The following is a 57,671-nucleotide window of genomic DNA, read 5'->3' on the forward strand; positions in this document are numbered from 1 at the left end:
TCAATCCAATTACTACAATGTTTATCAGATAAATACAATGAATCTGAATCGATACATTTTAAAACTGGATCATGTGATATTTCTATAATTGATTCATTATTAAAAGAATCAAACCATTTATCAATAGCTGAATCAGCATCCTGTCCACCTTTGAGCTTTGTCAAAGACACAACCGGTAAAAACTTACTTTTTGTCGATTCACCGATATTACTAACGCCTTCCAACTCAGATTGTCTGGTTCTTATAGATGGGAAGTACCTATAGTCCGAAAATTTTTTCATTTTAGACTCCTTTAGGATATCGAATATTGATATAAAAATTCATCAAATCACATTCTCCTCAAGAAACTTGAGGTATTATTTAATAGGATTAAGATAATAAATAATTATTAATCCGCGTAAAACAATTCATCTACTTTATAACTCGTTAAATATTATATTAAATTTCAATTAGTTAATAAGATTATGATAAAAACCAAATTATTTCATCCTTATCCTATTTATCAGGTAGAAAACATTCTAAATATAGCCATACCCAGCAAACTAATAATAATTGCTATCGTATTAACTACACTAAAAATCTTCAATATAAATAAAACCCAATGAACTTAAATAAAAACCCGTTTATTTATCGCATTGTCTTCTCAACTTTGCTATAACTTTTATATCTGTAAATTACTTCTTGTGACAAGAATCACAAACATGGAGACCATTACCCAATATAAAGACAATCACATATTATAATTAATAATTATAGATTTTTAAAACAATAAACAGATGCTATTAACATCATATAAAAATCAAATTAATTAATCTAAAAGATTTATAATTAATGCAAGTTTTTAAAAGAAAACAATCCAACAGATAAATACTTTAAACTTTAACCACTAAATATCACTTGAAATATAGTAATGCCTCTCTTATCTCTTATATTGAATCACTACTTTTCAGGTAATAAATTTCACTTATACCCCCCCACCTGAAGCGATCCACTCCCCTTTCCCTTAGAATACAACTTGTTATTTTAAAAAGGATAAATGACAATCAATAGCATCTTTCAAGAGCTGGAGTAAGTCATGACTGATATCGCTAAGTTGTTAGGCAAAGATGCAGACAGTTTATTGCAACACCGTTGCAGTACCATTCCGAGTGAAAATCTTTATCTACCAGGCTCCGATTTTGTTGATCGAGTAATGATCGACAATAATCGACCAAATACGGTTCTGCGCTCCATGCAGACACTGTTTAATCATGGTCGTCTCGCAGGTACTGGTTATTTATCTATTTTACCGGTGGATCAAGGTGTAGAACATTCTGCCGCCGCTTCTTTTGCCACTAACCCACTTTATTTCGATCCGAAAAATATTGTTGAACTGGCTATTGAAGCAGGTTGTAACTGCGTAGCCTCTACTTATGGCGTGTTATCCTCAGTTTCCCGCCGTTATGCCCATAAAATCCCTTTTTTGGTCAAACTGAATCACAATGAAACACTGAGTTATCCTGCTCAATATGATCAGACTTTATATGCCAGTGTTGAACAGGCGTTTGATATGGGTGCCGTAGCCGTTGGTGCAACTATTTACTTTGGCTCTATCGAATCACGACGTCAAATTGAGGAAATTTCAGCGGCTTTTGAACGGGCGCATGAATTGGGAATGGTGACAGTCCTGTGGGCCTACCTGCGTAATTCTGCTTTCAAAAAAGATGGAGTGGATTATCACGCCAGTGCAGACTTAACAGGCCAAGCTAACCATTTGGCAACCACTATCGGCGCAGATATCGTTAAGCAGAAGATGGCTGAAAATAATGGTGGCTATACCGCTATTGGTTTTGGTCATACAGATAAACGCGTTTATGCCAATTTGACCACTGATCATCCTATCGATCTGGTGCGTTATCAGATAGCTAACTGCTATATGGGTCGTGCTGGCCTTATTAACTCAGGTGGTGCATCTGGTAATAATGATCTGAGTGATTCGGTTCGTACTGCAGTAATCAATAAACGCGCGGGTGGCATGGGATTGATTCTTGGTCGTAAGGCTTTCAAAAAATCTATGAAAGAGGGTATTGAGCTAATTAATGCCGTCCAAGATGTTTATCTGGATAATCAAGTTACCATAGCTTAATAAGGCTTTTTTATATACCTGTTATCTTTCAAGTTGCCTCTTTGTTGACTGCACTCACCCCGGTCACATCGTTATCTATGCGCCCGGGGATTCGCTCCCTTGCCGTCGCGATCCATCTTGAAATCCAGAGGGTATAGATGATAGTGATAACGAACGGATGATCAAAACGCTATAAATTCTGAGCCATAATACTTACTAGCTAGCGAAGACATCTTGCTCGTTATCACCTCCTTATCCAAATTAGCAAAACATCATTCAGCGGTTATTCTCACCACCACTGATGAAAATGATGTACAGGTCCAATCCCTTTACCTACTTCAAGAGAATCCGCACGCTCTAACGCAGTCTGGAGATAAGATTTGGCAACAGGAATCGTCGTCTGCCAATCTGAATAACATGGACGCAAAGCAGCTAATGCAGCGGAAAGAGTACACCCCGTGCCATGAGTATGACGTGTGTTAATTCTGAGAGCAGTAAAACGCCATTCCCCATTACCCGTAAATAGCCAGTCAGGGCTTTCATCATTTGTAAGATGACCGCCTTTCAGTAGAACCGCATCACATCCCAATGATAACAATTCACGCCCCTGCTTTTGCATCTCCGCTTCAGTTTTTGCAACCGAACATTTCAGCAGAGCTGCGGCTTCTGGCAAGTTTGGCGTAATCAACGAAACCTTAGGTAATAATTGTTCAACAACTAAGGAAACTGCTTCCGGCGCTAGAAGCGGATCTCCACTTTTCGCAACCATTACTGTATCCAATACAATATAAGGAATTGAATAATGGCTTATTGTATCTGCAACTACTGCAACATTAGCCGCATTAGATAACATGCCAATTTTAGCACTATCAATTCTGATATCTGACAACACAGACTCCAGCTGGGCGGCAACGAAAGCGGGATCTATATCGTAGACAGACTGTACACCACGAGTATTTTGTGCAACAAGGGCTGTCATTACTGTTGTGCCATAAGCCCCAAGCGCAGAAAACGTTTTCAAATCAGCCTGAATACCAGCACCACCACTAGGATCAGTGCCAGCAATTGTCAGTGCATTAATTCTCACTATAGATACTCCTTCCAGCCAGTAAAAGATAAAGCAGGTATCAGGAAGAAGACACTATGACTTCCCTACGCTGGCATTATCCAGATCAGGTATTACGGGTTCATCTCAGCTCAATTAAGAGCGCCCCGAGTCAAAACAAAAACACCCTATCAGATAACTAACAGGGTGATATCAGTATGTCATTGCTGCCAATAAAAAATCAGTCAGACAACAAAATTTACTCTGTCAATCAAAAACGATCGACAAAAAGAAGTTATGCTGTAGTGACATTTGCCGCAGAAGGACCTTTCTGGCCATCCTGAATTTCAAACTCAACTTTTTGACCTTCCGCCAGGGTTTTAAAACCATCGCTCTGAATAGCGCTAAAGTGTACAAACACATCTTTGCTGCCATCAGCTGGAGTAATAAAACCAAAACCTTTAGATTCGTTGAACCACTTTACAGTACCAGTGATTTTTGCCATTTTAAGAATTTCCTTTGGATCACTTAATTCTAATTCGCCATTTTTGGCGCAACATAAAAACCAGAGAAAGTGCTGCTATTAACAGAACCATATAACAGAACCGTACCTCGTTTACCGGAACGATTTATCACATATTCTTAATATGATGGCAAGCCATTTTTTATCAGCTATGGAGCTAACGCACATATTTAAAATTCTTAACAACAATTATTGTTTAACATAACTGCAAAAATTTGAAAACCCAAGGTTACCCTAATTAGCTTACAGTTTATCCACTCAACGAAACCGCGGATAACATAAATAATCTTAATTTATTTTGCTGATTTTATTATTAGCATTTTTATATCTAAGCTATGTCTATCGGCTCTAAACGCCTCTTTTTAAATGAAAGAAAGAATCAACCCCCTCCTAATATTCGTCAGCTAAAATATAAGTATTAAATATAGCCATTTAATACATATAACATCTTAATATTCATTTTTCGTTTAACTTTTATTGAGAATAGCAAGAGTAGAATTCCCGAATTTAGATGTTTGTCATATTTTATATGACGTGAAGGAATCCCCCCAATTTATGTCGCCGGGAAATTGGAGCAATAAATAATGAAGTTCGATTTGACCACAGCTTATACACTATCAATAACCCTTTTAGTCTCATCAGGGGCTGTACTTGCAACCACAGCAGATACCTCCAGCAAATCATCAGCAATGACAGCAACCCACACATCAACGGGTTATAACAACCATTCAGATAGTTTGTGGACAACATTCAACAATAATGTTGCCCTCACCTGGGATGCGCCCAACAATGAATTTTATCTTCCGGTAATTACCTGGCATAACAGATATACCTACGATAAAGACAAGACCGACAAATATAATGAACGTCCCTGGGGCTTCGGTTATGGTAAATACCGTTACGACAAAGACAATGATTGGCATTCTCTCTATGCAATGGCTTTTATGGATTCTCATAACCGTCTGGAACCTATCGTTGGCTATGGATTTCAGAAAATGTGGATACCCGGTGATTTAGACGGCTTCCGGCTGGGGGTTGGTTTTACTCTGAGTGTTACAGCTCGCCACGATTATTACTATGTTCCTATTCCACTCCCATTACCATTGTTCTCTGTGGAATATGATCGACTGTCATTTCAGGGTACCTACATTCCAGGCACATATAATAATGGTAACGTATTCTTCGCCTGGCTACGCTGGCAGTGGTAACGTAAAAAGTAAAAACACCAGACTGATATAAGTCTGGTGTTTGATAGTGATAATCCGGGTATCAATCACCCCTGATTCATTGTCTTCAATTTATTCCGCTGGGAACGAGATGTCATAAACCCAATCCATAAGACACCCACCCAAAATGGCATCAGAATGACTGAAATACGGATACTTTCTGTCATCAAAATAATGACCAGAATAAAGGCCAGGAAAACCAGACACAGATAATTACTAAATGGGTACCAGAATGCCTTAAACGATGGTTCTACACCCTCTTTAACTTTCTGGGCCCGGAATTTTAAATGAGCCATACAAATCATGACCCAGTTAATAACCAGCGTTGTGACCACCAGCGCCATCAATAATTCAAGCGCTTTGCCTGGCATCACATAGTTAATTAATACACCAATCGAGGTTGCTAATGCAGACATCACGATAGCCCTGACCGGAACTCCACTCCTATTAACTTTTGTTAAAATTTTAGGCGCGTTACCCTGTTTTGCTAAACCATACAGCATACGGCTGTTACAATATACGCCGCTGTTATAAACAGATAATGCAGCAGTCAGGACAACAATATTCAGAATATTCGCCACCCAGAAACTATCCAGGTTATGAAAAATCATAACAAATGGGCTTTCACCTTCAATAACATTACTCCACGGATAAAGCGACAATAACACCGTCAGAGAGCCGATATAGAAAATTAATATCCTATATACCACCTGGTTGGTTGCTTTAGGAATACTGATTCGCGGATTCTCTGCTTCAGCTGCAGTAACACCAACCAATTCCAAACCACCAAAAGAGAACATCAGTACCGCCATTGCCATAATAAGACCAGAAGCCCCATTAGGCATAAAACCACCGTATTGCCAAAGATTGGTGATACTGGCCTGTGGGCCACCCTTACCACTGATTAATAGATAAGCCCCAAAAACAATCATACAGATAATTGCAGCAACTTTAATGATTGCAAACCAAAATTCTGTTTCACCATATAATCGAACGTTAATTAAATTTACGCTATTGATTAAAACAAAGAATACCATCGCAGATACCCAAGTCGGAATATCAGGCCACCAGTAATGAATATACATTCCAACAGCCGTTAATTCTGCCATTCCGACCAGAGTAAACATTGCCCAGTAATTCCATCCCGATAAGAAACCGGGAAAATCTCCCCAATATTTATATGCAAAATGGCTAAACGATCCAGCTACAGGTTCTTCAACAACCATCTCTCCTAGCTGACGCATAATCAGAAATGCGATAAAACCTGCAACCGAGTATCCTAAAAGTACGGAGGGACCTGCCATTTTTATGGTTTGTGCAATACCGAGAAACAACCCAGTCCCAACAGCTCCCCCTAAGGCAATAAGCTGAATATGTCGGTTTTTTAAACCGCGTTTAAGTGTTGATTGCTGCGATTGTCCTGCCATCTTGTCCTCTTGCTGCAACTTTTATTTTGTTATGAGTGGGAAAACAACCGATTCCCATTTATAGCCGTTATCTTTCAAGTTGCCTTCTTGTTGGCTGCACTCACTCACCCCGGTCACAGAGTTATCTATGCTCCCGGGGATTCGCTCCCTTGCCGTCGCGATGCAATTTGAAATCTATTGGGTATATCTGCTTTGCTCAAAGCAGACAAAACACTTGCCTTATAGAAGGTGGATACTAAACATATATGTTAGCACAGATACAGCAAGGGAGAATGGCTGATGAGTATTAACAACTAATCAGAAAGGAAGATATCGGGTCACAAAACAGATACCTGAATCAAACTTTTCACCCTGATCACAGTAGCGGTCCAAAGCCAGCAGGTATAAGAACAGACATATTCCAAGTAATACTAAGATTGCAATGGTTTTTTTTATGCCCAATTCTATATTCCTTAAGCTTAGTTAGCACTCAATACACATAAGAATAAATTCAAGAAATTATATTTTACAATAATGAAAATAAGAAAAGTATCCATCCTGTGCTTCTGTTGTGGAGAAATCACTCTAGCAACATGTCATACCAGTAAATGTGTCGGAACAAATTAAACAAATACTGAATTATAGGGATTCTATTCTCTGGAACAAAAAAATCAATTGTCACATTTAGTTACAATCTGGCTCACTATGCCAACGCTTTGTCATATTTAAAAAAAGTTGTGTATACTTCTTTCACTTTCAACCAGAACGAAATTGTTAATGCCACAGGATAATCACTTAGCACTTGTATACGCTCTCAGCAAATGGATTGAGAATCACCTTGGCCGGGTTATCCACCTGGAAGAATTGGCAGCTTACTCAGGCTATTCGCTTTGGCATATGCAGAAGATATTCAAGGATATTACCGGAATTTCGCTTGGCAAATATATCCGCCAACGACGTCTGGCTGGTGCTGTTCATCTCTTAAGAAACAGCTCTTTATCTATTTTCGATATCGCCCTGGATTTTGGCTTTGGTTCACAGTCTCATTTCACTTACATGTTCCGCAAAGAATATGGCATAACACCTTATGATTTCCGGCAGACTCCAGATATTGAACTTGAGGTAAAACTCCCTCTTCATTTCGCCAATAGCTGCTCATGACACGATCATCAGGAAAAGAAATGCCTTGTAAGCGAGCAATTATACAACAAAGTAGCGGTACCTAATCAGGCTTTCAGGAGAGAGAAATGTCAATAAAATTGATCGCCATTGATCTTGATGGCACTTTACTGAACGAAAGTCATCAGATCACTCCCCCAGTTAAGCAAGCTATTCATCATGCCAGAAAACAGGGAATTCATATTGTTCTAGCTTCTGGCCGGCCTTTTACTGGCATCCAGCGATACTTACAGGAATTAGAACTAAACGAAACGGACAATTACTGCATCAGTAGCAATGGCAGTGTTGTCCATCAGGCAAATGACGGTGAACATTTGTTAGAAAATTTATTGGATTTTAAAGACTATCTGTTTTTTGAGTCGCTTTCCCGTGAAATAGGCGTTCATCTTCATGCTTTAGAATTTAATAGAATATATACGGCCAACCGTGATATCAGTCCATATACCGTTAGAGAAGCCTTCCTCACCGACACACCTTTAATTTATTGCCCTGTTGATGAAATGGACAAAGAAATGTGTTTCACTAAATTAATGATGATAGATCATCCCAATATCCTCAGTGATGCTATCAATTTCATCCCAGCAGATGCTTATGAGCACTATACGTTGATGCAAAGCAGCCCCTATTTTCTAGAAATTCTCAGTAAAGAAGCCAACAAAGGCACGGCGGTCAAAGTCATCGCTGATCATCTGGGTATCACCAGAGATAAAATTATGTGTATCGGTGATCACAATAATGACTTAGCTATGATCGAATTCGCCGGTGTGGGTGTTGCAATGGGGAATGCGGAACAAAGTGTTAAAAATATCGCTCAATTTATTACCGCAACAAATGAACAAGATGGAGTAGCAATAGCTATAAATAAATTCCTATAAAGTGGTTTATTTTATAAAACAAAAAATCCACTGATAATTATTTTAAATTAGATGACTAAACGGAAAAATTTCGTTTAGTTATTCTTATATTTTAAGAATTTCCCACCTCATTACCCTCCCTGATATTTCGATCTTGAAAACAAAATAATGTTACAACTCACAAGAACTATTTAGTTCTATACCCTTCATCTTTCAAGCTGCTGCTTTGTTGGCTGCGTTCACTTACCCCAGTCACATAGTTATCTATGCTCCTGGGGATGCGTTCTCTTGCCGCCGCACTGCAACTTGAAATCTATTGGGTATATACCCGTCATCTTTCAAGTTGCTTCTTTGTTGGCTGCACTCACTCACCCCGGTCACATCGTTATCTATGCTCCCGGGGATTCGCTCCCTTGCCGCCGCGATGCATCTTGAAATCCATAGGGTATAATTGCTAACCAGCAAATAATTGCCCCCACCGTAACCATTAGCACCCCCTGCCAAAACGAAAAAGAAAGCGCTGTGCTAAGTAACAATGATGAAAAAGCGGTAGATATAATTGGCGTGAAATAAGATAACGTCGCCAATAATGCAACATGCCCCCTAATTATCGCCACTGTCCATGCAGCATTCGCGACACCAATAACCGCTCCAGCAAACAATAACATACTAACACTACGAAGAGTTATCACCATTTCAGGAGGAGAAGTGAAGAAGTATTGAATCCATAATGCCAAAGCCGTTAGGATAAAAAACAACGACATGCCATTTTTACCCTCCGACATTATTTTTGTAATGTTACAATACATCGCCCAAATAATTGCACCAGCAAAAGCCAATCCATAGCTTAATGGATTACTCTGGATATTCTCCATCATTTGCCTGAATGACCAGCTATTGTCACCACTCATCACCCAACTGATCCCCAAAATAGACAACAATAAGCCGGGATATAACCACCAGTTCACTTTCTGCTTATTAACAATGACTGATAATAAGACTGTAAAACCCGGCCACAGGTAATTAACCATGCCTAATTCAATTGCCTGAACACGATTATTGGCAAAACCTAATGCGAGTGATAAACAAATTTCATAACTGACAAATAACAGACTTCCAAGCCATAAATAGGCTTTAGGAAAAGCGCTGATTTTTGGCAAACCTATTAGCAGAACCAAAAAAATTGAGCCAACAGTATAAATAAGAGCTGCACCACCTATAGGCCCAAAACTTTCACTAATACTCCTTATCAAACCAACGATTGCACTCCACAGTACAATCGCCAATATTCCATATACCGTAGCTTTTTGTTGTCCAATCCCTGCCTTCACATTCATCTCCATACTCAGAATCTATTCCAATAGGCTGTTATTCGTCACCTAATTCTCTGTCACGCTGAACCAAATAAATCAATACCAAGATGATAGTGACAAAGAAACGGAAAGCGCTGGACACACCGTTCCATTGTTTAGACATCCACATCCCAAACCATTCACCACCAATTGACATAAACGCGACTTGCCAGGTCAGGAAACCCAAAGTCAAGCCAGCTATCGCAATAGCTTTATTCTTATTAAAAACAACAGCACTAGATTTCAAATTCGCCAGCAAGAGAATACCACCGATCCAACACAACACTGCGGTGAAAGTTTCCAGAGCAATAATTACAATATAACCAATATGATGTAACACCGGTGAATAAATTGCACGATAAGTAATGGTAGTATCAGGGAAAACGGTATCCATCATAAATACATGCTGTACAAATGCAAAATTAGTACCATAGTCTGTAATGTTGCCAAAAGCGACTAATGTAGCAAACAAAGCAATTGCACAGACAGTCAAAGCCTTAGATAAACGAATAATCATTTGTTGAGTCCTCAAAGAATAAAAATAACTTAAGTACCAATAAGATCACAAAGCCCACAAACTATCATATAACTTAACAATTATCACCCTATTATTACATATTCAACCATATGATCATCTTCTTAGAATATTTCTATCCAATTTGTAACTTATATTTTTCTGTTCATACCATCATCAAATCAGTTATTATCTATTTAATATTTATTTACCTGACTATTCTTTATGGATGATTCTCTGTTTAATGCAATAAAAAGCTATTTCAGGCAAAAACTGAGTAGAATAGATTATATTATCAACTTTATTACAGCGGCGGTTATTCTCGGAACGCTGATTTTCTTATCTGGTTACCTGGCAGAAAACAATTATGCTGCCTATATGCAATATGAAATATCAGTATGGTTGTATATAATTTCTATTGGCTTATGGGCGATGTGTTCCTTCGCCACTGTTTACTACTTAATTATGAAAACAGCTTTCAGGTTTAATAACGCAGGGTTATATGGCTGGCCAATATCTATTTTTATTTATCTATGTAGTGTCTTACCAAACTATCTTTCTGATAGAATAGTCACGTATTCACCACTTATCAGCCTTGTTGGAATCATTCTTGCTTTCACGCTTCCTGCAAGAAAAAATAATAATAAAAGGTAATATTTATCTCATATATCATAAATTTTATTTAATTTTAATATTGTCTGTGGTAGTAATAGTCGTTATAGAATAAAACGACTATTACTTGCATATCATCTTATCACCACTAAATATTTCACTATTCAGCAATGCCCTGTTTCTATAACTGCCTATTGTTATCCCTTATTAAAATAATTAATTCTCAAGAAAATAATAGAAGAGATCTGGATTCAATACAAAGGAAACGGGTTATTCTTGATTAAAGATTATTGAGGTAAACGGTGGGTGAGATAAAACAAAGCAAAGATGAGTTCGAAGAATAAACCATGAAGATTTATAATATTGATTACCAAAAAACCATGCCACAGAAGCCGATTTCATAAAGCAACTTCTGTAACATGATCTTACTCTGAGAGCAAAAACTATCCTTTATACTTCTCAACCAATGCCAACGCTATCGACTCAGTTTGTGCATCAGGATTACCACTGATGTCATCCGGTCTAAAATGCATCTGGAATGCACTGATTGTTTTACGAGTATCTTCATCAAGTACGCCTGTTTGCGGAATGGTATAGCCATATTTAGCTAATGTTTTCTGTATTAACTCAACAGAAGCCATGTCATTCCATTTCCTGCCAGCCATGTATTTTTCAACGGTGGTATCATCAGGCCATGCACCAATACCCTGTTCGGCCAATCTCTTCCAAGGGAAAAGTTTACCTGGATCATACTTTCTCAGAGGAGCAATATCACTGTGACCAATGACATTTTCCGGTTCAATGTTATAACGCTGGATAATATCTTTTGCCATACGCGCTAATAGATCGATCTGCTGCTCATTGAATGGATACCACTCTTTCTCAAGTAGCCTTTCCGTAAACCCTTTATTGACAATTTCAATTCCAATAGAGGTGTCATTCAAGTCCTTCCGACCATTCCATGCACTCACACCCGCATGCCATGCCCTTTTATCTTCAGGAACTAATTCCAGAGCAACCGGCTTCCCTTTCACATAACTCGGCAATGAAGGAATCAAATAATGAGCACTGACACCGCCCTGAGTTAATATACGCAAAGAATCTTCATCATTGACAGCGGTATAGTGAAATACCAAAAACCTTATTCTGTCATTCTGACTTTGTGAAGGAAAAGAGCTATCAGCCTGATAAGTCCCCCTATCTTTCAAGTGATGTTGGCTAGAACACCCCGCCAATAACATCAATAAGCTAACCAATATGATCTTCTTCATAATCTCCCTGTCCCACCTATTAATTTAAAACGAGATAATAACACAAATAAACTAAATGAATACAAAATAAAATTCATATTTTATATGATTTTTTTATGGAATCATTGGCGACATTCTTGATATAGAACACAAGGAAAAATGCCCTATTACCACAACTTCAATGGCAATAAGGCATAAACGATAAGCAAAACGTGAAAGGTAATCAGAGTCTATATCATTAAATAATATTAACTATATCCTCTGTTCTGGTATTTCACCTATGGCCAGTTACTTGATTTGATCGGGCGCGACTTGCCGTTTCTTCCCAAATACCAACCTCGACTTTTTGCTGAATCTCAGGATATTGATTGATATCAAACGTCGGTAATTTCCCAGCACGTCTCTGCTGGTTATAATCTTTCGCAAGCTTAAATGCGACGCCGGAAAGCAGCAAAATAGCGGTCAAGTTAGTGATTGCCATCAATGCCATAGACAAATCAGCCATTTTCCAAACCAAAGGCACTTCAGCCAATGCACCAAACATCACCATACCTAACGCCGCCAGACGGAGGACAAACAAGCCCGCAGTGTGATTACGTTCGAGGAAAACAATATTACTTTCCGCATAGGCATAATTCGCAATGATTGATGTGAAAGCGAAAAAGAAGATAGCTAAAGCGATAAACTCAGACCCCCAATCGCCTACTGCTGAAGATAATGCCCGCTGAGTCAGCTCTATTCCACTTATTCCTGAAATATTGCCGTCAAGCACACCCGATGAAAGGATAATAACAGCGGTAGCACTACAGATAACGATAGTATCCATAAAAACGCCCAACATTTGTACATACCCTTGGGAGGCTGGATGAGGAGGATACGGAGAGGCCGATGCCGCAGCGTTAGGTGCTGACCCCATCCCGGCTTCATTTGAAAACAGACCACGCTGAACACCCTGCGTCATCGCCTGCGCAACACCATAACCAACGGTTCCTGCAACCGCTTCCTGTAAACCAAACGCACATTTGAAGATCAATGCAAAAACTTCTGGCATACGTTCAAAATTATGACCAACGACCCAAAACGCCAAGATTAGATAAGCGGTTGCCATAAAAGGAACAACCAGCTCCGCAACTCTGGCAATAGAACGCAAACCACCAAAAATAATGATCCCGCTCAAGATCACTAATCCAATACCGACATATAATGGGCTAAAGTCAAAGGCAAAAACCGCAGCCTGGACAATTGAATTTGCCTGAACAGCATTAAATACCAGACCAAAAGCAATAATAAGGAATATGGAGAACAGAATCCCCATCCAGCGTGCCTTAAGCCCTTTTTCCATATAATAGGCTGGGCCACCGCGGTAATTCCCCTTATCGTCTTTTGTCTTGTACAGCTGAGCAAGAGTGCTCTCCATAAAAGAAGTCGCCATCCCAATCAGAGCAACAACCCACATCCAGAAAATGGCACCAGGCCCCCCCGCCGTTAAAGCAATCGCCACACCAGTAAGGTTACCTGTACCTACTCGCGCCGCTAAACTGGTACATAAAGCCTGAAATGATGAAATACCCGCACTGTCAGATTTCTTACTGTTTTTCAATACTGAAAACATATGCCCAAAATGGCGGATCTGTATAAACCCCGAACGTATAGTGAAGTAAGCACCTGCCCCAAGAAGAAGATAAATCAACACGGAGCCCCAAAGGATGTTGTTAAAAAAGTTAATTAGTTCCGTCAAGATATTTTTCCCCTTATAATTAGCAAACCCAGTCTGACCATAAAATCGTACCCGGCAAAATTCATTGCGCTTAATATGCCTTTATAATTAAACAAGTAACACAATGCCGTATAAAAAGAACACAGAGATACTGGCCAGAAAAGCGCTATGAATGTAACACAAGTTTGAAATTGATGTGTAATGTTTACTGACCTTTTTACATTATTCATCAGATTAAATGAATGTTTGATGTACTGCTCTTGACTAATAGTTAATAGATTATGTCATTCAATCTACTAATGTCCTCCAGTAGCTTCTATACATTCATTAGCTATACCACTTACCTATGATTCGCAACAAACTCCATATATAAAACTCATTGCTCCATTCCACACAGGTAAAACGAGTTGTACCAATGAATCGTTTATTAATTAGATCAACAAGCAATCAATATCAAGAAAAAAGATTCAGAAATAAGATATAGTGATTAATTTTGTGAGCAGATTATCAGCTTTAAGAAAAAAATCGTAATTAATTGTGAAGAATTTCACATAGTGACACCCGTAATATAAAAAAATAAAAAAAATCAAAAAGATAACTCACGACTTCCTATTCAGATGACAACGAAATGTCAATGCCATAATGCTAATGTAGGGAATATCATCTCAATGAATAACATGACATTCAAGAAACCAATAAACGGGTAAACTTGTATCACATCTTCACCACCCCGTAAAAGCGCAAGAATAATTTATATTTTTCTTTCGGTTATTTGCGTTAAGGGATTATTAATATTAAAAAGTTTATCACAAATATGACTCTCTTTATCTGGTTATAATTAATACATTGCCCACTTAATTGCCCACTTATTTTTCAACTTCCTGAGTATCTTTAAATATATATATCTAATATCTCTCACTACGGTATTTCCTGTAATATTATTGTCTAATATTCCCACAGGGATATTAGACAATAATATTACAATAGAATTAGTATCAAAAAATATTTCTTACAAAAAGTACTGACTGCTCCCTGGTTATCTCTTAGAAATAAATAACATTTATCTAACAATTTTCCGATTGCATAAGTAGAAATTTAATTTTTTACCAGATAGACTAAATACTTTATAAAATTCACAAAAAATTTACCTGACGAATAACAGAAGTTGCCTGAGACTAGATATATTGCAAACTAAAACCATGACAATAATATCCTTACCTTAAGCTTTCCCAAGACTGAGCAGCTACAAATGATTGTACTTTATAAATCACCAGTATGAAGTTCAACAAACGCCCTCCTACTGAGATAATTTAACCAAAATCACGACTACCATCTGTTAAAACAACCGTTTTACCTTTAAGCATCAAAATTTTCCCAAACTAATATTTACACGATTAATTACAATCTTATCAGCCAATGAAAACTCACATTTGACCCGATCATACATAATCATAACCAATATCTTTTCTATACTGTTTTAATATAACGCATTAATTCCAACATGAGATAATTTCAAATAGAAATTATCTTTGTAAAAAATATGAAAAAACTTCTCTTATATGCAACATAACACTGGATCTTTTATTATCTACTGCTAATATTTTCATTTGTTATCTTTTACAAAAAAAATATGTCTATAAAGTTAATATTGCATAAATATCTCACTTTTATTCTGAATACATAATTTAAACAATATACGTTGAGGTTATGAATGATGTTAAGAAGAAAAAGGAAGAATCCCACTGATAACAATTTACCTATAAGAGTCTATCGTGGGAGATCTAAATATGAATATCACCCTCCATCAGGAGGTTCAATATCCATTTGCTGTTTAAGCTCACCATTATCTGTCGTTTGGGAGGAATATGAAAAAATTCTAAATAAGGAAAATAATAACTAAATAATAAAATTTCAAATATTACACAGTAAGTATTATATTTACAGTTATAGAAACAGCGGGAGAACACACTCCCGTTAGCGGTTTTTACCTAATCACGCCCATCATAAAGATTTTTACAAACTATTAAATTAATTATCCAGTTATAACTTCTGCAATCTACCTATTGCTCGTCTGAAAATCTGAAATAAAAATGACCATGCGAACTATAGCCAAGAAACAACCGAATGATGATAATTCAACCAAACCTGTGTAAATCTGAGATAACTTACGCAAAGCTATCCAAGAAGTAGATAGCGCTCTATCACCAAGATTGCTCTAGACAGCTCGCTATCAGTAAACAAAGTATCTATGAGTCTAAGTCCGCAAGTTTCTTTCCAGTTCATATAACGGCATACACACAGCTACAGAACCATTCCGGCATACATAAAGGGATACCATCGCAAGAGTGATTAAAGAGGAGAAAAAAACAACAGGTGAGAAAATAGCTAACTTGACCTTCATATGGCGGAACAAAATGTGAGTTGTAAAATCTGAAACATTTATCCCCCACAGCAGCATTAACTACTGTGGAGGAGTCAGAAGATCTCAGATTACATATGCTGGATAATAGCGTCACCAAATTCGCTACACTTCAACAGCTTAGCACCTTCCATCAGACGCTCGAAATCATAAGTCACGGTCTTCGCGGCAATCGCACCTTCCATACCTTTAACAATCAGATCTGCGGCTTCTGTCCAACCCATATGACGTAACATTAGATTGCCAAAAACAACATAACAACTTGAATATTAATGATTTTTAAGTAATTTAAATTTAAAAATAACTACAGATAAGCATCATATAACCCACTGGTTTTTCAGAACATTATTTTAGTTTTGATAACTTCATCCTACCAAAAAATCCTACCCATTTCATCTAAATAATTCACAGTACCCAAGTTTCCGAAAATGGCCGTGACCTCGTTATCACTTCGGCTGTTCTGGCCAATCAACATCCGGCGCTTGATTCACATCAACATGAGTGATTAACACTCTGTATTTTCTCCACCCCAACAGAGCGGATTTCTCCGCGTCTGTCGCGACTTCTAAGTCAACAGAGTCTTGTAGCAATGAAATTGTGTCATTTGCTTGCTGTAACAGTGTTTCTTGCTGTTGTTTTGCTTCGTTGATTTGATGAGCTTTGAGAAGACCCTCGTCAACTACCCACTCTTTACCATCCCATTTGTCGAAATCAGTGGGCGGTTTCTTGAATGTCAGGGTATCCGGCAATTCCCCAATTTCAGTGATTTCAGTTGGGGCGCGCGTTAACGTGTCGTAAGCCACTTTTCCGCGATAGTCAGGGACAATTTCCCAATGGCTTTTATCTTCGCTACGACAGACAGCTTCATCTTCAGACTTCGGTAACTCAGGCGCATCGGGATAAGCGCCCGCTGACAAACTGACACCCAACATCACATACTCAATATCTGACGCTATGAATTCTCTCGTTATCTGATTCGAGTGATAGACCTTTATCCAGCCTGCTTGGGTTGCTAATCCGTCTTTACCCAATACGGCTGTTTCATGTTCTAAAGAGTATTTTTGTTCTGTCATTATGCTGCTCTCACTATGTAATTAAATGCGATGTTGCGGGGTCTATTTTCGTTAGCGGTTGGGACGACACGTGATGCGTCAAACACTAAATTAGTATTAGCTGTTTCAGCATCAAATCTGCGAGTATTTGCTCGCCATAGCATTGCATTCTTTCCGGAGAAAACTCCGGTGGCTTCTGTCACTGCGTCAAATCCATAATTTCCGCCAAACGATGCATCACCAGTAATATTTCTGATTGCATCTCCCTGCCACGTCCCACATACCCGACCGGGGTCAACACCACGACTATCATCCCATCCTCGGATAAACTCGCCTCTTAAATCGGGTACTCTGCCATTAGGATAAGCTACTGCTAGATTAGGATATAAAGATTTATCAAATGCTTGACCGTTGCATGTTAAGTACCCCGATGGAGGATTTAGTTGCGGCCAAGGAATAGGAGAGCCAACAGGGTGGGTATTGACAATACCGCCGTAGCTCTTCGTATTAGAATTCAAAAAATAGGCATACAGATCTCCGATAGAGTTAACATATATTTGTCCGACATCTTTATTTGTGTAGCCAAAGTTTAGACCTTTAGCCCAACCAGTTCCCGCTCCGCTCGAAAAAGCCCCCACGTATGACCGCGCCGGTATGTTCTCAAAACCAATCACTCCCGGAAAAGCCCCCACATCTTCCGCACTGGGCTTATTATTCGGACTATAAACACGCTGCCCATTCTCAAAAATGTATCTTGTCGCCCATATGTCTTGACTAGATACAACATCTTTGCCTTCTCCGGATTTTACATATCCAGTTGCATCCACATTCCCGTTTACAATCCCACCCGCTTTTGGAAACGCGTTCTTAGCCAACGCCGCCGTTTCCGCTAAACCGAGGTTTTTCACAAACTCACTTTTGTTGGGAATGTCGGCACCGTTTTGGGATTTGGCGAGTTTGGTGTTTGCGTTGTTATTCACATCAGTAACAAGCTTCTGAGTCGCCGCAAGGGTATTACTGTTACCTGTTTTGTCTGTGAGTTGGGTGATGCCTTTTTCTGTGAGTGTGGCATCTCGTACTTCTGGTAACGCATTTTTAATTGCTAATGCCAGACTCTTTTTCAGCGCATTAATATCCCCATTATCTAAAACATCATTGCCGGACTCATCGGCAATATATTGCGCAAGAATATGCGTAATAATAGATGACTGACGCCATGCTTTATTTAATTCACGTGACTTTGCGACACCGGCGCTAAATCCGTTAACTCGTGCCGCTAATGCTGCGTACTCTTCATTTGATAATACGTTAGCACCCTCGGCTGTACCGAAAGTTAAAAATTCATTCTTAGCCATTTATTTACTCTCAATTTAGTAGAATGGGCCAACCGCCGGTATCAAAACCGGCAATATATTTACTGTCTGAATCGAAACCAAAAATAACCCCCTGATTTTCAGAGTTGGTATAATTATTAACTCTGACTGCCCCCGGTTTAATATTTAAATACCCTTGTTGAATTACAGCTTTGACAACTTCGGGCACAACTCCCCCGGTAACATAAACATCCATGCTCATATCTTGATTATCGACGAAGAATATTAGTACTGACTCGTCAGGAATAACGCCTTGATAAATCTCAGCCAGCATTTCATTTGTACCGTCCCAGTGATTGGCTCTTATTTTTGAACGCAGTATCGTTCGGTAAGTTTCATCGTCTAATTCAGTAAAGCCGGAATCGGAATCATATTGACGTTTCCAGCTTCCCTCGTCTAACCCCACTCCATCAGTATCGAGCGCAAAGTACACGCCAACGATAGGTGTTTTGACATAACGTGAAAGCCCTATCCATTCCCCAACAGCATCTAATTGAACCCCTACAGCATCGTCAATTGAAAACTGGCTATTCAGGAGTTGAGCGGCATTAATAATAGTAGACAGTGGCCGGGTAATTAAATCAATGTGAGTAACAAATTTATTTGCCGTTCTGTGCTGAGGGGTAATCAGTGATAAATAATCTCTCATTGTCACCTCGTGATTAGCTTAATATGCTCCGGCTTACACGTAACAGCTTCATCAAATGTCACAATTAAATTGCTTGGTGATAAGTCATCTTCGGACCTGCCAATTTGTATTTCGAAAATATCATAAGTTAAGCCTTCTTCATCACGTAAATTAGCAGGAGAAAATAAACGGCTTAAATAAACATTATCACCGATTAACTGAGCATCGATATAACTGGCAATTGCGGTTCGAATTCTATCACCAACTAAGGTTGTGTATCCCTCAAATGCGGTCAAAGTTATTTCAACAAACACAGGCACGTCTTTCGGGCGTGAGAAGTGAATCGGATGCAGAATGCCATAACTATCCGCTACCTTAATTTCAGTATCGCCAAATGTACCCGCTCCCGGTCCTTTCTTCGTTTCAATAGTTTGGGCGATGAGTTTCGCGTCACCACCGTCCACAATCATTGCTATAGAGTGCGGCGGAATGCCGTTATTGTCCGTCACATTTGTATCATTCTCAAACCCACGCCGACGAACAACACCGGGTATCAGGCTAATGGCACCCTGAATTCCATCGAGCACGGTTCTTGATGGCAGCGCAACAGATTTCCGTTGCCGTTCTCTCAATGCTGTATCACTCTCAATCGGTTGGCCGGATGAAGCGGCGGAAGGGTTCGTGACACTCTGCCAGCCTTGCGTTGGGGTGCTAATGATAGAAACATCTCCAACTAACGCAGTGACATTGCCTTTTGTCTGGCACGTAGCAGTAGCGATAACAAAGCCGTGTATGCCAATAGATACTGTACCCGGCAAACTCCAGCTATAGCCGTTGATATCTCGCACGATACCGTTTTTTATAACGGTACCAACAGTACCAATGAGTTTAACGTCAACTGTTGAGTACGTTGATTTATGCCGGGTTATCCCGTTAATTCTTACATTGTTAGATAACGCGGCGCCAGTCGCTGACGCCGGACTAAACGAGTTGTAAGCAGCAATCACCGCATTATTCGCGTCATGTATCGCTAGTGAAAAGATAGCCAGCATCTGCCCGTCTTTACTGTCGGGTTCTAAATAAGCATCAGTGCCATAGATTTGACGCGCAAACTCAGTGATGTTACTTAGAATTGTCTGGTAATCAGGCGCACTGATACCGCTCTCAGTCACCGAGGCCGCAAGCCCTAACGTATCTAAATTTAACATTATGCCTCACCTATTACCGTAGTCTGGCCGTAAAGCGTATCGATGGTTGCTGTGAAAGTCAGGCGGCGTGTCGTGCCGTCATTGCGTGTATCAAATGAAAGAATCGACTTAACGCCTTTGGTTTTTAGGATACGGTCCCGAACGGCAAGGATATAAACATCAGATCGCTGTTTTCCCAAAACCGACTGTACGTAAGGGGTACCTTCTTTCATATCTAAAAACCAGTCACCTCGCCACAAAGCAAGTCGGGTTTTGACTGCCAGTGCAACAGCTTCGGGCGAATTCGTCAGAAACGCATTATCTCCCTGGCCGAAGCTGTAATCCCCGTTCTCATCTTCACGTCGATACCTCACTGGGGACCTCCTGTCTTGCTACCGCCCGATTGCACACCACTGTGCGTATGGTTTTTCAAGCTTATGCCACCGGCTGTCACATCGTTATTCACAGTAACCGGACCTTGCATGGTCGCGGTACCGCCACCAGCGCCCATCCCCTGCGATAAGTTGCCGTTAATGGTAACATTACCGTTTAGGACGATTTCAGGTGAAGTGATTTCGGTACCACCATTTGCAGTAGCAGTAAGTTTTGCCGGTGTGATAACCGTGACGTTATGACTGCTGGGATCGAGTTCAATATACGCCGCACCGTCATCTGTTCTCAGTTGCGCGGTGCTTGTGCTGATGCCCGATATTCTCTTTGACTGAGATTGTGGACCGACAATAGCAAAAGCATCAGATAAACTGTGTTGGCGTTCGTCTACCGGTTCTTGTACGCCACCCGATTGCCACCAGAAATCAATGCAGCGATCCGCAAACACAACCAGACATTCATCACCGGCTTTTACCGGGAATGTTAGTGTCACGCCACCGCCCCTTGGGAATACAACGGGGACATCAACCAATAGCGGCAAGGACACTGATGTTCTTTTATCGTCTTTATCAATTACACCACCAGCAATTACTGGTTGAACAACACAAGTCACATCACCCGCATTAAACGATTGGACTACACCCGGCACCACAGCCCTAAGCTGTGATGAAAGAAACCTGTTTGTCACTGATAGCACTTCTGATAAATCGCCGGCCCTTGATTCAGTTGATACTGGCATGGGAAAACTCCATAAAAAAAACCTGCCGAAGCAGGTCTATATTTTTTCTTGGTAAAAGGATTATGCGCTGACATGGTTAAGCAATTTCAATTCTTGCTCACTTAGGCACTGGAAAGACTCTTCTACTATACGAATAAGCCTACTCATGAGCTTATCAATACGTGCGTGTGCATCCGGTATTACCACAGCTATAATCTGATAATGATTTTCGTAATACCAATGTTGGGCGTAAACCAAATAATTGTCGCTTTTCCTGTTGTGTAGCATTACATTTGCCGGCCACGGCTTTTCATTTAGGGGACGAATATGCAATTTCCATATTCCGGACTCCATAGCTTTCATGTTGCGCTCAAAGCGTCCTTGGCACCCAAGCCAACCGGGTACATCTTCCGCATCACTCAGATATTTAGCTAGCATAGCCGCGTAATCATAAGCGGCTGTGTTGAAAAGCAGATCTTCTGCCACGCTGACATAGACCATACTTAACCCCATGCAGGTAACGGGATACCAAGCTTCTTATGCGAGAGATTCACCAATTCTTTATAACTTTCCTCATCAGCTTTCGGTGTGTACTCACCTGTATTAACTGGCAAGTACTGCTTTAACGTTGCTGCGATACGCAATAAAATATTTCTGTTGTTCGCGAAAGTCCTCAGCGCTCCCTGAGAATGCGTTTGGAATAGCTTGACGTGCGGCCCCCACGCTGGGGAAGACTCTGCCAGAATATAGCTTAATTTCAGGAGATGAAGTTGACTTGTGGCGATTTTTGCAGCAGATTCGTAACGTTCAACTACATCACGAATATCTATACCTGGCTCAATCCCATCACGGTCAATAGTTTCAAGTAATTCAATACCTGCTTGGGTGCTCTCTTTCAAATAGGCAAGTGCCATTTTAGATTCAGATAAATATGACATAACTTCCTGAGCTGTCAGTATCTTTTGCCTTGATCTATCCTGTACCAGTTGTGTAATCGGAGCGGAAAGATATTCTGGTAGTTTTGCTAACTGATTTGTATCAGGGAGTGGGGTTAGCAACATTACTAACGTCGTCATTCCTACTGCCATGTGAACCCCCTTGTTGGTGTGTAAAATAGCACTAGAAACACAGTATACTCGCTTCCCATGCCGCCGATAAGCTCATCTTTTAATTAATCCGCCACTTTCTTACGTATCAACATTACATTACTCTGCATACTTGCTTATTAAAGTACAATCAGATTTACTAAGAGAATTTATTTCTGCAACATCAGGAATTGAGCACGCTAATTTTAAACTTCTCATACCTAATCTTGCGTAATTGTACCCATTTTCCATAACTAACTTATTAGTTAATGAAACTATTTTATCCATGGGTATATCTCTTCTCATTGCTTCCTGAGTAGCATAGATTTCTGCTTGATCCTGTATGGCATTTTTAGTGAAAATATTCTCACTCAACTCAGGATAATCATTAAAAAAATCATCTAAACTCTTACTCTTAGCCGGAAATGCTATAATCATCAAAGATATTGATATAAAAAATAAGTTACGCATAGTGCCCCATTATTTTGATACACACGTTAAATATCTCTCTGACAGTGCTTACATATTTTAGCTTTTTTCTTTACCAATTCAGCGCAATACGGGCAATCTCTTAACGAATCTTCATTCTCAGTTATCACTGAGTCTATTTCCTGCTTTGTTAACGCCCAAGCCATGCAACCTAACCACCCGATAATAGTCCATCCTACTATGATGTTTACAAGAGCGATAAAGTAAATATGTTTATGCATCCTGCGTGATGCAACATAAGTTGGCGCAAAATATATAAACAAAAAAGCTATTGCAAGAGCAAGGTTTACAAAACCATCCATAACTCAGCCACCTTTAATCTTGTAATTTCTTACACGGAAACGAACCGATGATCTTCGGCGCATCCATAGCATTCTGTAACAGTTGGACATTCAGCCACGCCTTGCCGTTCCGCTTGATAAACTGGAAGCCGTACATGTTGCCGTCACGCGCGGGCATGAGGCCCATGTCTGTTTTAGTGTTGGCATAATCGCCTTGTTCTTTAATAAAGGCGATTTTTTGGGATGTGACTTTTTCCCCATTCACTCGAATCATTCCATCGTTATCATTTACAGATATATGATAACCAGAACATTGGAATGCTGCATTCGCTGTAGATATTGTTCCCGTAAGAGCAATTATAGTTAATATTAAAGTATTTAATTTCATTGCAATTAATTCGTTTTATTGAGATTAGAAGATGACCACAAATCAGCCGCCCCACGCGCTTCACACATCATTTGTGTATACGTATCAGTGGGGTTGTCGCGTCCGGTCATCGTAAACCAGATATCTCCGCTGAAGATTTCCCCGTAGTTTTGGCCGTCACGTTGCCCGGTGGTTCCCGGTTCCACGTGTCTAACTTTGCCGACTTCACTCTCAGAAACGGTGGGTGTTATGCCGTCGTAGCCGACAATAATTTTTATCTTCGAAAACTCGCTACTCAGTATGCGATTACTGGTATCTTTTGAGAGATTGTAAATTCTTAACGTCGCCACACGCGGATTGCTAATAGTGAACCACTCAATATTAAAGGTTACTTTAAAATCTGACAGAACTATTCCCTTACTCTGATCATCTAACAGCATTAACTCGAAATGACGTAACCAATTCTGACTCATGTTTTTACCTCTGTATAAAATATAAATGACTGGAGAGACCAAGGCTATCTTTCGTGGGATATTCAGCACTGTCGGCATCACTGGCAATAACTAACATGCCGTTAATACCAATATAAGGATATTGTTCTAATAGGTTCACACCCGGTATGAGTGATGCACCTGTCAATAATTCCACCCCCGATTTATCCTGGATATCCATCACCCAACCGGCTATATCCCGGTAAATTAGACGCATCTTGATATCTGTATTTCCCAGTTTAATTGCGAACGTTTGATTATTTGCTGTAAGTGGAATTTCTGAGACTGGCATCAGCTCCCCCCTTTTATGTAGCTTTTAAACGCATCAATAAAAACACCTTTTGCTTGTGACAAAATAGACTCATTGACGGGTTGCATGGCCTTGGTACCTGAGTTCTCCACCGCTGACGTGCTCACCCCGGTTTTCATGACTTCTTTTTCAGCAACTTGTACTTTTTGAGTCGATGTTATAATCACTTCACGCAATGTCAGGGTACATAGCAACACGTTCTCACTATGCCGGTCCGTAGTGACTTCGATCGCTTTAATCAGCATGTTTTCGTAAGTGCGCTTGCCGGTAATGACATTGAAGGGTTCCCGTAGTTCTTGGAGATCAAGGATTTTTTGATAAGTCTCTTTCGGGCTAAGTCCCATGCTCAAGCCAATCTTTGACGTATCAATAAAATCCAGTAACGAACCCCCACCCGCAAAACCCAGTTCCATCGCCGTGGCTTTCGCGTCCGTTGCACCGTGCACGGTAATGTTCGTTGTTTGCTGAACGCTGTGACTTCCGGCAATAGCAGCGCAACATGCTGGTGAAGTCCCTCCAGGATACAACCCCGCATTAGCAACTAAACAGCCCAAAAGAAGGATCACTCGTCAACGCTTAAATCAACGCTTAAATCTTGATGAATGGCAAAAGATATTTGAAATTGCAGATTCAAATCATCGTTACATGGGGAATGCTATGTTGTTGGCAATAGTGACAGGTCAACGCCTGGGTGATATTTCTGAAATGAAATTCAGTGATGTGTGGGATGATTATTTGCATATTACACAAGAAAAAACAGGGGTAAGATTAGCCATTCCTCTTTCATTAAGATGTGATGCATTAAATATCTCTCTTAAAGAAGTGATTTCAAGATGCCGAGATCGCGTAGTTAGCCCATATCTAATTCACTATTTTCATACAACATCACAATCAAAACGCGGTGAAAAAGTAACACCAAATACATTGACAACAAACTTTAAAAAAGCACGTGATAAAACCAACATTAACTGGGGGGAAGGTACGCCAGCCACTTTTCACGAGCAACGCTCACTATCAGAACGTCTATATCGTCAACAAGGAGTTAATACAAAGGATTTACTAGGACATAAAAGCCAGCAACAAACTGATAGATACCACGATGATCGTGGTAAAGATTGGGTAAAAGTTGTAGTTTAATATGCTCAAATTTTATCAGGTTTTGATAACTAGTTTTGATAACTTTTTGATAACAGTTTCGTCAGTGATAATAAAATAACGGGAACCATTAAGCCCCCGTTATCTATTCAGAAGATCTCAGATTACATATGCTGGATAATAGCGTCACCAAATTCGCTACATTTCAACAGCTTAGCACCTTCCATCAGACGCTCGAAATCATAAGTCACGGTTTTCGCGGCAATCGCACCTTCCATACCTTTAACAATCAGATCTGCGGCTTCTGTCCAACCCATATGACGTAACATCATTTCAGCAGAAAGAATAACGGAACCTGGGTTCACTTTATCCTGGCCAGCATATTTTGGTGCTGTGCCATGAGTTGCTTCAAACAAAGCACACTCATCACCGATGTTCGCGCCCGGAGCGATACCAATACCACCTACCTGAGCAGCCAACGCATCAGAAATATAGTCACCATTTAGGTTCATACAAGCAATAACGTCATATTCAGCAGGACGCAACAGAATCTGTTGCAGGAAAGCATCTGCAATCACATCTTTGACAATGATCTCTTTACCATTTTTCGGGTTGTTAATTTTTACCCAAGGCCCGCCATCGAGCAATTCACCGCCAAACTCTTCACGAGCTAGCTGATAACCCCAGTCTTTAAAAGCGCCTTCGGTGAATTTCATAATGTTGCCTTTATGAACCAAAGTTACAGATTCACGGTCATTATCAATTGCGTATTCGATAGCCGCACGGACTAGACGTTTAGTACCTTCTTCAGAGCATGGTTTGACACCAATACCACACTGTTGTGGGAAACGGATTTTACTCACACCCATTTCATCTTGCAGGAATTTGATTACTTTATCCGCTTCGGCAGAACCCGCTTTCCATTCAATACCTGCATAAATATCTTCAGCGTTTTCACGGAAGATCACCATATCCGTCAACTCAGGTTGTTTAACTGGGCTTGGTGTTCCCTGGTAGTAACGAACCGGACGAAGGCAAACATACAGATCTAATTGTTGACGCAATGCTACGTTCAAAGAGCGAATACCACCACCAACCGGTGTCGTCAGAGGGCCTTTGATAGCGACTCGGTATTCACGGATCAGATCCAGCGTTTCATCCGGCAACCAAACATCTTTGCCATATACATGAGTAGATTTTTCACCCGTGTAGATTTCCATCCAAGAAATTTTACGCTCACCCTGATAGGCTTTCTGAACCGCTGCATCGACAACTTTCAACATCGCAGGGGTAACATCGACACCTATCCCATCCCCTTCGATATAAGGGATAACCGGGTTATTCGGAACAACCAGTTTACCTTTAGCGTCGACTGTTATTTTTTTACCTTCCGCCGGAATAACTACTTTGCTTTCCATTAACCTCTCCTTTCAAGTAAGCGTAATGCCTTGTTAATTTTTTGTAAGGGACGTGTCAATACTACTTGAATATTCTGCGAACGCCAATCAATAGCAGACTAATGTATAATACCCCTCCCTTTTTGTTCAGTGACCTATGATGACAAATTTCCCTGTTAAAAAACACAAACTTGACCAATTCGGCCAAAGAAAAATATCAAATTCTGTCAAAAAACTAACAGGACCTCGACAGGTGCTGATATTCAACAAACCTTACGATGTCTTACCCCAATTTACCGATGACATGGGCAGAACAACACTGAAAGATTTTATCCCGTTTCCTGATGTTTACGCCGCCGGACGTTTGGATCGTGACAGTGAAGGATTATTAATTTTGACTAATGACGGTAAACTGCAAGCACAATTAACCCAACCGGGCAAAAAAACTGCCAAAGTTTATTATGTTCAAATTGAAGGGATTCCAGATGAAGAATCACTCGATAAATTGCGTAAAGGCGTCATCCTAAAAGATGGGCTTACTTTACCCGCAGGTGCCGAATTAGTTCATGAACCAACCTGGCTCTGGGTTCGTCATCCACCTATTCGTGAACGTAAAAGTATCCCTGTAAGCTGGTTAAAAATAACGCTTTATGAAGGTCGAAACCGCCAGGTACGCAGAATGACAGCCCATATTGGTTTCCCCACGCTTCGGCTGATTCGCTTTAGTATGGGAACTTTACAATTAGGCGAGATGAAACCCGGTGAATGGAAGGAGATCAATGTTGTTTAGCCCTCATGTCACAGTTGCCTGTGTCGTCCATGCTCAGAATAAATTTCTGGTAGTTGAAGAGACAATTAATGGAAAAGCATTATGGAACCAACCGGCTGGTCATCTTGAAGCTGATGAAACGCTATTACAGGCAGCAGAACGTGAATTATGGGAAGAAGCCGGCATCCGGGCTAAGCCACAAGCGTTGCTGAAAATTCATCAGTGGGTTGCACCAGACAACACACCATTCATCCGTTTTTTATTTCTGGTTGAAATAGAACAACAAATAGCAACCAATCCACAAGACACTGATATTGACTGCTGTCACTGGGTTACGGCAGAACAAATACTAAACAGCCCCCGTCTTCGTTCTCCTCTTGTTGCAGAAAGTATCCGCTGTTATCTGCAAAACAAAAAACATCCCCTTACGATACTGGATAACTATGCCACTGCGTTCAATTAACAGTAAAACAGTCATGTGTTTGATGCGCCCTTGCTTGCAACGTGTTAAAGTACGACGCTTGTTTTTTTCTCCAGTGAGATTCCCATGTCAGATAACAGCCAGAAAAAAGTCATTGTCGGCATGTCCGGCGGTGTAGATTCCTCCGTTTCCGCATACCTACTACAACAACAAGGTTATCAAGTGGCTGGCTTGTTCATGAAGAATTGGGAAGAGGATGATAATGAGGAATACTGTTCAGCAGCAACTGATCTGGCTGATGCTCAATCTGTTTGCGACAAACTGGGCATTGAACTTCATACCGTCAATTTTGCTGCTGAATATTGGGATAATGTCTTTGAGCATTTCCTTTCTGAATATAAAGCGGGCAGAACCCCTAACCCAGATATTCTGTGCAACAAAGAAATTAAGTTTAAAGCGTTTCTGGAATTTGCTGCTGAAGATTTAGGGGCAGATTATATCGCTACAGGTCATTACGTCCGCCGCAAGGATATTAACGGAAAAAGCCAGTTACTGCGTGGACTCGATAATAATAAAGACCAAAGCTACTTCTTATATACCTTGAGCCACCAACAAATCGCTCAAAGCCTGTTTCCTGTCGGTGAACTGGAAAAGCCGGACGTTCGCCGCATTGCTGAAAAAATCGGTTTGGTGACTGCAAAGAAAAAAGATTCCACAGGTATCTGTTTTATTGGTGAACGCAAGTTTCGTGATTTCCTTGGCCGTTATTTACCAGCCAAACCTGGCCCAATTGTTTCTGTGGATGGAAAAAATCTCGGTGAACATCAAGGGCTAATGTACCATACACTGGGTCAGCGTAAAGGTCTGGGAATCGGTGGTACAAAGGACGGCACCGAAGAACCGTGGTTTGTAATAGATAAAGATATTCAGAATAATATTCTGATAGTAGCGCAGGGGCATGAACATCCTCGCCTGATGTCTACCGGTCTTATTGCCCAACAGCTTCACTGGGTAGACAAACAACCATTAACTGAAAAAATCCATTGTGTGGTCAAAACACGCTATCGTCAGCAAGACATTCCTTGCACGGTTACACCAATAAACGAAGATAAAATAGAAGTACGTTTTGCTAACCCTGTCGCCGCAGTCACACCCGGCCAATCAGCTGTCTTTTATCAGGGTGAAATCTGTCTTGGTGGTGGCGTGATTGAACAACGTTTACAGGAGTAATTGTGGCAAAGAATTATTACAATATTACACTGGCGCTAGCAGGAATTTGCCAGTCAAGTCGACTGGTGCAACAACTTGCCCATGAAAACCAGTGTGATACAGATGCTGTTACAACTATGGTGAATAGTATCCTGAACACTAACCCAACATCCGTTCTAGATGTATTTGGCAATCATGAACGCAATCTGCGTATCGGACTGGATGCCATTCTGGGGATATTTAGTGGCGGTAATAATAATATTTCCGCCGATCTTACCCGCTATATGCTAAGTCTTATGGCTCTGGAACGCCGTCTGAATAAACATCAGGAAGCTTCCGATGCACTTGGTAACCGTATTAATCTGTTAGAACGTCAGCAAGCACATTTTGAGCCCATGTCAGAAGGTATGTTTAATACATTGGCGGGTATTTACGTCGATGTGGTGAGTCCACTTGGCCCACGTATCCAAGTAACAGGCTCCCCTGATGTTCTACGTAATCCACTTGTACAGGCGAAAGTTCGGGCTATTCTGCTGGCTGGAATTCGTTGTGCCGTCTTATGGCAGCAAGTTGGCGGCGGTCGCCTGCAATTAATGTTTTCTCGTCAACGCCTGGTACAACAGGCGAAGAATATTCTTGCTCATTGTTAAATAAAACCCAGGAGTTGCTACCAATGGAATTATCCTCACTAACTGCTATTTCTCCAATTGACGGACGCTACAGCGATAAAGTCAGCGTATTACGTACCATTTTTAGTGAGTTTGGTTTACTGAAATTCCGCGTGCAGGTTGAAGTACGTTGGCTGCAAGAACTGGCAAAATGTGCTGAAATTAAAGAAGTTCCTGCTTTTGATGCAAACGCAAACGCTTACCTGGATGAAATTATTGCGAATTTCAATGAACAGGACGCAATGCATATCAAAACTATCGAACGTACCACTAACCATGATGTTAAAGCGGTAGAATATTTTCTAAAAGAGAAGGTTGAACACCGCCCTGCACTGCATGAAGTTTCCGAGTTTATTCACTTTGCTTGCACTTCTGAAGATATTAACAATCTATCCTATGCGCTGATGTTGCAAACAGCCCGTGAAGAAGTGCTTTTACCACAATGGCGTCAGGTAATTGATACCATTAAAAAAATGGCTCATGAATACCGAGATTTGCCTCTGCTATCTCGTACTCACGGCCAACCAGCAACTCCTTCCACTGTTGGAAAAGAGTTTGCAAATGTGGCTTACCGGATGGAACGTCAGTATCGTCAACTGGAACAAATCGAAATATTAGGCAAAATCAATGGCGCAGTAGGTAACTATAATGCCCACATAGCCGCTTACCCACAGATTAACTGGCATCAGTTCAGTGAAACGTTTGTCACTTCACTCGGTATTAAGTGGAATCCATACACAACTCAAATCGAACCACATGATTATATTGCTGAATTGTTCGATTCTATCGCCCGTTTTAACACGATTCTGCTTGATTTCAACCGCGACATTTGGGGTTACATCGCACTAAATCATTTCAAACAGAAAACTATTGCTGGTGAAATTGGTTCTTCCACTATGCCGCACAAAGTTAATCCAATTGATTTTGAAAACTCTGAGGGCAATTTGGGGCTGGCAAATGCGGTATTAGGTCATCTGGCAGGTAAACTACCCGTTTCTCGCTGGCAGCGTGATCTGACAGATTCAACCGTCTTGCGTAATCTTGGTGTTGGTCTGGGATACGCTCTAATTGCTTATCAATCTACAATGAAAGGTTTAAACAAGCTGGAAGTTAATGAACAACATCTGTTGGATGAACTGGATCAAAACTGGGAAGTGCTTGCTGAACCTATCCAAACCGTCATGCGCCGTTACGGTATTGAAAAACCTTATGAGAAATTGAAAGAGCTTACCCGTGGTAAGCGCGTCAATGCTGAAGGTATAAAAGCTTTTATTGATGGCTTGGATCTACCAGAAACAGAGAAGACTCGTCTAAAAGCCATGACTCCAGCAAATTACATTGGCCACGCAATTACTTTGGTTGATGAACTATACCCAATAGATTTCAAGATGGATCGCGACGGCAAGGGAACGAAATCCCCGGGAGCATAGAGAACTATGTGACCGGGGTGAGTGAGTGCAGTCAACAAAGAGGCAACTTGAAAGATAACAGGTATAAACTGATTAATATTTCACAGGTGGATAAAATCTCCACCTGTTTTCCTCATTTATATAAACCAATCCCAAACACACATTAAAGTTATATTCTATATTTCCACCTGGCGACTTGCTGTTACATATCCATGTATCTAACATGTTTATCGAAGTCCATTGTATTGAATTTTTTGCTGGCAATTTTGTCTATAATAGCAGTCTTAATAAACTGATTATCGTATATTGCTTGCTGGAGTTTAGAAGGAATATTCCATGCGGATATTGATTGTTGAAGACAACATGTTACTACGCCACCATTTGACGGTACAACTGCGTGACACAGGTCATCTGGTTGACGCTGCCGCAAATGCTAAAGAAGCTGATTACTACCTGGCAGAAAGCGAACCAGATATCGCTATTGTTGACCTTGGTTTGCCTGGAGAAGATGGTTTAAGCCTGATCCGTCGCTGGCGTCAGAAAGATGAGAAACTCCCCATTCTTGTTCTGACCGCCCGTGAAAGTTGGCAGGAAAAAGTCACCGTTCTTGATGCTGGTGCAGATGACTATGTCACCAAACCATTCCATCTTGAGGAAATTATTGCCCGTATGCAGGCACTCCTGCGCCGTAATAATGGATTGGTTTCTCAAATTATCGAATTCCCACCTTTCAGAATTGATCTGTCACGCAAGGAATTAACAATTTACGGTGAAAGTGTCAAACTGACAGCTTTTGAATATAAAATTATTGAAATACTAATGTGCAATAGTGACAAAATTGTCACTAAAGAGTCGTTAATGCGTCAATTATATTCAGATGCTGAACTACGCGAAGGCCATTCTATTGATGTTTTAATCGGTCGGCTAAGAAAGAAAATACAAGATGTTTGGCCTTATGAGGCTATCGTGACTGTTCGCAGCCAAGGCTACCGCTTTGATGTATAAGACCTTAATATGTAGAAAAGTGCTTAAACGCCAAAAGAAACCTTTTTCACTCCGTACCCGGTTTTTAATGGCGACTGCCGCAGTCATTCTGGCTTTAACAATGTCTTATGGTATTGTTGCCATTGTCGGCTACCTGGTCAGTTTTGACAAAACTGCTTATACACTACTACGCAGTCAGAGCAACTTGTTTTTCAGCCTTGCTCAGTGGAACAACAATAAGCTGGATATTTCAGTACCACCCAATTTCACACTAAACAACCCATCATTAGTTCTGATTTATAATAACAAAGGCACTATCCTCTGGCGTCAACGTCATATTCCCAAAGTAGAAAGATCTATTCCAAGTGAATGGTTGAAGGAAGATGGATTATATGAACTGGATACTGACCTGAAAAGCAGCCGAGATTTGTTAAAAGACTCGACCAATATGCAGGGACAATTAAACAAACTTGGCACTCTCGACGAAAATGAAGATAACGAACTGACCCATTCCGTTTCTGTTAACAAATATAATGCAACAGAGCATCTACCAGAGTTAACTATCGTAGTAATTGATACTATTCCGCAAGATTTGCAGAAAACGGTTCTGGTATGGGAATGGTTCGGCTATGTACTCATTGCCAATCTTATTCTGGTCATCCCATTAATCTGGCTAGCAGCTCACTGGAGTCTTCGACCCATCAAATCGCTTATCCATCAAGTTAGCTCGTTAGAAAAAGGTGAGAGGGAAAAATTGGATGAGAATCCACCCGCTGAGCTGCGGGGATTGGTTCGTAACCTTAATGTGTTGCTCAATAATGAGCGCAACCGTTATACAAAATACCGTACAACGCTGGCTGATCTGACACACAGTTTGAAAACACCGTTAGCGGTATTGCAATCAACTCTCCGTTCTTTGCGCAGCAGTAAACAAATGACCATTGAACAGGCAGAACCTATTATGCTTGAACAGATAGGCCGTATTTCTCAGCAGATAGGCTATTATTTGCACCGGGCCAGTATGCGCGGTGATCATAGTACTATTATGCGAGAAATTTCTTCTGTTCCAGCTTTACTGGATAGTTTGTGTAGCGCTTTAACAAAAGTCTATCAACGCAAAGGTGTCAGTCTCGCGTTAGATGTATCGCCAGAAGTCACCTGGCTTGGTGAAAAAAATGACTTTATGGAAATCATGGGCAATGTTCTGGAAAATGCTTGTAAGTATTGCCTTAAATTTGTCGAGATTTCAGCAACTATGGATCATGATTCGCTGAAGATCATTGTTGATGACGATGGCCCGGGTGTTCCTGTTGATAAACGCGAAATGATTTTCCAACGGGGTCAACGTGTCGATACCTTACAGCTAGGTCAAGGGCTTGGATTATCTATTGCCGCTGAAATTATTGAACAATATAAAGGTGATATCAGCATCAGTGATAGCCCGCTTGGCGGTGCCAGAATTTGTGTCACATTCCGCTGTCAGCAAATTAACGACGACGATTAACTAAATATGCCTGTGCAGTCTGATACTAGATTTAACTATTTCGTTATAATGTCCTGAAACTCACCTCAACTCAGGATACCACTATGGATTATCAGTTGAATCTGGACTGGCAGGCATTTTTGCAAAATCATTGGCAAAAACAGCCTCTGCTGATTAAACAAGGTCTTCGTCAATTCATTGATCCCCTTACTCCCGATGAATTGGCCGGCTTGGCGATGGAAAATGAAGTTGATTGCCGCCTGGTCAGCCAGAAAAATGGTCGTTGGGATGTTTCCCATGGTCCATTCGAAAGTTACGATCATTTAGGTGAAAAGGATTGGTCACTGCTGGTACAGGCAGTTAATCATTGGCATCATCCTTCCGCCGCATTAATGCAACCATTCCGTGTACTATCTGACTGGCGAATAGACGATCTAATGGTTTCTTTCTCCGTTCCCGGCGGCGGTGTCGGCCCACACCTTGATCAGTACGATGTATTTATCATCCAGGGAATGGGACGACGTCGTTGGCGTGTTGGAGAAAAAGTGCCAATGAAACAACACTGCCCTCATCCTGATCTGTTACAGGTCGATTCATTTAACGCCATCATTGACGAAGAGATGGAGCCAGGTGATATTCTTTATATTCCCCCCGGATTTCCACATGAAGGCTACGCCATTGAAGATTCACTGAATTACTCAGTTGGCTTCCGGGCACCAAATACGCGTGAGCTATTCAGTAGCTTTGCCGATTACCTGCTAGCTAATGACTTAGGCAGCTATCGCTACAGTGATCCTAATCTAGCTTTCCGCGAAAACCCAGCATTAGTGCAGAAAAACGAGCTATCCACGCTACACTCAATGATGAATGAGTTATTAGCACAACCTGAAGTTTTCCAACAATGGTTTGGTGAATTTATCTCTCAGTCACGGCATGAACTTGATATTGCTCCACCAGAACCACCTTACGAAAGTGATGAAATTTATGAATTAATGAAGCAAGGCGAAAATATCCACCGCCTTCATGGATTACGGGTGATAAGAATTGGTGATCAATGCTTTGTTAACGGCGAATTAATGGATACACCTCATATTAATGCTACTGATGTTCTTTGCCATCATTATGAAATTAATGCTGAAATGCTTGGTGAAGCGATAGATGATGTTCGTTTTATTAGCTTACTTACCGCATTAATAAACAGTGGTTACTGGTACTTTAATGATTGATGTATCATTACAAAAGGTTAATTTAAACGGGACTGCCTAAAAGCCTATTCATTCCGTTTAACTGCTAATTCGATGATTAATTCACTGCCTTTTAATCAGAATTTCCGATTAAGAGGCAGTTTCTAACCTTCAAAAATAGAAGGTGATTAAATATAGCTATACCTGTTTATTTTATATCTGAAAAAGGCATTAATTACTCGATAGAAAATTCACTCAAAGCAGATGGATTATCAAAATATTATGATATTTCCCAAGGTAAAATCGACCAAAAATTTATATCTTCTTAAACATCATCAACTAAATTTTACACTAATGGTTATCCAGTAATACTTGAAGATACCTCTATAAAAAGCATTAAAAAATTCAACATTAATCTAAAAACAAAACAACAAAATCATTATTAATCAACGAATTGAAATAAATTCGTCAGAATCCTGAAAAGAAATATATCTTACAGGAATAACCATCGCCCTAATTAACACTACCAATTAAATTTTATTGATAATACTATTTATCTGATGGAAAGTGACTGGTATATTTAAAACCATATCACCCCCACATAAGGTAAATCAACAGCCGTATCCTGCTCCTTTGCTTAACTCTTCTCAGCTTTTTTAGACAACAAAGCAGTTAATTCGGCAATACGCATAACGACACTTACAGCCTGTTCCATTCCTTCCAACGAAATAAATTCATGTTTACCATGATAGTTATATCCCCCCATGAATATATTCGGGCAAGGTAAACCACGAAATGACAATTGTGCGCCATTAGTGCCACCACGAATGGGCTTAATAATGGGTTCTATATCACAATCTAGCATTGCTTGTTTTGCAATTTCGATAACATGCGGATATTTAATAATTTCATCGTGCATATTGTAATAATTGTCATCGATAGCCAGCTCGATATAACAATCGGGATGTAATCCCTTACCTGCTTTCTCAGCAATTTTGATCATCTTCTTTTTGCGTTCTTCGAAGTTATTTCGATCAAAATCACGAATAATATAATGCATTTCAGCACGCTCTGCCGTGCCTTTAATACGTTGCAGATGATAGAAACCTTCATATCCATCCGTATGTTCTGGTGTTTCTCCTGATGGTAATTCCTGATGAATACGAATCGCCAGCGATAAGGCATTCATCATGACACCTTTGGCATTACCAGGATGAACGTTGTTGCCAACAATCTTGACCGTGACTACTGCCTCATTAAAATTTTCAAATGCCAATTCACCCACTCCACCGCCATCAACGGTATAAGCCCACTCAGCATCGAATGAATTAATATCAAAATAACCAGCGCCTTTACCTATCTCCTCATCAGGTGTAAACGCGATCCGAATATCACCATGTGAGATATTGTTATTTTTCAAGCGAACCATTGCAGTAATGATTTCTGCAATGCCCGCTTTATCATCGGCACCAAGTAGTGTGCTACCATCTGTGGTAATTAGTGTTTTTCCTAACATATTATGCAATACAGGAAACATCACTGGCGATAACACTTCATTACCGCATCCTAAGGCAATTTCACCGCCCCGGTAATCTTCCAGCATTTGTGGATTCACATTTTTTCCAGAAAAATCTGGCGAAGTATCGAGATGAGCAATAAAGCCGATGGCCGGCACAGGCCACGATATATTAGCCGGTAATGTTGCCATCACACAGCCATGCTCACTCTGCACCACATTAGAAAAACCCAGCTCAATTAGCTCCTGTCTCAATGCGTTGGCGAGTTTAAGCTGACCATCACTACTGGGAATGGTTTTCGCTGATGGTTTTGACTGAGTATTAAAAGAAATGTATTTAAAAAAGCGTTCTAACAATCTGTCCATTATTCTCTTCCCCCTGGAACTTTGCTGTCCATTATGGGGAAGAGAAACATAATAATTATTGCGTCAAATCAGCTTTAAATTCTTTTATCTTATCAATTAACTTTCGGACATATTCATCCACTATTTTACTAGCTGGTCCATAGTGCTTTTCATCAAACAGACTTTCTACCTGACTCGGTTCCAGATTCAACTCTACCGTATGTGCGCCCGATAGCTTAGCTTCATGCACAAATCCAGCGGCAGGATAAACATGCCCGGAAGTACCGATCGCAATAAAAATGTCTGCCTGAGCCAGTGCAGAATAGATTTGCTCCATACCAAAAGGCATTTCACCAAACCAGACAATATGTGGACGTAATGGTGATGGAAACTGACAACAATGGCAGCGATCATCTGTAGTGAGTGCATCTGTCCATTCAAATACTTGCCCAGATTGACAGCAACGGATCTTAAGTAATTCACCATGCATATGTACCGTGCGATAACTACCGGCCCGTTCATGGAGATTGTCGATATTCTGTGTAATCAACAGAAAATTATCGCCCAGTTCATGTTCCAGTGCTGCCAAAGCATAATGCGCTACGTTCGGCTTTATATCTGGTTGCTGGAGTTGACGCCGCCGAGCATTATAAAACGCCTGTACCAATTCTGGATCTTTCTGAAAACCTTCAGGTGTAGCAACATCTTCCACTCGATGTTCTTCCCACAATCCATCAGAAGAGCGGAAAGTCCGAATGCCCGATTCAGCTGAAATACCCGCACCAGTTAGTGCTACTACGTAAGGTTTTTTCATATTAAGTGCCAATCGATTATCCCTATAGAAAATTCGGCTACGAAATCGCTGATGCCTCAAACGCCTAATCTTACGAAATCGACAAAGTCGACGACGAATACGCATATTGATTTCCTTTAAGATTTCTCAAGTTTCCTTTACACCATAGCGCTTTTGGTTCGCTGATGCCAATAATAGGCTTATTATTTCCCACTTAAAATTCGTGCTGGATCAAGCCTGCTTGCCCGTCTCGCTGGATACCAACTGGCTAATAAGCTCAAAATTAATGCCGTCGCTAAAACGTACAAAACATCCATGCTATGTAACTCTGATGGCAAGAAATCAATGAAATACACATCACCGGAAAGGAATTGATGGCCGATCAGCTTTTCCAAACCATGAATAAGAGAAGTCAGATTAAGCGATGCAAATATTCCGACTACGGCACCAACAATACTACCTGTCATCCCCGCCAGTAATCCATACCAGAGAAAAATGGCTCTAATTTGTGCGTCTTTTGCACCAAGTGTTCTCAGGATAGCGATATCTCTGCTTTTATCTTTTACAGCCATAATCAAAGTAGAAACGATATTGAAACACGCCACACCAATCACCAGAATCATGGCCAGATACATAATGCTGCGGACCATCTGAATATCCTGATACATATAGCCGTAATTCCTTATCCAACTGCTAATATAAACATATTCCTGCGATGCTTCTCCAGCCGCTTTTACTCGCTGATTAGCAGCAAACACATCATCAACTTTGATAGCAATTCCAGTGATCCCCTGCGCATAATCCAAATATCGCTGTGCATCAGCCAAGGGAATCAAAGCCAAGCTATGATCAAGTAAGCCACTTAATTGAAAAATCCCGCTGACTTGTAAACGAATCCGCTTTGGTTGCAACAGCTTCATTTCTGGATCGTTATTTGGGATCATAACAGTCAGCCAATCGCCTTGTTTAACCTTCAAAGCATTAGCAACCCCTTGCCCCAGAATGACTTGCTGATGACCAGGCTGAAAGTGTTGCCACGCATTATCCTGAACAAACGTTGGTAATGAGCTAACCTGAGCCTCTGTGATTAAATCAACACCTCTTACTTGAACAGCATGCAGGCTAACACCTTTTTCCATCAATCCAGTGAAGGTAATATAAGGTGAAGCAGCAATCACGCCTGTTGTGTTTTTCACCCGTTCTAATGCAGATTGCCACTGTTCAAACGGCTGATTGACTGCATAGATTTCACCATGAGGAACAACAGAAAGTATCCGGTTCTTCAATTCCCGTTCAAAACCATTCATGGCACTCAAACCAATAATCAGGACTGCAACCCCAAGCATAATTCCCAGAGTAGAAATCACCGAAATCAGGGATACCATTCCACCACCACGACGCCCCCGACTAAATCGCAGAGCAGTAACTAAAGAAAGAGGCAAATTTGCCATTACATTGCCCCCGTCAGGGTCAATTCATCTTGCAAATAACCATCACGCATCTCTACCTGGCGATCCAATCTGTTGGCAAGTTTTAAATCATGGGTCACTACCAGAAACCCAGTACCTTGTTGCCGATTAAGTTCACCCAGTAGCTCAAAAATACTATCTGCATTACGTAAATCGAGGTTACCGGTTGGTTCATCAGCTAAAACTAAAGACGGCTCATTCACTAATGCTCTGGCAATCGCCACACGCTGACGTTCACCGCCCGATAATTCCGACTGACGGTGATAAATTCGCTTCTCCAAACCAACAGCAGCCAGCATTTCCAACGCTTTCCTCTGTGCTTGATTTCGATCTTTACCACCAATCAGTAGTGGCATAGCCACATTTTCTATCGCATTAAAATCTGGCAACAGATGGTGAAACTGATAAATAAAGCCTAATTCATGATTGCGTAATTCTGCTCTGGCTCTGGAAGACATTTTATTCAGAGACTTCCCCTTAAACAGGACATCACCAGAAGTCGGCGAATCCAACCCACCTAGCAAATGCAGAAGCGTACTCTTACCTGACCCCGAGCTTCCTACAATCGCCATCATTTCGCCCTGATTGATAGAAAAGGTGACATTTTTCAGTACTTCGGTCAGTACCTGCCCTTCCTGATATTTTTTACACAGATTATTACACAACAGTAATGGTTGATTATTCATAACGCAAAACCTCAGCAGGTTGGGTGGCAGCGGCACGCCAGGAAGGGTATAACGTAGATAACAGGGCAATAATCATCGCTGAAATTGCAATTGTAGCGACTTGTAATGGTTCAATAGCAACAGGCAACTCAACACCTGAGGTCAACAAACCAAGAAGTGGCATTAAATTATTAAGCTGGCTCGAAAGTAGAACACCAAGCCCGGTTCCCAATAATGTACCGATAATCCCAGCGCCGGCACCTTGGATCATAAAAATTATCATGACCTGGCGGCGTGTCAGCCCCTGTGTTTGCAAAATCGCCACTTCACCCTGTTTTTCCATTACCAGTAAGCCAAGGGAAGTAATGATATTAAATGCAGCCACAGCAATAATCAGGCTCAACAACAACCCCATCATGTTTTTTTCCATCCTTACCGCCTGGAAAAATTCACCCTTGCGTTCACGCCAGTCTTTCCACAACAACCCTTCCGGCATGGTTTGCAGGCTCAAGCTATCCACCGCCAGCGGTTCTTTGAGATAGAGACGCCAGCCAGTAATATTACCCACTGGATAACGCATCAAACGAGCTGCATCTTGCTGATTAACCAGAATTTGTGTGCCGTCTACTTCACTGTTAGAAGCAAAAGTACCCACAATCATAAACAAACGTTGGCTGGGAATACGCCCCATTGGTGTCAATTGGCTTGCTCCTGGTACCATCAGACGAACTCGGTCACCACGTTTTACTCCAAGCTCCCCCGCCAGTTTCTCTCCCAAAATCGCGTTATAACTACCGGGTTCAAGTTGATGGCGATTGGTGTTAACCAAATACTCAGTCAGTGGCTCATACTCATCTGAAGTAATACCTAACATCACACCCACCCCAACATTGCGAGCGCTTTGCAACACAACATCGCCCATCGCTAATGGTGTAATCCTGTTGATTTGCTTCAGGTTCGCGAGTTCACTAGCCGGATGCTCTGAGGGATCCAGAGAACCGTTTACCGACGTCACAATAGCCTGCGGCATCAAGCCAAGAATGCTGGTTTCCAATGAACGTTCAAAACCATTCATCACTGACAATACCGTAATTAATGCAGCGACCCCAAGAGTAATACCGATTGCCGACAGCCATGAAACAAACCGGCCAAATTTGTCAGCTGCACGGCCACGTATATACCGCAAACCTATAAATAATGAGACAGATTGAAGCATGAAATCCGCCATATCAAAGAATTTGATTTAGAAACTGTGAATTAATGTAAAATACCATATTTTATCTCTAGTTATGTATACTTGAATATGCAAAACCAAAACTTATTCAAGTATATAATTACACATTATCACCGTTTCACCTAAATTTGCTTATTTCCAACTCCCAACTTTCTCTCAAATTGGCCGTTTGAGATATTTATTGACACCTGAACACACACAGTAACTTTGTCAGTTCTGTACCGCTATGATTTAGCTTGCCGCAGAATTTTGTCGAGATAAAGCGCCTGCAAAATCGTTTTATGGAAGCATTCGCCGAAATTTTGGGTTCTATTCACTACTTTATATGCTTACCTCATTCCTTTCATATCACTGATAAACTTCAATATTTAACTGTTCTGGATAAGTGTTAAGTTAAATTCTGCTGATAAAAGCACCAATTACATAATAACCAAATAACCGTAATAATAAGGAAACAAGTGTATGGCACAAATACAAATAAATCCTAATCAAGCTACTGATATCTATAATAATGGCAATATATTGATCCCAAGTTATCAACCTCATTTAGGAATAAAAAACGTCGGTCTGGCTCCCGTTAAAGTAAGTAGTCACTGGGCCCCTCCATTCGGAGATTATACTCAATATAGCGTTATTGAAGTCCCCCCCGGCGAGGTTGGAATACTTTTACCACCACCTAACCTTATTTACTTCTTCAAAGTTACAGCCACCAATCTCAGTGGCTTTTTAACTGCAAAAATTGAAATGGAGGTAGGAACACACAATACCCCGCCCTGGAAGTAAGACCGCATAACACTCAACCCTTTTAACCACACGCGATTCGGTTCAGGTTCAGTCAATATTGAATTCCAGCGCGTAGAATAGTAAGACCTGCATTTTTGCCAACAAACCCACTCTTGTGAAGTAAACCACTTTACTTGAGTGGGCCTTAACATCCCTTCCTCCACCGGTACAGAGCAAAGGTTTACGACGATTATAACTAAGGCAACTTGAAATCTGTTACTACCCTGTTGCCAAAGTAAAGTGTTCGAGGATAATAAGGGCAGCTATACTTTATGGAACCACCAACACCCTGATCTGTGGTTTTTTTATTTTCTCTCAACCTGCCAGCGTGTTTATTTTAGGGCCATTATGGGTCAAAAAATCTGTTGGGAATGGACTGAATCATAGAGAACACATTAACGCTTATGTCCTCAAAATACCGTTATGAACTCCCTGAACGCCGTGGTGATAGCCGCCAGTTAGGTCAGCTTACTGGTGCAGCCTGTGCTGTAGAGTGTGCTGAAATTGTCGAACGCCATCAAGGCCCTGTCGTACTGATAACCAAAGATATGCAAAACGCTTTACGTTTGCATGATGAAATCCATCAGTTTACCGACTGCCCTATCGATATACTTTCCGACTGGGAAACGCTGCCCTATGACAGTTTTTCTCCTCATCAGGAAATTATTTCCAACCGCCTGTCTACACTTTATCGTCTGCCAACGACGGTGAAGGGGATTTTAATCCTGCCGATAAATACCTTAATGCAGCGGGTTTGCCCACATGAATATCTTCACGGGCATGCACTGGTTATGCATAAAGGGCAAAAACTCTCTCGGAATAAACTCCGTGCTGAATTAGAACAGGCTGGCTATCGCAGCGTTGAACAGGTTCTCGAACATGGTGAATTTGCCACCCGAGGCGCGTTGCTTGACCTTTTCCCAATGGGAAGCGAACATCCTTATCGTATCGATTTTTTCGATGATGAAATTGATAGTCTGCGAATTTTTGATGTTGACAGCCAGCGCACGCTGACTGAGGTCAAGCAAATCAACTTACTACCTGCTCATGAATTCCCCACAGATAAAGACACTATTGAGCTGTTTCGTAGCCAGTGGCGGGAGCGTTTCGAAGTCCGTCGTGATGGCGAACACATTTATCAACAAGTTAGTAAAGGCACGTTACCAGCAGGAATAGAATATTGGCAACCGCTGTTCTTCAAGCAGCCCTTGCCATCGTTGTTTGATTATTTACCAGATAATACCCTGATTATCAGTCAGGACGTCAACAACTCCGCTGAGCGCTTCTGGCAGGACGTTCAGCAACGTTTTATAAATCGTCAAGCTGACCCAATGCGACCGCTTTTGCCACCGGAAGAACTTTGGCTTCCAGCTGATAAGCTATTCTCTAAGCTAAAAAACTGGCCTCGTATTCAACTCAAAACCGAAGAACTTAGTAAAAAAGCCAACCACACAAATCTTGATTATCAACGACTACCCGATTTATCCATTGTTGCACAAAATAAAGCGCCGCTGGATAAACTCCGCCGTTTCCTTGAACAGTTCAATGGCCGAGTTATTTTTTCCGTTGAGAGTGAAGGCCGTAAAGAAACACTTCAGGAATTATTGTCACGAATAAAAATTAAACCAATTAGAATCAGCAAATTATATGATGCACAACAACCAGGTCACTTTTTGATGGTTGGTGCGGCTGAACATGGCTTTATTGACAAAAAGAATGAACTTACTCTGATCTGTGAAAGTGACATGCTTGGGGAGCGTGTTGTTCGCCGTCGTCAGGATACTCGCCGCACTATTAATACCGATACTCTGATTCGTAACCTTGCAGAATTACGCTCCGGTCAACCCGTCGTCCATCTGGAACATGGTGTTGGTCGTTATCAGGGATTAACCACTCTCGAAGCAGGTGGCATCAAAGCAGAATACCTGATACTACGCTATTCTGGTGATGATAAACTCTATGTCCCTGTATCTTCACTGCATTTAATTAGCCGCTACGCAGGTGGCGCAGATGAAAATGCACCATTACATAAACTCGGCGGTGAAGTATGGAGCAGAGCTCGTCAAAAAGCCGCAGAAAAAGTCCGCGATGTGGCCGCTGAGCTGCTTGATATTTATGCCCACCGGGCAGTAAAGCCAGGATTCGCCTTTAAACACGATTGGGAACAATATCAACTATTCTGTCAAAGCTTCCCATTCGAAACCACGCCAGATCAGGAACAAGCTATCAATGCCGTTCTGGATGACATGTGTCAACCTATTGCGATGGATCGTCTGGTTTGCGGTGATGTGGGATTTGGTAAAACCGAAGTTGCAATGCGTTCCGCATTTCTGGCAATCCAGAATAACAAACAAGTGGCTGTACTGGTTCCGACAACACTTCTGGCTCAGCAACACTTTGACAATTTCCGTGACCGTTTTGCTAACTGGCCTGTACGTATTGAGATGATATCTCGCTTTCGCAGTGCAAAAGAGCAGCAACAAGTGGTTGAAATGGCAGCCGTTGGGCAAGTAGATATTATCATTGGCACCCATAAACTGCTGCAAAGTAACCTGCGCTGGAAAGATCTTGGTTTGTTAATTGTCGATGAGGAACACCGATTTGGTGTACGCCATAAAGAACAGATTAAAGCCATGCGTGCGGACGTCGATATTCTGACGCTTACCGCAACCCCTATTCCGCGAACACTCAATATGGCAATGAGTAGCATGCGGGATCTTTCGATCATTTCAACTCCTCCCGCTCGCCGTCTGGCAGTCAAAACATTCGTCCGCGAATATGACAGCCTGGTTGTTCGAGAAGCAATGCTGCGTGAAATCCTGCGTGGTGGCCAAGTTTACTATCTTTACAATGACGTTGAAAATATTGAGAAAACCAAATTACGTCTTGAAAAATTGGTACCAGAAGCACGGATCGCCATTGGTCATGGGCAGATGCGTGAGCGAGATTTGGAACGGGTGATGACTGATTTCCATCATCAACGATTTAATGTCCTTATCTGTACGACGATTATTGAAACTGGCATTGATATTCCAAGCGCTAACACTATCATCATTGAACGTGCTGACCATTTTGGCCTTGCTCAATTACATCAACTACGTGGACGTGTTGGACGTTCCCATCACCAGGCTTATGCTTATCTTCTGACTCCACATCCGAAAGCAATGACAACCGATGCCCATAAACGCCTGGAAGCAATCGCCTCACTCGAGGATTTAGGAGCAGGTTTTGCGTTGGCGACTCACGACCTTGAAATTCGTGGGGCCGGTGAGTTACTTGGTGAAGAACAAAGCGGCCAGATGACAACTATTGGTTTCACACTCTACATGGAACTATTAGAAAGTGCTGTCGACGCGCTAAAAGCAGGTCGTGAACCTTCACTTGAAGACTTAACGAATAGCCAGACTGATGCTGAATTACGCATGCCTGTCTTGTTGCCTGATGATTATATTCCTGATGTTAATATACGTTTGTCTTTCTATAAGCGGATTGCCAGTGCCAAAGACCAATTAGAATTAGCTGAATTAAAGGTTGAATTGATAGACCGATTCGGCGCATTACCTGATCCAGGACGTTATTTATTACAATCAGCGGCCATTCGCCTGTCCGCGCAGAAATTAGGTATTAAGCGCATAGAAGCCCACGAAAAAGGGGGATTTATCGAGTTTAGTGAAAAAAACAGGGTTGATCCCACTTATCTGATCGGTCTATTACAGATACAGCCTGAAATTTACCGACTGGACGGTCCCGCCAAGCTTAAATTCATTACTGACCTGAATGAAAGGGAATCACGACTGGAATTTATCCAGCAATTGCTTAGTTCTTTTGAACAGCATCAACTCAACGCCTAAGTCACTTTTCACTTCCCCACCCGTGATTGATTATCAATCCGTGGGGAAGTGCTGTAATTCTCCTTCCTTGCACAACTAAATCATCCATTTTTTCCACAAGCTAATTTTATCTGGGCTACTAGATAATTGTGTTGTGACTTATCCATCCGTATTTCTCTCACTCATTATTATTACCTTGATTAGATTAGAAAAAAGATCAATTTCCATAAAATACCCATCAGATATAGTCATGCCAGTAATAGCAACCCGATTTAACAATGGTTATTTTAATTTTCACTATACCATCCCGCTATAATTATTATTTTTACTTATACATATGTGACCTTATATACCTCAAAATAATAACTAGAAAAAAATAATAACCACCTTAACTTCATTATTTAAGTACAATTTTATTAGATCACCGATATAAGACTATTCAAGTATTTCCCTCCACATACATCTATTCAGCTTAAGTTGCCATTCAATTTCAGTCATCGTACCAGTTATCTAATATTTTAATAATATTGGGAAATTGTGCCTTATTGTAACAATCAATCAAATATATTGAGTAATTATAGAAATCATATTCAAACATATTGTTTATTAGAAAACAAATTATTATATATTCCTAAATATTATATTATCTTTTAATTGCATTATCTTACACTTCGTCTATACCAATTAGTTAAACCACTATTTATCTATTAAGAAGGAAACAATAGATATTTATAACAAGTATGAGAAATAGTCATTATGCAAAGTGTTACTGATAAGAATATTACTTCCGATAATATTTCCTCTAAAAATATTTCTATGCAGATTCTGCATGAATTGTTGCAATACCGCCGACGCCTGACCGATTCAGAAAGAAATTCAGTTCAAGAAGAAGAGATTATTAAAAGTGTACAGTTACCCAGAATTGAGTATTTTATCAGAAATAAAAAGCCTATAGAGTTTATTTTGCCAGCATTCCCAACTAAATCGCCAAACAAAAACAAAGTACTTGGTACTTCCCCGGATATGGCAGAACGCTTGTCTTTAACTTTTCTTAATTCTCTGTGTCAGCGTATCCAGCTTTATTATTCTCCCGGCGCACGCATTATCATTTGTTCAGATGGGCATGTTTTCGGTGATCTAATTCGTGTCAGAGATGAAGTTATTAGCCAATATCATGAAGATATTAAGCAATTACTTCATGAAATGGGAGCTATCAACTTAGGTACCTTTAATCTCAATGACGACAAGGACCTCTGCGATCATAGCGATAATTTTGATTTACAGAGAAATATGTTAGTAAAACATTACGCTCGATCTGAAGAATCCATCAAAGATGAATTATTGAAGAATAATGATGGGTTACAATTGTATCGTGCAGTCACTCGTTTTTTATATGAAGACAGTCTATTACCTGGCTATACCGGATCAAACAATGCCCTGCAAAAAGATGCCAAACAAAGAGCTATCGGTGTTATTCAACGAAGCTGGGCATGGGGAAGTTTATTAGATACTCATTTCCCAAAAGCGATACGTCTGTCTATTCATCCTCAACCCGCAGACAGTATTAAATTCGGTATTCATATGATGCCAACTAGGGATGACTGGTTAACTCCCTGGCATGGAGTCGCAGCCAATGTAAATGGGCAATTTATACTTATGAAACACAAAGAAGTTCAAATGATGGGCGGAAAACTAGTCAATATTCATGGAAAACCCAGCCACTATGTAATTTAAAGGAAAAAGATGATGACAGAATTAAATAAATTTCAGACAGAAGAGATAATTCCTTTTGGTCTAAAAATTACACCTCAATATTCCGATCAACATATTGATACTCTATCAGTGGAAAAACTGAAAGAGCTGACTAAAAAACACAATCTGCTTATATTACGTGGTTTCAAATCTAACTTATTCGATCACGAAAAATATGAAGAATATGCCCGTAATTGGGGAGAAATAATGATGTGGCCGTTTGGTGCTATCTTAGATGTTCGTGAACATCAAGATGCTACCGATCATGTCTTTGATAACAGCTATATGCCGCTTCACTGGGATGGCATGTATAAACCAACAATTCCCGAATTTATTATGTTTTATTGTGCCCACGCGCCTGAAAGTGATCAAGGAGGCAGGACAACCTTTGTCAATACCCGTCGCGTTATTGCTAATGCTACTCAGCAACAATTAGAGCAATGGAAAAATATCTCTGTTACTTATCGTATTAATAAAGTCACTCATTATGGCGGAGAAGTTCATTCTCCTCTACTAGAAGAGCACCCGGACGGAAACGGCTACGTCATCAGATATAATGAACCAGCAATAGACGGTGAAAAGTTCCTGAATAAACATAATATTGAATACCATAATATCAGCTCTGATCAAGTAGCCGAATTCCAGCAAGATTTCATAAACATCTTGTACGACAAACGCCATTTATATGCCCATGCCTGGCGAAAAGGCGATCTGGTAATTGTGGATAATTTCTCTCTACTACATGGACGTGAAGGGTTTACCTCCAAATCTGAACGGCATTTACAGAGAATCCATATCCAATCTAATCCGGTCTTTAATAATCAAGCGTTAAGGTCATAGTATTCTTAACCAACAAAAAACTAGAAAGACTATTATTTTGACTCCCATTGTAGTATGCTGCCGGCATTACCAGTGCAAGCATTAATAACCAGCTAAAGCTAAAACAAATTCGGGAGTCAATAATGATTCGCTCTTATAACACACAGGACATGGATGCTATTCTGCATATTTGGTTATCAGCATCATTGATTGCCCATAAATTTATTGATGCTGATTTCTGGAAAAGCAAAGTAGATGATATGAGAAATATCTATATTCCATTATCAGAGAATTATGTATATGAAAAGCAAGGTTCTGTAATAGGTTTTTTTAGCTTGTATGAAAATAGTATTGCTGCGATCTTTGTTGCACCATCAGAGCAAGGAAAAGGTATCGGGAAACAACTTATCAACTATGCGAAAAACCTACGGAATAAACTGGAGTTAGAAGTTTATTGCCAAAATACAAATTCCATCAATTTCTATCTTAATTGTGGTTTCACAGAAAAAGAGAAAATAATAGATAAAAATACAGGTTATCCATCACTATTAATGGAATATATTAGAAACTGACCTTTTCAATCAAACCCGCATTATAATCTAAAGAAATGAGAAATTTATTTCCCGATAGATTATAATTTTATTTTAAAATCACACTCAGTAATAGTCAATATAGATAGTCCAATCACTCTCTATGGACTGAGAAATAATAATAATTTTAAATACCCAACTATAGTTATACTAAGGAGGCAATTAACACTAAAGAGGAAAATAACAATGTCCATATCTCTGAAGTATTTTAAATCTGCCAAATTTGACGGGAATCTATATCTTAAATGTCATGGTAAAATGGATAAAGATACAGTAATAAAATATACATTAACCAATTTAACCACAAAAGAGATATATGAATGTTACAGTGAAGATAATCAACTCGCTTGTTTTACTTCTCTTAAACCCGCAAATTATATAATAGAAACCACTATCATTAAAGACGGTAAAACTATTAAAATCCTTACACCAGAAAATATAGAGATAAAAGAATCAGACTTGCTATTTGATATAGATAAGGCAATAAATAAAAATGCAAGTAATGATATTAATATTAACCATATCCCTCCGAAACAAACTCTATCTAAAGATAGAATTACCTCTCTAAAAGGAAACAATCATATTCTAAATGATAATTTAAAGTACCATCTTGAGATCATGTTTTCTACCGATGGATTAAAAAGATTCGAAGTCGAAAGGGTTGATTTATTACCTATTTTTAATTCATTTAAGCATAAAATAGATATAAGGCCGATTTTTGATAAAGAAGATTTCGATAAAAAAATATGGAAAACTCCAGAATTTAGTAAATTAACTTATCTTTATAAAATGAACGCTGATATTAGTCATTCTGATTTAGTAAAATTAGCCAATGAGCTGGAAAAACTGGATTATGTCGAGTTTTGCTCTCTCATGCCTGAGCTGAAAAATATGCCCCCACCTCCTTTGCTTTTAGCACAAAAGATCCCCTCCAAATTCACTGCTGATACCACTACACCTGATTTTTCACATCTACAGGGATATTTAGACGAGCACAATGGTATGAATATCCGAAATGCCTGGACTGAAGGTTATAAAGGTCAAGGTATCACTGTACACCACCTTGATTTTGGTGTTTACAGAAACCATGAAGATCTGGTTGGTAATATTACAGTTATCAATAGTCGCCCAGAAACACAAGATTGTAATCACGGCACAGCCGCCACCGGCTGTATTTCCGCAAAGGATAATAAATTCGGTGTGACTGGCATTGCTCACGAATGTCAATTCCGTTTTTATGATGTCGATGATTTTGATAGAATCATATATAACTTTTTACCAGGAGATATTATTAGTTTAAATATTCAAATTGTAGCCAATAATAGATATTATCCTTTTACCTATTTAGCATCTAATTGGCAAAAAATAAAAAGTTGTGCCGACGCAGGGGCAATCATTATTTTTGCTTCTGGTAATAGTGGTATTAATTTAGCCTATGACTTCACTTTCCCTAATTATGGCGATCCTGGTGGTATTATGATCGGCGCCTGTACATCAATTAATGGACACAGGTTAGGCTTTTCCAATCATAATCTCCATACCAGTTTAAATTCCTGGGGTGAGAATGTCACAACCACTGGATATTCAAACTTACAACGCCTACCAGGAAATAATAGAAACTATACTCGTAGCTATAATGGGACATCCAGTGCAACACCGTTAGTCTCAGGTGCATTAGCACTCATTCAGTCTTATGTAAAATCAAAATATCATAAATATCTTAATTGCTCTCAAATAGCAACATTGGTTAAAAGCAGTGGCCTTTCAATAGGAGAACTACAGGGAATTGGCTCGCGTCCGAATGTCGCAAATGCTTTCAAACTCATTGATCGTCTATTTTCTTAATTGAGTAAGTTATTTCAAGTAAAAAGGTTATGTCTTATAAAGCACAAGGCTATCTGCTAATCGCAGATAGCCTTAATCAAATAAACAATTAATGCAATTTTAATCGTGGACGAATGACACGGTTAATTCCACCCACCAACATCATCAAGCCAGTTTTAATATAACCATGTAAAGCTACCTGATGCATACGATATAAAGAAATATAGACCGCACGCGCCACACGACCTTCTATCATCATTGAACCACGCATCAGATTACCCATCAGACTACCAACCGTACTGAATTTAGATAACGACACCAAAGAACCATGATCTTTATAAACATACTCTTTTAACGGACTGTTATTCAGCAACGCAATAATATTGCTATGACAACGGCTGGCCATTTGGTGAGCCGCCTGTGCTCTTGGTGGAACAAAACCACCCTCTTTCTTTGAGCATGATGCACAATCACCAATCGCAAAAATATGGTCATCAAGTGTCGTTTGCAATGTTGGTTTCACCACCAGCTGGTTAATCCGATTAGTTTCAAGACCTGCAATATCTTTCATAAAATCCGGTGCTTTGATACCAGCAGCCCATACCATTAGATCAGCTTTAATCAGCTCACCCTCTTTAGTATTCAATCCATATTCATCAGCACTCGTCACCATCGTTTTGGTCAATACCTGAACGCCAAGCTTTGTCAGCTCTTGATGTGCCGCAGAAGAAATACGTGTTGGCAGTGCTGGCAAAATACGCTCTCCAGCTTCGACTAACGTAACGTTTAACGCTTTTGAATTAAGTCCCTCGAAACCATAGCTGTTAAGCTGTTTTACTGCATTGTGTAATTCCGCCGACAATTCAACGCCCGTCGCACCACCACCAACAATAGCAATATTAACCTTATCCTTCTGAGCACCACTGGCAGAATACTTAAGGAACAGATTTAACATTTCATTATGGAAACGATGAGCTTGTTGCGGATTATCCAGGAAGATACAGTGATCTTTTACACCCTGCGTACCAAAATCATTGGACTTACTACCCAGAGCCATAACCAGAATGTCATAACTCAGTTCACGCTCAGGAACCAGTATCTCGTTATATTCATCCCGGATCTCAGCTAAAGAAATCTTTTTTGTATCACGGTGAATATCAGTTAAGGTTCCCAATTGGAAAGTGAAATAGTGGTTACGAGCATGAGCCAAATAACTCAATGCATCAACACCATCGTCCAGTGATCCTGTCGCGACTTCATGCAACAATGGCTTCCACAAATGGCTTTGGTTGCGATCCACCAGCACAATTTCAGCTTTCTTTTTTCGTCCCAACTTATGCCCCAGACTGGTTGCCAGTTCCAAACCACCAGCACCTCCACCAATGATCACAATTCTCTTCTTTGGTGTTGACATGACTACTCCACTAAAAATGCAAATCAAATGTTATCTAAGAATATTGTTTCAATATTCTTAGATAACATTTAGTTTGAAATAAATAACTGATGTGATAGTTACATAATATCACGGCTGGTTAATGGGTCATACCAAAATTGAACAACATCAAATTCTTTTGAATAAATAAACATCAATCACAAAAATTGTCAATTTATTTCCAGTTAGTTCGGTTCATCTCTCGTTTGTATCTCTTTCCTATTTACATGGAAAATAAAATATGCCAGCAAGAATAGGTCTTAAAAAAACTAATATCAAAGAAATTCCAAAATGTGTGACTACATTATGCACATAAAAAAGCGGGAAATTTTCCCGCATAATCAACATCGAATGTCATTTGTTTAGCAATAGAGCAAACATAAGATATGACTTTACAAATCACCGCACACAACTCTGCCATTTCTCATGTAAAGCGGTTAATGCTTTGTTAGCCTGCTGCCAGCGTTTTGAATCCTTTAACTCATTCAAACTGAATTGACCTCCCTGATGATACAATGCTGATACTTTCTCCGCTTTGGTCTGAGGCAAGTTATCAAGCACACTGACTGCCCCATCACGGTTGTTACATATCAGAATCATGTCACAGCCAGCATTCAATGCAGCCTGCCCACGTTCAGCGTAACTTCCCATAACTACTGCCCCCTCCATAGAAAGATCATCCGAAAATATCACGCCATTAAAGCCCAATTGCTGACGCAGTACTGATTTCAACCAATATGATGATCCGCTGGCTGGATATTTATCCACCTGAGAATAAATCACATGAGCCGGCATAATCGCATCCAACAAATTACGCTGGATAAAATCACGAAAAATAGACATGTCATGATGATAAATGAGTTCCAGCGGGCGATCATCGTGAGGCGTTTCTTTATGAGAGTCAGCACAGACAGTACCATGTCCCGGAAAGTGTTTACCCGTCGATTTCATACCAGCCGAATGCATACCTTTAATAAAGTGCTCTGCCATAATCGTGGCCTGTTCAAGATCTTTATGGAATGAACGCTCACCAATAGCCGCACACTGATGGCCTAAGTCCAGAACGGGGGCAAAACTGATGTCGATATCCATTGCAATCATTTCGGATGCCATTAACCAACCCGCTTCTTCCGCCAATTTCATGCCATTAAGGTTATCACCCAATCCAGCAAAAGACTGAGCCGCAGGTAAACGAGTGAAACCTTCACGGAAACGCTGAACTCTGCCACCTTCCTGATCAACAGCAATCACAAGACGATGACGGGAAGCCTTACGAATCTGACGGACTAATTCACCTAATTGCTCAACATCATGAAAATTACGGGTAAACAGAATTAAACCGCCCACTAATGGATGTTGCAAAATTTCCTTTTCTTCACTATCCAGCTCATAACTGACAACATCTAACATTACCGGACCCATAACATTCCTCACTTGTATTGTAAATATACCGCAATCAATGCAGCGTAATAGATTAAAACGTCAGACCAAAAGAGAGACGTAACCGCTGTGCTAATTCTAAAAATTGCCGATTGCTGCTCTGTTTCCAACGCACTTCAAACCACATTAAAAGCATATAATCAACCCAAGGTTGCCAACGTTTAATCTGTTGTTCCAATAATGTTCGATCCAGGTATCCCGATGGCTGACCACAATAATAGTTCAAAAACACCTGTTGCTGCGATCCATCCCAATCATTAGTCCGAAACAACGTGGCCAGTGCGAACCCAATATCTGTATCCGCTGCATATTCCCAGTCAATGAGTTTTAGTCCCTGATGCGTATTAATTAAATTACCGCAATGAACATCCATATGAACCGGTGACAATTTCAGTATTGAAGGCATTGGAGAGGAGATAAAACGTTTATGTAGCCGTAACCAGCAAGGAGTAAGGCGAGCTTTATCGATTTGCAACCACTGGCTTTCTAATTGATGCCGTAGTTGAAGTGGATAACCGAACAGAGGCTGATGATGCAAAGTGACCAATAGTGCCGCCAATTTTTGCAAAAAATCAGACTGAGAAAACTCATCTTGCCCAACGGTATAACCGGGTAACCATTCCAATAATAACCAATGGCGATCCATAGCAATCACTTGCGGAGCAATTTCTATCCGACTGAGATGGCGCAGAATAGCATTCTCACGTTGACGATTAACACCAAGCTGACTCCCTTGCTGTCCCTGTCTGCGACCGACAATATGGTATTCGCCATTAGTCGCATAATGGCTTTCATTTGTCATACCGCTTAGCGGTTTTATCTGCCAATCGTTTACTGTTGTATGAGGCCATTGCCTACACAACGCCTCTAATAAACAATCATGATTATTTAACGTCACCAACTCCCGACCAGAGAATCTCACCCGTTTGCACCAACATCAGTTGCATGACGATGTCACGCTTATCACTGTTACCTGAAACTATGGAATAGAGAACATAATCCGCACTCAAATAGCGAGCCAGGCCAATAGCCTTACTGCGTAATCCCAAGCTGTCTTCTTCAGACAGACCCAAAGATTGACGGGCGCTCTGTATCTGATTTGGGGAAACTAATTCAAAAACATTCTTGCTACTAACAGCCTGGCGCAAAGCCTCTGTTGCTTGCGTGGTTTGCAGCACGCCGTTGGTATTGTTCTTTACCGTATCAATTAACAATAACTTCCCATTTCCCAACCCATTAGTCTTAACCATTTGTTCTACTAATGGTTGCATCGTCCCTTCCCAGTCAACTATGCGCATTTTAGGCGGCTCTGGGACCTTATCAGGTGGTGATATCGGTTTTTCCTGTGAGGGCACAGGTTTTACCGGAGCTGGAGGCTCAGGCTGTTGCGGTGGTAAAGATGGACAACCAGCCAACAACATGACCGATAGTGCTACAAAAATAATTCTTTTCATCAATCTATTCCAATTACAGAGTTAAAAAACGGATAAATTCCTGCTGTGACACCCGCAATTGATTATCAGTTCAACCCAGTAATAAAATCAGTAGCATTCATTTGAATATCCGGGGTCATCCTGAACCGACTATTCCCCCGGATATCTGCCTATGTAAATAAATATGGATGCTTCACATTCACTTCGCCAGTAGTGGCCCTAAATGACAACCACCAATCAAATGCATGTGGATATGGTACACTACCTGCCCTGCATGGCGGTTACAGTTCATAATCAAACGATATCCATCTTCTGCAATACCTTCTTGTTCAGCAATTTTTGCGGCAACCGTCATTATTCGCCCCAGCACTAATTCATGTTCTGGCTTCACATCATTCACCGTTGGGATCAAAACATTTGGAACAATCAGAATATGCGTCGGTGCCTGCGGAGAAATATCACGAAATGCAGTGACCAAATCATCCTGATAAACAATATCAGAAGGGATTTCACGGCGGATAATTTTACTAAAAATAGTTTCTTCTGCCATCACATTTTCCTTTTATTTAAATAACACTGAGAGATATGAATGCTTACAAACCACAAGTTTAAGCTGATAGATCAGTTTTTATATATTTCAACATGAAATAGATCACAGAAATTCTGCGTGGTAACTTTAGCCATTTCCTCAATACTTACGCCTTTGAGCACAGCCATATATTCCGCTACATCACGCACGTATGCAGGCTGATTTTCTTTGCCACGATGTGGTACTGGCGCAAGATAAGGGGAATCAGTTTCAATCAAAATACGATCTAACGGTACATATCTTGCCGCTTCACGAATTTGCTCTGCATTGCGGAAAGTTACAATCCCAGAGAATGAAATATAGAAACCTAAATCCAGTAATTCCCTGGCGGTGTCTTTATCTTCGGTAAAACAGTGTAAAACACCACCGCATTCTTGTGCATGCTCTTCACGCAATACCCTCAAAGTGTCATCACGAGCACTACGGGTATGAACAATAACAGGCTTATTAAGCTTACGGCCAATACGAATATGTTCACGAAATGAAGTTCGCTGTAGTTCTGCGTTATCCTGTTGATAATAATAATCCAGCCCAGTTTCACCCAGAGCAACAACTTCATCACCGGCAGCTAAATGTGCCAATTCATCAAAATCATAGCCTTCATCCAAATTAAGTGGGTGAATACCGCAGGAAAACACAATATTCTCCCGTTCACCAATCAAAGTTTTCATTTGCCGGAAACCGGGTAGCGTCGTCGCTACTGCCAGCATGAATTTCACCTCCCGATCTGCCGCTTTTACAACAACATCATCCACATCTTTATGTAGATTTTCATAATCAAGGCAATCGAGATGACAGTGTGAATCAACTAACAACATATTAAACTCGTATACAAAAAGATTTCAGGGTTATGAATTAAACTGTTTTTCCCAATTGAGCAATTGCTCTGTTAGTAACAGCTCCCAGTTTACGCCCACTACTGAAAGTAGCTGATGACGGCAATATGTCCAATCATTAATATTTTGCAGTAAAACAGCAGTAGTATGCATGACACTCAATTGATAAATCAGCGTTTGTTGATCCTGATTGATACAATAACTCTGCGCCTGCCGCTGCCACTTGACCGCATCAAGTAATAAGCTGATAAGCCAATGAAGACATTGCGGCGCATTTTCGTGATTTAATTGGGGCAAAAGTGACAAAGCATCGCGTTTATCCAACGCCTGTTCAATAGCCTGACAAAACTGTTTCCGTATCTGCCATTGCTCCGGTTGCAGTAACCGCTCCGCCGCAACAGGCGCTCCTTGAGACAGTTTCAATGCAGTCATTGCATCATTCGAAGAAATTGAAGGCAACTGTTTTTGTAGCCAATAAAGACTGATCTCCGCCTGGGGTACAGGAAGAAAATAATAAAAACAACGGCTGCGCAAAGTTGCCAGAAGGCGGGTTGGTTGCTGGCATTCCAAAAGAAAATAGGTATATTCTGGTGGTTCTTCCAGTGTTTTCAATAATGCATTGGCAGCCGCATCTGTCAAACCTTCGGCTGAAGGTAACCACACAATTTTTACACCGCCTTGCTGGGAGCGGCGATAAAGTGTTTCCGTAATCTGACGTACCATTTCAACACCGATACTGGTTTTACCCTTTTCCGGTGACATAATATGCCAATCTGGATGAGTTTCTGCCATCATCAGACGGCAGCTATGACACTCCCCACAACTTTTCATCTCCTGTTTATTCTGGCACATCAACCAACGGCTTAATCCATATATCAATACATCAGCCCCTGTTCCTGCATTAGCATGGAGCAATAAAGCGTGATGGCCGCGGCCTTGCTGATGAGACTCCACCAACTGACGATATGCCTGACTAAGCCATGGATACCAGTTCATCAGCAATTTTCCTGCTGTTTCAACCATTGCTCAAGTACCAGGCAAATATCTGCTTGTACCCGATCTATTGGTTGGGAAGCGTCAACTGTCACAATACTCTTATCCTGCGCCGCAAATTCCAGATAACAAGTGCG

Annotated in this window: 55 protein-coding genes, 3 pseudogenes and 1 riboswitch (2 of these 59 cut by a window edge); of the genes and pseudogenes, 20 read left to right on the forward strand and 38 right to left on the reverse strand. The window is 40.5% G+C overall.

Annotation, left to right across the window (positions count from 1 at the left end; translation table 11 throughout):
- Positions 1–281: the 5' portion of a beta family protein gene (locus BO26_RS21500; RefSeq protein ID WP_051690874.1), read on the reverse strand. 808 nt of this gene lie to the left of the window's left edge; 281 of the gene's 1,089 nt are visible here — the first part of the coding sequence; the start codon lies at positions 279–281; its stop codon lies off the left edge, out of view.
- A 794-nt stretch (positions 282–1,075) separates the two neighbouring features.
- Between BO26_RS21500 and fbaB the strand changes: the two genes are divergently transcribed.
- The gene (fbaB, locus tag BO26_RS04600; RefSeq protein WP_036769278.1) at positions 1,076–2,125 is read left to right on the forward strand and encodes a class I fructose-bisphosphate aldolase; all 1,050 of its coding nucleotides are present in this window, start codon (positions 1,076–1,078) and stop codon (positions 2,123–2,125) included.
- Positions 2,126–2,393: 268 nt separating this feature from the next.
- Here the strand turns inward: fbaB and thiD are convergent, their stop codons facing one another.
- Positions 2,394–3,194 (reverse strand): bifunctional hydroxymethylpyrimidine kinase/phosphomethylpyrimidine kinase, encoded by an 801-nt coding sequence (gene thiD / locus BO26_RS04605; protein WP_036769281.1) that lies wholly within the window; start codon positions 3,192–3,194, stop codon positions 2,394–2,396.
- Positions 3,195–3,236: 42 nt separating this feature from the next.
- Positions 3,237–3,329: riboswitch (TPP riboswitch) on the reverse strand.
- A 115-nt stretch (positions 3,330–3,444) separates the two neighbouring features.
- Complete coding sequence (gene cspE, locus BO26_RS04610) at positions 3,445–3,654, reverse strand: transcription antiterminator/RNA stability regulator CspE (protein WP_015833897.1); 210 nt, start codon at positions 3,652–3,654, stop codon at positions 3,445–3,447.
- A 602-nt stretch (positions 3,655–4,256) separates the two neighbouring features.
- Here cspE and pagP point away from each other — a divergent pair.
- A complete protein-coding gene (gene pagP / locus BO26_RS04615) occupies positions 4,257–4,880 on the forward strand; it encodes a lipid IV(A) palmitoyltransferase PagP (protein ID WP_036769283.1) in 624 nt (207 codons plus the stop codon).
- A 65-nt stretch (positions 4,881–4,945) separates the two neighbouring features.
- On the opposite strand, the gene BO26_RS04620 is transcribed toward pagP, so the two are convergent.
- Together BO26_RS04620 and mgrB are read right to left on the reverse strand one after the other, a co-directional pair.
- Positions 4,946–6,325, reverse strand: coding sequence for an amino acid permease (locus BO26_RS04620; RefSeq protein ID WP_036769285.1), 1,380 nt, complete (start codon positions 6,323–6,325; stop codon positions 4,946–4,948).
- A 297-nt stretch (positions 6,326–6,622) separates the two neighbouring features.
- On the reverse strand, positions 6,623–6,766 hold the full coding sequence (gene mgrB / locus BO26_RS24430; protein ID WP_081861843.1) for a PhoP/PhoQ regulatory lipoprotein MgrB: 144 nt from the start codon (positions 6,764–6,766) through the stop codon (positions 6,623–6,625).
- Between the two features lie 315 nt (positions 6,767–7,081).
- Here mgrB and BO26_RS04625 point away from each other — a divergent pair, with 315 nt between their 5' ends.
- The gene (locus BO26_RS04625) at positions 7,082–7,465 is read left to right on the forward strand and encodes a helix-turn-helix domain-containing protein (RefSeq protein WP_036769288.1); all 384 of its coding nucleotides are present in this window, start codon (positions 7,082–7,084) and stop codon (positions 7,463–7,465) included.
- An 86-nt stretch (positions 7,466–7,551) separates the two neighbouring features.
- Entirely contained in the window at positions 7,552–8,358 is an 807-nt protein-coding gene (gene yidA, locus BO26_RS04630; protein ID WP_036769290.1) for a sugar-phosphatase, read from the forward strand.
- Positions 8,359–8,726: 368 nt separating this feature from the next.
- Here the strand turns inward: yidA and yddG are convergent, their stop codons facing one another.
- Together yddG and BO26_RS04640 are read right to left on the reverse strand one after the other, a co-directional pair.
- Positions 8,727–9,674, reverse strand: coding sequence for an aromatic amino acid DMT transporter YddG (yddG, locus tag BO26_RS04635; RefSeq protein WP_276525098.1), 948 nt, complete (start codon positions 9,672–9,674; stop codon positions 8,727–8,729).
- Positions 9,675–9,705: 31 nt separating this feature from the next.
- Positions 9,706–10,206, reverse strand: coding sequence for a DUF2165 family protein (locus tag BO26_RS04640; protein WP_036769292.1), 501 nt, complete (start codon positions 10,204–10,206; stop codon positions 9,706–9,708).
- A 222-nt stretch (positions 10,207–10,428) separates the two neighbouring features.
- On the opposite strand from BO26_RS04640, the gene BO26_RS04645 reads away from it, so the two are divergent.
- The gene (locus BO26_RS04645) at positions 10,429–10,857 is read left to right on the forward strand and encodes a hypothetical protein (RefSeq protein WP_036769294.1); all 429 of its coding nucleotides are present in this window, start codon (positions 10,429–10,431) and stop codon (positions 10,855–10,857) included.
- A gap of 401 nt (positions 10,858–11,258) precedes the next feature.
- On the opposite strand, the gene BO26_RS04650 is transcribed toward BO26_RS04645, so the two are convergent.
- From BO26_RS04650 to BO26_RS04730, 17 genes and pseudogenes are all read right to left on the reverse strand, one after another.
- Positions 11,259–12,086, reverse strand: a complete 828-nt coding sequence (locus BO26_RS04650) for an N-acetylmuramoyl-L-alanine amidase (RefSeq protein ID WP_036769297.1) — start codon at positions 12,084–12,086, stop codon at positions 11,259–11,261.
- 253 nt (positions 12,087–12,339) lie between these two features.
- Positions 12,340–13,803 (reverse strand): alanine/glycine:cation symporter family protein, encoded by a 1,464-nt coding sequence (locus BO26_RS04655; RefSeq protein ID WP_036769299.1) that lies wholly within the window; start codon positions 13,801–13,803, stop codon positions 12,340–12,342.
- 2,469 nt (positions 13,804–16,272) lie between these two features.
- Positions 16,273–16,440, reverse strand: a pseudogene (locus BO26_RS21910) (isocitrate/isopropylmalate family dehydrogenase); the annotation flags it as partial.
- A 207-nt stretch (positions 16,441–16,647) separates the two neighbouring features.
- A complete protein-coding gene (locus BO26_RS04660; RefSeq protein WP_036769302.1) occupies positions 16,648–17,274 on the reverse strand; it encodes a tail fiber assembly protein in 627 nt (208 codons plus the stop codon).
- Entirely contained in the window at positions 17,274–18,608 is a 1,335-nt protein-coding gene (locus tag BO26_RS21915; RefSeq protein WP_072023213.1) for a phage tail protein, read from the reverse strand. Before BO26_RS21915 ends, BO26_RS04660 begins: the two co-directional genes overlap by 1 nt.
- A 10-nt stretch (positions 18,609–18,618) precedes the next feature.
- Entirely contained in the window at positions 18,619–19,275 is a 657-nt protein-coding gene (locus tag BO26_RS04675; protein ID WP_036769306.1) for a baseplate wedge 1 family protein, read from the reverse strand.
- A 2-nt stretch (positions 19,276–19,277) separates the two neighbouring features.
- Positions 19,278–20,462, reverse strand: a complete 1,185-nt coding sequence (locus tag BO26_RS04680) for a baseplate J/gp47 family protein (RefSeq protein ID WP_036769309.1) — start codon at positions 20,460–20,462, stop codon at positions 19,278–19,280.
- Complete coding sequence (locus BO26_RS04685) at positions 20,462–20,815, reverse strand: contractile injection system sheath initiator (RefSeq protein WP_036769311.1); 354 nt, start codon at positions 20,813–20,815, stop codon at positions 20,462–20,464. Before BO26_RS04685 ends, BO26_RS04680 begins: the two co-directional genes overlap by 1 nt.
- Positions 20,812–21,570 carry a phage baseplate assembly protein V gene (locus BO26_RS04690; protein WP_036769313.1) on the reverse strand — a complete coding sequence of 253 codons (759 nt, stop codon included), beginning with the start codon at positions 21,568–21,570 and terminating at the stop codon, positions 20,812–20,814. Before BO26_RS04690 ends, BO26_RS04685 begins: the two co-directional genes overlap by 4 nt.
- A 60-nt stretch (positions 21,571–21,630) precedes the next feature.
- Positions 21,631–22,050 carry a type II toxin-antitoxin system YafO family toxin gene (locus BO26_RS04695; RefSeq protein ID WP_036769316.1) on the reverse strand — a complete coding sequence of 140 codons (420 nt, stop codon included), beginning with the start codon at positions 22,048–22,050 and terminating at the stop codon, positions 21,631–21,633.
- A 2-nt stretch (positions 22,051–22,052) separates the two neighbouring features.
- On the reverse strand, positions 22,053–22,637 hold the full coding sequence (locus BO26_RS04700; RefSeq protein ID WP_036769319.1) for a hypothetical protein: 585 nt from the start codon (positions 22,635–22,637) through the stop codon (positions 22,053–22,055).
- A 117-nt stretch (positions 22,638–22,754) separates the two neighbouring features.
- A complete protein-coding gene (locus tag BO26_RS04705; protein WP_036769323.1) occupies positions 22,755–23,105 on the reverse strand; it encodes a hypothetical protein in 351 nt (116 codons plus the stop codon).
- Between the two features lie 26 nt (positions 23,106–23,131).
- Positions 23,132–23,425 carry a superinfection immunity protein gene (locus BO26_RS04710; protein ID WP_036769325.1) on the reverse strand — a complete coding sequence of 98 codons (294 nt, stop codon included), beginning with the start codon at positions 23,423–23,425 and terminating at the stop codon, positions 23,132–23,134.
- Positions 23,426–23,438: 13 nt separating this feature from the next.
- A complete protein-coding gene (locus tag BO26_RS04715; RefSeq protein WP_036769327.1) occupies positions 23,439–23,792 on the reverse strand; it encodes a hypothetical protein in 354 nt (117 codons plus the stop codon).
- A 77-nt stretch (positions 23,793–23,869) separates the two neighbouring features.
- Positions 23,870–24,244 (reverse strand): annotated as a pseudogene (locus BO26_RS04720) (hypothetical protein); the annotation flags it as partial.
- 4 nt (positions 24,245–24,248) lie between these two features.
- A complete protein-coding gene (locus BO26_RS04725; RefSeq protein WP_036769330.1) occupies positions 24,249–24,554 on the reverse strand; it encodes a phage baseplate plug family protein in 306 nt (101 codons plus the stop codon).
- Entirely contained in the window at positions 24,554–25,138 is a 585-nt protein-coding gene (locus BO26_RS04730; protein WP_236637316.1) for a phage baseplate protein, read from the reverse strand. Before BO26_RS04730 ends, BO26_RS04725 begins: the two co-directional genes overlap by 1 nt.
- Here BO26_RS04730 and BO26_RS04735 point away from each other — a divergent pair.
- Positions 25,065–25,709: pseudogene (locus BO26_RS04735) on the forward strand (tyrosine-type recombinase/integrase); the annotation flags it as partial. The gene BO26_RS04730 and the pseudogene BO26_RS04735 overlap by 74 nt on opposite strands.
- Positions 25,710–25,831: 122 nt before the next feature.
- On the opposite strand, the gene icd reads toward BO26_RS04735, so the two are convergent.
- Positions 25,832–27,085: an NADP-dependent isocitrate dehydrogenase gene (gene icd / locus BO26_RS04740; RefSeq protein ID WP_036769332.1), complete on the reverse strand. Its 1,254-nt coding sequence runs from the start codon at positions 27,083–27,085 to the stop codon at positions 25,832–25,834.
- 139 nt (positions 27,086–27,224) lie between these two features.
- On the opposite strand from icd, the gene rluE reads away from it, so the two are divergent.
- From rluE to BO26_RS04780, 8 genes are all read left to right on the forward strand, one after another.
- Positions 27,225–27,854 carry a 23S rRNA pseudouridine(2457) synthase RluE gene (gene rluE, locus BO26_RS04745; protein WP_036769335.1) on the forward strand — a complete coding sequence of 210 codons (630 nt, stop codon included), beginning with the start codon at positions 27,225–27,227 and terminating at the stop codon, positions 27,852–27,854.
- Positions 27,847–28,296, forward strand: a complete 450-nt coding sequence (locus BO26_RS04750) for an NUDIX hydrolase (protein ID WP_036769435.1) — start codon at positions 27,847–27,849, stop codon at positions 28,294–28,296. Before rluE ends, BO26_RS04750 begins: the two co-directional genes overlap by 8 nt.
- An 84-nt stretch (positions 28,297–28,380) precedes the next feature.
- A complete protein-coding gene (mnmA, locus tag BO26_RS04755; RefSeq protein WP_036769338.1) occupies positions 28,381–29,484 on the forward strand; it encodes a tRNA 2-thiouridine(34) synthase MnmA in 1,104 nt (367 codons plus the stop codon).
- A 2-nt stretch (positions 29,485–29,486) separates the two neighbouring features.
- Entirely contained in the window at positions 29,487–30,113 is a 627-nt protein-coding gene (gene hflD / locus BO26_RS04760; protein WP_036769340.1) for a high frequency lysogenization protein HflD, read from the forward strand.
- 23 nt (positions 30,114–30,136) lie between these two features.
- Positions 30,137–31,561, forward strand: coding sequence for an adenylosuccinate lyase (gene purB, locus BO26_RS04765; protein WP_051690876.1), 1,425 nt, complete (start codon positions 30,137–30,139; stop codon positions 31,559–31,561).
- Positions 31,562–31,876: 315 nt separating this feature from the next.
- Positions 31,877–32,545, forward strand: coding sequence for a two-component system response regulator PhoP (gene phoP / locus BO26_RS04770; protein WP_036769343.1), 669 nt, complete (start codon positions 31,877–31,879; stop codon positions 32,543–32,545).
- A 19-nt stretch (positions 32,546–32,564) separates the two neighbouring features.
- Positions 32,565–34,028, forward strand: a complete 1,464-nt coding sequence (phoQ, locus tag BO26_RS04775) for a two-component system sensor histidine kinase PhoQ (protein ID WP_036769439.1) — start codon at positions 32,565–32,567, stop codon at positions 34,026–34,028.
- An 83-nt stretch (positions 34,029–34,111) separates the two neighbouring features.
- The gene (locus tag BO26_RS04780) at positions 34,112–35,233 is read left to right on the forward strand and encodes a ribosomal protein uL16 3-hydroxylase (protein ID WP_036769346.1); all 1,122 of its coding nucleotides are present in this window, start codon (positions 34,112–34,114) and stop codon (positions 35,231–35,233) included.
- 595 nt (positions 35,234–35,828) lie between these two features.
- Here the strand turns inward: BO26_RS04780 and pepT are convergent.
- The 5 genes from pepT to lolC all read right to left on the reverse strand — a co-directional run bounded on the left by pepT (position 35,829) and on the right by lolC (position 41,195).
- Positions 35,829–37,073 (reverse strand): peptidase T, encoded by a 1,245-nt coding sequence (pepT, locus tag BO26_RS04785; RefSeq protein WP_036769349.1) that lies wholly within the window; start codon positions 37,071–37,073, stop codon positions 35,829–35,831.
- Between the two features lie 55 nt (positions 37,074–37,128).
- The gene (gene cobB, locus BO26_RS04790) at positions 37,129–37,971 is read right to left on the reverse strand and encodes a Sir2 family NAD+-dependent deacetylase (protein ID WP_036769352.1); all 843 of its coding nucleotides are present in this window, start codon (positions 37,969–37,971) and stop codon (positions 37,129–37,131) included.
- A 77-nt stretch (positions 37,972–38,048) separates the two neighbouring features.
- Positions 38,049–39,296: a lipoprotein-releasing ABC transporter permease subunit LolE gene (lolE, locus tag BO26_RS04795; RefSeq protein ID WP_036769355.1), complete on the reverse strand. Its 1,248-nt coding sequence runs from the start codon at positions 39,294–39,296 to the stop codon at positions 38,049–38,051.
- Positions 39,296–40,000, reverse strand: a complete 705-nt coding sequence (lolD, locus tag BO26_RS04800; RefSeq protein WP_036769358.1) for a lipoprotein-releasing ABC transporter ATP-binding protein LolD — start codon at positions 39,998–40,000, stop codon at positions 39,296–39,298. Before lolD ends, lolE begins: the two co-directional genes overlap by 1 nt.
- Positions 39,993–41,195, reverse strand: coding sequence for a lipoprotein-releasing ABC transporter permease subunit LolC (gene lolC / locus BO26_RS04805; RefSeq protein WP_036769361.1), 1,203 nt, complete (start codon positions 41,193–41,195; stop codon positions 39,993–39,995). The genes lolD and lolC overlap by 8 nt, the downstream gene beginning before the upstream one ends.
- A gap of 480 nt (positions 41,196–41,675) precedes the next feature.
- On the opposite strand from lolC, the gene BO26_RS04810 reads away from it, so the two are divergent.
- The 6 genes from BO26_RS04810 to BO26_RS04835 all read left to right on the forward strand — a co-directional run bounded on the left by BO26_RS04810 (position 41,676) and on the right by BO26_RS04835 (position 50,832).
- Positions 41,676–41,996: a hypothetical protein gene (locus BO26_RS04810; protein WP_036769365.1), complete on the forward strand. Its 321-nt coding sequence runs from the start codon at positions 41,676–41,678 to the stop codon at positions 41,994–41,996.
- Positions 41,997–42,400: 404 nt separating this feature from the next.
- Positions 42,401–45,847 carry a transcription-repair coupling factor gene (gene mfd / locus BO26_RS04815; protein ID WP_036769368.1) on the forward strand — a complete coding sequence of 1,149 codons (3,447 nt, stop codon included), beginning with the start codon at positions 42,401–42,403 and terminating at the stop codon, positions 45,845–45,847.
- A 735-nt stretch (positions 45,848–46,582) separates the two neighbouring features.
- Entirely contained in the window at positions 46,583–47,560 is a 978-nt protein-coding gene (gene pvcA / locus BO26_RS04820) for an L-tyrosine isonitrile synthase (protein WP_036769371.1), read from the forward strand.
- A 12-nt stretch (positions 47,561–47,572) separates the two neighbouring features.
- Complete coding sequence (locus BO26_RS04825) at positions 47,573–48,418, forward strand: TauD/TfdA dioxygenase family protein (RefSeq protein WP_036769373.1); 846 nt, start codon at positions 47,573–47,575, stop codon at positions 48,416–48,418.
- A gap of 122 nt (positions 48,419–48,540) precedes the next feature.
- A complete protein-coding gene (locus BO26_RS04830) occupies positions 48,541–48,969 on the forward strand; it encodes an N-acetyltransferase (protein ID WP_036769376.1) in 429 nt (142 codons plus the stop codon).
- A gap of 204 nt (positions 48,970–49,173) precedes the next feature.
- The gene (locus BO26_RS04835) at positions 49,174–50,832 is read left to right on the forward strand and encodes a S8 family peptidase (RefSeq protein ID WP_036769377.1); all 1,659 of its coding nucleotides are present in this window, start codon (positions 49,174–49,176) and stop codon (positions 50,830–50,832) included.
- An 88-nt stretch (positions 50,833–50,920) separates the two neighbouring features.
- On the opposite strand, the gene BO26_RS04840 is transcribed toward BO26_RS04835, so the two are convergent.
- The 8 genes from BO26_RS04840 to tmk form a co-directional block, all read right to left on the reverse strand.
- Positions 50,921–52,225, reverse strand: coding sequence for an NAD(P)/FAD-dependent oxidoreductase (locus BO26_RS04840; RefSeq protein ID WP_036769379.1), 1,305 nt, complete (start codon positions 52,223–52,225; stop codon positions 50,921–50,923).
- Between the two features lie 417 nt (positions 52,226–52,642).
- The gene (gene nagZ / locus BO26_RS04845; protein ID WP_036769380.1) at positions 52,643–53,665 is read right to left on the reverse strand and encodes a beta-N-acetylhexosaminidase; all 1,023 of its coding nucleotides are present in this window, start codon (positions 53,663–53,665) and stop codon (positions 52,643–52,645) included.
- A gap of 52 nt (positions 53,666–53,717) precedes the next feature.
- A complete protein-coding gene (gene thiK, locus BO26_RS04850) occupies positions 53,718–54,581 on the reverse strand; it encodes a thiamine kinase (protein WP_036769381.1) in 864 nt (287 codons plus the stop codon).
- Positions 54,568–55,137: a penicillin-binding protein activator LpoB gene (gene lpoB / locus BO26_RS04855; RefSeq protein WP_036769382.1), complete on the reverse strand. Its 570-nt coding sequence runs from the start codon at positions 55,135–55,137 to the stop codon at positions 54,568–54,570. Before lpoB ends, thiK begins: the two co-directional genes overlap by 14 nt.
- A gap of 178 nt (positions 55,138–55,315) precedes the next feature.
- Positions 55,316–55,666, reverse strand: a complete 351-nt coding sequence (hinT, locus tag BO26_RS04860) for a purine nucleoside phosphoramidase (RefSeq protein WP_036769383.1) — start codon at positions 55,664–55,666, stop codon at positions 55,316–55,318.
- Between the two features lie 71 nt (positions 55,667–55,737).
- Positions 55,738–56,523, reverse strand: a complete 786-nt coding sequence (locus tag BO26_RS04865) for a metal-dependent hydrolase (RefSeq protein ID WP_036769384.1) — start codon at positions 56,521–56,523, stop codon at positions 55,738–55,740.
- 30 nt (positions 56,524–56,553) lie between these two features.
- Positions 56,554–57,537 (reverse strand): DNA polymerase III subunit delta', encoded by a 984-nt coding sequence (gene holB, locus BO26_RS04870; RefSeq protein ID WP_036769442.1) that lies wholly within the window; start codon positions 57,535–57,537, stop codon positions 56,554–56,556.
- Positions 57,537–57,671 carry the end of a dTMP kinase gene (gene tmk / locus BO26_RS04875; protein ID WP_036769385.1) on the reverse strand. It continues 504 nt past the right edge of the window, so the window shows 135 of its 639 coding nt (coding positions 505–639); its start codon lies off the right edge, out of view — the gene reads right to left on this strand; its stop codon occupies positions 57,537–57,539. Before tmk ends, holB begins: the two co-directional genes overlap by 1 nt.

Source organism: Photorhabdus australis DSM 17609 (genome assembly GCF_000711895.1).
GTDB classification, from domain to species: Bacteria; Pseudomonadota; Gammaproteobacteria; order Enterobacterales; family Enterobacteriaceae; genus Photorhabdus; species Photorhabdus australis.

Excerpts from the sequence above, each read along its gene's own strand:
- BO26_RS04640 (WP_036769292.1), bottom strand. The coding sequence starts at position 10,206 with ATGATTATTCGTTTATCTAAGGCTTTGACTGTCTGTGCAATTGCTTTG.
- icd (WP_036769332.1), bottom strand. The coding sequence starts at position 27,085 with ATGGAAAGCAAAGTAGTTATTCCGGCGGAAGGTAAAAAAATAACAGTC.
- BO26_RS04835 (WP_036769377.1), top strand. The coding sequence starts at position 49,174 with ATGTCCATATCTCTGAAGTATTTTAAATCTGCCAAATTTGACGGGAAT.
- fbaB (WP_036769278.1), top strand. The coding sequence starts at position 1,076 with ATGACTGATATCGCTAAGTTGTTAGGCAAAGATGCAGACAGTTTATTG.
- BO26_RS04830 (WP_036769376.1), top strand. The coding sequence starts at position 48,541 with ATGATTCGCTCTTATAACACACAGGACATGGATGCTATTCTGCATATT.
- BO26_RS04645 (WP_036769294.1), top strand. The coding sequence starts at position 10,429 with ATGGATGATTCTCTGTTTAATGCAATAAAAAGCTATTTCAGGCAAAAA.
- lpoB (WP_036769382.1), bottom strand. The coding sequence starts at position 55,137 with ATGAAAAGAATTATTTTTGTAGCACTATCGGTCATGTTGTTGGCTGGT.
- yidA (WP_036769290.1), top strand. The coding sequence starts at position 7,552 with ATGTCAATAAAATTGATCGCCATTGATCTTGATGGCACTTTACTGAAC.
- rluE (WP_036769335.1), top strand. The coding sequence starts at position 27,225 with ATGACAAATTTCCCTGTTAAAAAACACAAACTTGACCAATTCGGCCAA.
- BO26_RS04650 (WP_036769297.1), bottom strand. The coding sequence starts at position 12,086 with ATGAAGAAGATCATATTGGTTAGCTTATTGATGTTATTGGCGGGGTGT.
- BO26_RS04705 (WP_036769323.1), bottom strand. The coding sequence starts at position 23,105 with ATGCGTAACTTATTTTTTATATCAATATCTTTGATGATTATAGCATTT.
- BO26_RS04840 (WP_036769379.1), bottom strand. The coding sequence starts at position 52,225 with ATGTCAACACCAAAGAAGAGAATTGTGATCATTGGTGGAGGTGCTGGT.
- BO26_RS04715 (WP_036769327.1), bottom strand. The coding sequence starts at position 23,792 with ATGAAATTAAATACTTTAATATTAACTATAATTGCTCTTACGGGAACA.
- BO26_RS04625 (WP_036769288.1), top strand. The coding sequence starts at position 7,082 with ATGCCACAGGATAATCACTTAGCACTTGTATACGCTCTCAGCAAATGG.
- lolC (WP_036769361.1), bottom strand. The coding sequence starts at position 41,195 with ATGCTTCAATCTGTCTCATTATTTATAGGTTTGCGGTATATACGTGGC.
- mnmA (WP_036769338.1), top strand. The coding sequence starts at position 28,381 with ATGTCAGATAACAGCCAGAAAAAAGTCATTGTCGGCATGTCCGGCGGT.
- pagP (WP_036769283.1), top strand. The coding sequence starts at position 4,257 with ATGAAGTTCGATTTGACCACAGCTTATACACTATCAATAACCCTTTTA.
- BO26_RS04620 (WP_036769285.1), bottom strand. The coding sequence starts at position 6,325 with ATGGCAGGACAATCGCAGCAATCAACACTTAAACGCGGTTTAAAAAAC.
- hinT (WP_036769383.1), bottom strand. The coding sequence starts at position 55,666 with ATGGCAGAAGAAACTATTTTTAGTAAAATTATCCGCCGTGAAATCCCT.
- BO26_RS04810 (WP_036769365.1), top strand. The coding sequence starts at position 41,676 with ATGGCACAAATACAAATAAATCCTAATCAAGCTACTGATATCTATAAT.
- lolD (WP_036769358.1), bottom strand. The coding sequence starts at position 40,000 with ATGAATAATCAACCATTACTGTTGTGTAATAATCTGTGTAAAAAATAT.
- cspE (WP_015833897.1), bottom strand. The coding sequence starts at position 3,654 with ATGGCAAAAATCACTGGTACTGTAAAGTGGTTCAACGAATCTAAAGGT.
- yddG (WP_276525098.1), bottom strand. The coding sequence starts at position 9,674 with ATGAATGTGAAGGCAGGGATTGGACAACAAAAAGCTACGGTATATGGA.
- purB (WP_051690876.1), top strand. The coding sequence starts at position 30,137 with ATGGAATTATCCTCACTAACTGCTATTTCTCCAATTGACGGACGCTAC.
- BO26_RS04725 (WP_036769330.1), bottom strand. The coding sequence starts at position 24,554 with ATGCCAGTCTCAGAAATTCCACTTACAGCAAATAATCAAACGTTCGCA.
- BO26_RS04660 (WP_036769302.1), bottom strand. The coding sequence starts at position 17,274 with ATGACAGAACAAAAATACTCTTTAGAACATGAAACAGCCGTATTGGGT.
- cobB (WP_036769352.1), bottom strand. The coding sequence starts at position 37,971 with ATGCGTATTCGTCGTCGACTTTGTCGATTTCGTAAGATTAGGCGTTTG.
- BO26_RS04695 (WP_036769316.1), bottom strand. The coding sequence starts at position 22,050 with ATGGTCTATGTCAGCGTGGCAGAAGATCTGCTTTTCAACACAGCCGCT.
- BO26_RS04780 (WP_036769346.1), top strand. The coding sequence starts at position 34,112 with ATGGATTATCAGTTGAATCTGGACTGGCAGGCATTTTTGCAAAATCAT.
- lolE (WP_036769355.1), bottom strand. The coding sequence starts at position 39,296 with ATGGCAAATTTGCCTCTTTCTTTAGTTACTGCTCTGCGATTTAGTCGG.
- phoP (WP_036769343.1), top strand. The coding sequence starts at position 31,877 with ATGCGGATATTGATTGTTGAAGACAACATGTTACTACGCCACCATTTG.
- nagZ (WP_036769380.1), bottom strand. The coding sequence starts at position 53,665 with ATGGGTCCGGTAATGTTAGATGTTGTCAGTTATGAGCTGGATAGTGAA.
- BO26_RS21915 (WP_072023213.1), bottom strand. The coding sequence starts at position 18,608 with ATGGCTAAGAATGAATTTTTAACTTTCGGTACAGCCGAGGGTGCTAAC.
- pepT (WP_036769349.1), bottom strand. The coding sequence starts at position 37,073 with ATGGACAGATTGTTAGAACGCTTTTTTAAATACATTTCTTTTAATACT.
- BO26_RS04710 (WP_036769325.1), bottom strand. The coding sequence starts at position 23,425 with ATGGATGGTTTTGTAAACCTTGCTCTTGCAATAGCTTTTTTGTTTATA.
- BO26_RS04675 (WP_036769306.1), bottom strand. The coding sequence starts at position 19,275 with ATGAGAGATTATTTATCACTGATTACCCCTCAGCACAGAACGGCAAAT.
- BO26_RS04680 (WP_036769309.1), bottom strand. The coding sequence starts at position 20,462 with ATGTTAAATTTAGATACGTTAGGGCTTGCGGCCTCGGTGACTGAGAGC.
- BO26_RS04690 (WP_036769313.1), bottom strand. The coding sequence starts at position 21,570 with ATGCCAGTATCAACTGAATCAAGGGCCGGCGATTTATCAGAAGTGCTA.
- holB (WP_036769442.1), bottom strand. The coding sequence starts at position 57,537 with ATGAACTGGTATCCATGGCTTAGTCAGGCATATCGTCAGTTGGTGGAG.
- pvcA (WP_036769371.1), top strand. The coding sequence starts at position 46,583 with ATGCAAAGTGTTACTGATAAGAATATTACTTCCGATAATATTTCCTCT.
- BO26_RS04825 (WP_036769373.1), top strand. The coding sequence starts at position 47,573 with ATGACAGAATTAAATAAATTTCAGACAGAAGAGATAATTCCTTTTGGT.
- BO26_RS04865 (WP_036769384.1), bottom strand. The coding sequence starts at position 56,523 with ATGTTGTTAGTTGATTCACACTGTCATCTCGATTGCCTTGATTATGAA.
- BO26_RS04700 (WP_036769319.1), bottom strand. The coding sequence starts at position 22,637 with ATGGCAGTAGGAATGACGACGTTAGTAATGTTGCTAACCCCACTCCCT.
- mfd (WP_036769368.1), top strand. The coding sequence starts at position 42,401 with ATGTCCTCAAAATACCGTTATGAACTCCCTGAACGCCGTGGTGATAGC.